The sequence below is a fragment of the Pseudomonas sp. B19(2017) genome (genome assembly GCF_002113165.1).
GTDB lineage: Bacteria > Pseudomonadota > Gammaproteobacteria > Pseudomonadales > Pseudomonadaceae > Aquipseudomonas.
Map to the genome: position 1 here is coordinate 335,643 of NZ_NEJR01000002.1, position 54,140 is coordinate 389,782.

At 59.0% G+C, this 54,140-nt stretch carries 62 protein-coding genes, 2 tRNA genes and 7 pseudogenes (2 of these 71 cut by a window edge); 37 read left to right on the forward strand and 34 right to left on the reverse strand.

The features are described from left to right. From CAF70_RS04605 to CAF70_RS04615, 3 genes are all read right to left on the reverse strand, one after another. Positions 1 to 910, reverse strand: the 5' portion of a protein-coding gene (locus tag CAF70_RS04605) for an ATPase domain-containing protein (RefSeq protein ID WP_085622080.1). It extends 536 nt beyond the left edge of the window; the window shows 910 of its 1,446 coding nt (coding positions 1-910); its start codon is at positions 908 to 910; its stop codon lies beyond the left edge, outside the window. Between the two features lie 5 nt (positions 911 to 915). After that, a complete protein-coding gene (locus CAF70_RS04610; protein ID WP_085622078.1) occupies positions 916 to 2,076 on the reverse strand; it encodes a nitrogen regulation protein NR(II) in 1,161 nt (386 codons plus the stop codon). 113 nt (positions 2,077 to 2,189) lie between these two features. Continuing rightward, positions 2,190 to 2,465 (reverse strand): hypothetical protein, encoded by a 276-nt coding sequence (locus tag CAF70_RS04615; RefSeq protein ID WP_085622076.1) that lies wholly within the window; start codon positions 2,463 to 2,465, stop codon positions 2,190 to 2,192. 204 nt (positions 2,466 to 2,669) lie between these two features. Here CAF70_RS04615 and CAF70_RS04620 point away from each other — a divergent pair. Next, positions 2,670 to 2,754: transfer RNA gene (locus tag CAF70_RS04620), tRNA-Leu, on the forward strand. 104 nt (positions 2,755 to 2,858) lie between these two features. Continuing rightward, positions 2,859 to 3,272, forward strand: coding sequence for a DoxX family protein (locus CAF70_RS04625; protein WP_085622074.1), 414 nt, complete (start codon positions 2,859 to 2,861; stop codon positions 3,270 to 3,272). Position 3,273: 1 nt separating this feature from the next. Here the strand turns inward: CAF70_RS04625 and CAF70_RS04630 are convergent, their stop codons facing one another. Beyond that, complete coding sequence (locus tag CAF70_RS04630; RefSeq protein WP_085622072.1) at positions 3,274 to 3,471, reverse strand: hypothetical protein; 198 nt, start codon at positions 3,469 to 3,471, stop codon at positions 3,274 to 3,276. 260 nt (positions 3,472 to 3,731) lie between these two features. Between CAF70_RS04630 and CAF70_RS04635 the strand changes: the two genes are divergently transcribed. From CAF70_RS04635 to CAF70_RS04650, 4 genes are all read left to right on the forward strand, one after another. Continuing rightward, on the forward strand, positions 3,732 to 4,406 hold the full coding sequence (locus CAF70_RS04635; RefSeq protein ID WP_085622070.1) for a polysaccharide lyase family 7 protein: 675 nt from the start codon (positions 3,732 to 3,734) through the stop codon (positions 4,404 to 4,406). Between the two features lie 323 nt (positions 4,407 to 4,729). Further along, a complete protein-coding gene (adhP, locus tag CAF70_RS04640; protein WP_085622068.1) occupies positions 4,730 to 5,755 on the forward strand; it encodes an alcohol dehydrogenase AdhP in 1,026 nt (341 codons plus the stop codon). A gap of 17 nt (positions 5,756 to 5,772) precedes the next feature. After that, positions 5,773 to 6,009 (forward strand): hypothetical protein, encoded by a 237-nt coding sequence (locus CAF70_RS04645; RefSeq protein WP_085622066.1) that lies wholly within the window; start codon positions 5,773 to 5,775, stop codon positions 6,007 to 6,009. 82 nt (positions 6,010 to 6,091) lie between these two features. After that, a complete protein-coding gene (locus CAF70_RS04650) occupies positions 6,092 to 6,541 on the forward strand; it encodes a GNAT family N-acetyltransferase (protein ID WP_085622064.1) in 450 nt (149 codons plus the stop codon). A 51-nt stretch (positions 6,542 to 6,592) separates the two neighbouring features. Here CAF70_RS04650 and CAF70_RS04655 read toward each other — a convergent pair whose 3' ends face one another. Next, positions 6,593 to 6,976 (reverse strand): cytochrome c, encoded by a 384-nt coding sequence (locus tag CAF70_RS04655; RefSeq protein ID WP_085622687.1) that lies wholly within the window; start codon positions 6,974 to 6,976, stop codon positions 6,593 to 6,595. 325 nt (positions 6,977 to 7,301) lie between these two features. On the opposite strand from CAF70_RS04655, the gene CAF70_RS04660 reads away from it, so the two are divergent. The 3 genes from CAF70_RS04660 (at position 7,302) to CAF70_RS04670 (ending at position 12,192) form a co-directional block, all read left to right on the forward strand. Beyond that, positions 7,302 to 7,919, forward strand: a complete 618-nt coding sequence (locus tag CAF70_RS04660) for a TetR/AcrR family transcriptional regulator (RefSeq protein WP_085622062.1) — start codon at positions 7,302 to 7,304, stop codon at positions 7,917 to 7,919. Positions 7,920 to 7,990: 71 nt separating this feature from the next. Further along, a complete protein-coding gene (locus CAF70_RS04665; RefSeq protein WP_085622060.1) occupies positions 7,991 to 9,106 on the forward strand; it encodes an efflux RND transporter periplasmic adaptor subunit in 1,116 nt (371 codons plus the stop codon). Beyond that, positions 9,103 to 12,192, forward strand: a complete 3,090-nt coding sequence (locus CAF70_RS04670; RefSeq protein WP_085622058.1) for an efflux RND transporter permease subunit — start codon at positions 9,103 to 9,105, stop codon at positions 12,190 to 12,192. Before CAF70_RS04665 ends, CAF70_RS04670 begins: the two co-directional genes overlap by 4 nt. A gap of 114 nt (positions 12,193 to 12,306) precedes the next feature. Here CAF70_RS04670 and CAF70_RS04675 read toward each other — a convergent pair whose 3' ends face one another. Further along, positions 12,307 to 13,521 (reverse strand): aldose 1-epimerase family protein, encoded by a 1,215-nt coding sequence (locus CAF70_RS04675; protein WP_085622056.1) that lies wholly within the window; start codon positions 13,519 to 13,521, stop codon positions 12,307 to 12,309. Positions 13,522 to 13,648: 127 nt separating this feature from the next. On the opposite strand from CAF70_RS04675, the gene CAF70_RS04680 reads away from it, so the two are divergent. From CAF70_RS04680 to CAF70_RS04705, 5 genes and pseudogenes are all read left to right on the forward strand, one after another. Continuing rightward, positions 13,649 to 14,314 (forward strand): SOS response-associated peptidase, encoded by a 666-nt coding sequence (locus CAF70_RS04680; protein WP_085622054.1) that lies wholly within the window; start codon positions 13,649 to 13,651, stop codon positions 14,312 to 14,314. A gap of 380 nt (positions 14,315 to 14,694) precedes the next feature. Next, positions 14,695 to 15,195: pseudogene (locus CAF70_RS04690) on the forward strand (sigma-70 family RNA polymerase sigma factor). A 12-nt stretch (positions 15,196 to 15,207) separates the two neighbouring features. Further along, a complete protein-coding gene (locus CAF70_RS04695) occupies positions 15,208 to 16,119 on the forward strand; it encodes a FecR domain-containing protein (RefSeq protein ID WP_085622050.1) in 912 nt (303 codons plus the stop codon). After that, a pseudogene (locus CAF70_RS04700) lies at positions 16,118 to 18,005 on the forward strand (TonB-dependent siderophore receptor); the annotation flags it as partial. The gene CAF70_RS04695 and the pseudogene CAF70_RS04700, both read left to right, overlap by 2 nt. A 249-nt stretch (positions 18,006 to 18,254) precedes the next feature. Further along, entirely contained in the window at positions 18,255 to 18,773 is a 519-nt protein-coding gene (locus tag CAF70_RS04705; RefSeq protein WP_085622048.1) for a cysteine hydrolase family protein, read from the forward strand. A gap of 764 nt (positions 18,774 to 19,537) precedes the next feature. Here the strand turns inward: CAF70_RS04705 and CAF70_RS04715 are convergent. After that, on the reverse strand, positions 19,538 to 20,542 hold the full coding sequence (locus CAF70_RS04715; RefSeq protein WP_085622044.1) for a phospholipase D family protein: 1,005 nt from the start codon (positions 20,540 to 20,542) through the stop codon (positions 19,538 to 19,540). 508 nt (positions 20,543 to 21,050) lie between these two features. Between CAF70_RS04715 and CAF70_RS04725 the strand changes: the two genes are divergently transcribed. The 3 genes from CAF70_RS04725 to CAF70_RS04735 all read left to right on the forward strand — a co-directional run bounded on the left by CAF70_RS04725 (position 21,051) and on the right by CAF70_RS04735 (position 22,266). Then, positions 21,051 to 21,533, forward strand: coding sequence for a hypothetical protein (locus CAF70_RS04725; protein ID WP_178076348.1), 483 nt, complete (start codon positions 21,051 to 21,053; stop codon positions 21,531 to 21,533). Between the two features lie 263 nt (positions 21,534 to 21,796). Beyond that, positions 21,797 to 21,973: a DUF3606 domain-containing protein gene (locus tag CAF70_RS04730; RefSeq protein ID WP_085622040.1), complete on the forward strand. Its 177-nt coding sequence runs from the start codon at positions 21,797 to 21,799 to the stop codon at positions 21,971 to 21,973. Between the two features lie 17 nt (positions 21,974 to 21,990). After that, entirely contained in the window at positions 21,991 to 22,266 is a 276-nt protein-coding gene (locus CAF70_RS04735; protein WP_085622038.1) for a hypothetical protein, read from the forward strand. On the opposite strand, the gene CAF70_RS04740 is transcribed toward CAF70_RS04735, so the two are convergent. The 6 genes and pseudogenes from CAF70_RS04740 to CAF70_RS28070 form a co-directional block, all read right to left on the reverse strand. Then, entirely contained in the window at positions 22,231 to 22,467 is a 237-nt protein-coding gene (locus CAF70_RS04740; RefSeq protein ID WP_085622036.1) for a hypothetical protein, read from the reverse strand. The two genes, CAF70_RS04735 and CAF70_RS04740, sit on opposite strands and share 36 nt — an antisense overlap. Beyond that, the gene (locus tag CAF70_RS04745; protein WP_085622034.1) at positions 22,457 to 22,765 is read right to left on the reverse strand and encodes a hypothetical protein; all 309 of its coding nucleotides are present in this window, start codon (positions 22,763 to 22,765) and stop codon (positions 22,457 to 22,459) included. Before CAF70_RS04745 ends, CAF70_RS04740 begins: the two co-directional genes overlap by 11 nt. A 79-nt stretch (positions 22,766 to 22,844) precedes the next feature. Continuing rightward, positions 22,845 to 23,216 (reverse strand): annotated as a pseudogene (locus CAF70_RS27830) (DUF2514 family protein); the annotation flags it as partial. Beyond that, complete coding sequence (locus CAF70_RS04755; protein WP_256573249.1) at positions 23,197 to 23,757, reverse strand: hypothetical protein; 561 nt, start codon at positions 23,755 to 23,757, stop codon at positions 23,197 to 23,199. The gene CAF70_RS04755 and the pseudogene CAF70_RS27830, both read right to left, overlap by 20 nt. Continuing rightward, the gene (locus CAF70_RS27835; protein ID WP_371915939.1) at positions 23,754 to 24,761 is read right to left on the reverse strand and encodes a phage antirepressor N-terminal domain-containing protein; all 1,008 of its coding nucleotides are present in this window, start codon (positions 24,759 to 24,761) and stop codon (positions 23,754 to 23,756) included. The genes CAF70_RS04755 and CAF70_RS27835 overlap by 4 nt, the downstream gene beginning before the upstream one ends. Beyond that, positions 24,713 to 24,865, reverse strand: coding sequence for an Arc family DNA-binding protein (locus CAF70_RS28070; protein WP_085622028.1), 153 nt, complete (start codon positions 24,863 to 24,865; stop codon positions 24,713 to 24,715). Before CAF70_RS28070 ends, CAF70_RS27835 begins: the two co-directional genes overlap by 49 nt. 92 nt (positions 24,866 to 24,957) lie before the next feature. On the opposite strand from CAF70_RS28070, the gene CAF70_RS04770 reads away from it, so the two are divergent. Continuing rightward, a complete protein-coding gene (locus CAF70_RS04770) occupies positions 24,958 to 25,383 on the forward strand; it encodes an Arc family DNA-binding protein (protein WP_085622026.1) in 426 nt (141 codons plus the stop codon). Between the two features lie 217 nt (positions 25,384 to 25,600). Next, positions 25,601 to 25,888, forward strand: a complete 288-nt coding sequence (locus CAF70_RS04775; RefSeq protein WP_085622024.1) for a hypothetical protein — start codon at positions 25,601 to 25,603, stop codon at positions 25,886 to 25,888. Positions 25,889 to 26,264: 376 nt separating this feature from the next. On the opposite strand, the gene CAF70_RS04785 is transcribed toward CAF70_RS04775, so the two are convergent. From CAF70_RS04785 to CAF70_RS27560, 3 genes are all read right to left on the reverse strand, one after another. Then, the gene (locus CAF70_RS04785; RefSeq protein ID WP_143491529.1) at positions 26,265 to 27,164 is read right to left on the reverse strand and encodes a hypothetical protein; all 900 of its coding nucleotides are present in this window, start codon (positions 27,162 to 27,164) and stop codon (positions 26,265 to 26,267) included. A 581-nt stretch (positions 27,165 to 27,745) separates the two neighbouring features. Then, positions 27,746 to 28,576, reverse strand: coding sequence for an Mbeg1-like protein (locus tag CAF70_RS04795; RefSeq protein WP_158090306.1), 831 nt, complete (start codon positions 28,574 to 28,576; stop codon positions 27,746 to 27,748). A gap of 103 nt (positions 28,577 to 28,679) precedes the next feature. Next, a complete protein-coding gene (locus CAF70_RS27560) occupies positions 28,680 to 29,162 on the reverse strand; it encodes a hypothetical protein (RefSeq protein WP_158090307.1) in 483 nt (160 codons plus the stop codon). 134 nt (positions 29,163 to 29,296) lie between these two features. Between CAF70_RS27560 and CAF70_RS26275 the strand changes: the two genes are divergently transcribed. Next, entirely contained in the window at positions 29,297 to 29,773 is a 477-nt protein-coding gene (locus CAF70_RS26275) for a hypothetical protein (protein WP_143491528.1), read from the forward strand. Between the two features lie 224 nt (positions 29,774 to 29,997). Here CAF70_RS26275 and CAF70_RS04800 read toward each other — a convergent pair whose 3' ends face one another. The 14 genes and pseudogenes from CAF70_RS04800 to CAF70_RS26305 all read right to left on the reverse strand — a co-directional run bounded on the left by CAF70_RS04800 (position 29,998) and on the right by CAF70_RS26305 (position 39,198). After that, a complete protein-coding gene (locus CAF70_RS04800) occupies positions 29,998 to 30,294 on the reverse strand; it encodes a DUF1799 domain-containing protein (RefSeq protein ID WP_085622014.1) in 297 nt (98 codons plus the stop codon). Between the two features lie 17 nt (positions 30,295 to 30,311). Beyond that, entirely contained in the window at positions 30,312 to 30,695 is a 384-nt protein-coding gene (locus tag CAF70_RS04805; protein WP_085622012.1) for a phage tail assembly chaperone, read from the reverse strand. A gap of 9 nt (positions 30,696 to 30,704) precedes the next feature. After that, positions 30,705 to 31,292 (reverse strand): phage tail protein, encoded by a 588-nt coding sequence (locus tag CAF70_RS04810; RefSeq protein WP_256573248.1) that lies wholly within the window; start codon positions 31,290 to 31,292, stop codon positions 30,705 to 30,707. Between the two features lie 277 nt (positions 31,293 to 31,569). After that, on the reverse strand, positions 31,570 to 31,782 hold the full coding sequence (locus CAF70_RS04815) for a primosomal replication protein PriB/PriC domain protein (RefSeq protein ID WP_085622010.1): 213 nt from the start codon (positions 31,780 to 31,782) through the stop codon (positions 31,570 to 31,572). Then, positions 31,773 to 32,783 (reverse strand): annotated as a pseudogene (locus CAF70_RS26285) (terminase gpA endonuclease subunit); the annotation flags it as partial. The pseudogene CAF70_RS26285 and the gene CAF70_RS04815, both read right to left, overlap by 10 nt. Further along, positions 32,778 to 32,935: pseudogene (locus CAF70_RS27840) on the reverse strand (DNA-packaging protein); the annotation flags it as partial. The pseudogenes CAF70_RS27840 and CAF70_RS26285, both read right to left, overlap by 6 nt. Before the next feature lie 150 nt (positions 32,936 to 33,085). After that, on the reverse strand, positions 33,086 to 33,517 hold the full coding sequence (locus tag CAF70_RS04830) for a hypothetical protein (RefSeq protein ID WP_178076349.1): 432 nt from the start codon (positions 33,515 to 33,517) through the stop codon (positions 33,086 to 33,088). A gap of 655 nt (positions 33,518 to 34,172) precedes the next feature. Next, positions 34,173 to 34,535 carry a hypothetical protein gene (locus CAF70_RS04840; RefSeq protein WP_085622006.1) on the reverse strand — a complete coding sequence of 121 codons (363 nt, stop codon included), beginning with the start codon at positions 34,533 to 34,535 and terminating at the stop codon, positions 34,173 to 34,175. Between the two features lie 42 nt (positions 34,536 to 34,577). After that, positions 34,578 to 35,765, reverse strand: coding sequence for a hypothetical protein (locus CAF70_RS26290; RefSeq protein WP_143491526.1), 1,188 nt, complete (start codon positions 35,763 to 35,765; stop codon positions 34,578 to 34,580). Positions 35,766 to 36,209: 444 nt separating this feature from the next. Beyond that, a pseudogene (locus CAF70_RS27845) lies at positions 36,210 to 36,548 on the reverse strand (antiterminator Q family protein). Further along, a pseudogene (locus CAF70_RS04855) lies at positions 36,502 to 37,182 on the reverse strand (ATP-binding protein); the annotation flags it as partial. The pseudogenes CAF70_RS27845 and CAF70_RS04855, both read right to left, overlap by 47 nt. A 115-nt stretch (positions 37,183 to 37,297) precedes the next feature. After that, positions 37,298 to 38,026, reverse strand: a complete 729-nt coding sequence (locus tag CAF70_RS26295) for a hypothetical protein (RefSeq protein ID WP_085622000.1) — start codon at positions 38,024 to 38,026, stop codon at positions 37,298 to 37,300. A 93-nt stretch (positions 38,027 to 38,119) separates the two neighbouring features. Next, the gene (locus CAF70_RS26300; protein ID WP_143491525.1) at positions 38,120 to 38,455 is read right to left on the reverse strand and encodes a hypothetical protein; all 336 of its coding nucleotides are present in this window, start codon (positions 38,453 to 38,455) and stop codon (positions 38,120 to 38,122) included. A 5-nt stretch (positions 38,456 to 38,460) separates the two neighbouring features. Continuing rightward, the gene (locus CAF70_RS26305; RefSeq protein WP_143491524.1) at positions 38,461 to 39,198 is read right to left on the reverse strand and encodes a hypothetical protein; all 738 of its coding nucleotides are present in this window, start codon (positions 39,196 to 39,198) and stop codon (positions 38,461 to 38,463) included. Positions 39,199 to 39,230: 32 nt separating this feature from the next. Between CAF70_RS26305 and CAF70_RS04865 the strand changes: the two genes are divergently transcribed. From CAF70_RS04865 to CAF70_RS04895, 8 genes are all read left to right on the forward strand, one after another. Beyond that, a complete protein-coding gene (locus CAF70_RS04865) occupies positions 39,231 to 40,046 on the forward strand; it encodes a DNA cytosine methyltransferase (protein WP_256573247.1) in 816 nt (271 codons plus the stop codon). After that, the gene (locus tag CAF70_RS27850; protein WP_256573263.1) at positions 39,968 to 40,180 is read left to right on the forward strand and encodes a DNA cytosine methyltransferase; all 213 of its coding nucleotides are present in this window, start codon (positions 39,968 to 39,970) and stop codon (positions 40,178 to 40,180) included. Before CAF70_RS04865 ends, CAF70_RS27850 begins: the two co-directional genes overlap by 79 nt. A 549-nt stretch (positions 40,181 to 40,729) precedes the next feature. After that, positions 40,730 to 41,059 (forward strand): hypothetical protein, encoded by a 330-nt coding sequence (locus CAF70_RS04870; protein WP_085621998.1) that lies wholly within the window; start codon positions 40,730 to 40,732, stop codon positions 41,057 to 41,059. Then, on the forward strand, positions 41,056 to 41,451 hold the full coding sequence (locus tag CAF70_RS04875; RefSeq protein WP_085621996.1) for a phage protein NinX family protein: 396 nt from the start codon (positions 41,056 to 41,058) through the stop codon (positions 41,449 to 41,451). Before CAF70_RS04870 ends, CAF70_RS04875 begins: the two co-directional genes overlap by 4 nt. After that, positions 41,448 to 41,642, forward strand: coding sequence for a hypothetical protein (locus CAF70_RS04880; RefSeq protein WP_085621994.1), 195 nt, complete (start codon positions 41,448 to 41,450; stop codon positions 41,640 to 41,642). The genes CAF70_RS04875 and CAF70_RS04880 overlap by 4 nt, the downstream gene beginning before the upstream one ends. A 29-nt stretch (positions 41,643 to 41,671) precedes the next feature. Then, positions 41,672 to 42,007: a hypothetical protein gene (locus CAF70_RS04885; RefSeq protein WP_085621992.1), complete on the forward strand. Its 336-nt coding sequence runs from the start codon at positions 41,672 to 41,674 to the stop codon at positions 42,005 to 42,007. Positions 42,008 to 42,046: 39 nt separating this feature from the next. Continuing rightward, positions 42,047 to 42,283 (forward strand): DUF4224 domain-containing protein, encoded by a 237-nt coding sequence (locus CAF70_RS04890; RefSeq protein WP_085621990.1) that lies wholly within the window; start codon positions 42,047 to 42,049, stop codon positions 42,281 to 42,283. Positions 42,284 to 42,286: 3 nt separating this feature from the next. Beyond that, positions 42,287 to 43,351: a tyrosine-type recombinase/integrase gene (locus tag CAF70_RS04895; protein WP_085621988.1), complete on the forward strand. Its 1,065-nt coding sequence runs from the start codon at positions 42,287 to 42,289 to the stop codon at positions 43,349 to 43,351. 102 nt (positions 43,352 to 43,453) lie between these two features. Here the strand turns inward: CAF70_RS04895 and CAF70_RS04900 are convergent. Beyond that, positions 43,454 to 43,527, reverse strand: a tRNA-Cys gene (locus tag CAF70_RS04900). A 154-nt stretch (positions 43,528 to 43,681) separates the two neighbouring features. Continuing rightward, on the reverse strand, positions 43,682 to 44,701 hold the full coding sequence (gene sohB / locus CAF70_RS04905) for a protease SohB (RefSeq protein ID WP_085621986.1): 1,020 nt from the start codon (positions 44,699 to 44,701) through the stop codon (positions 43,682 to 43,684). A 197-nt stretch (positions 44,702 to 44,898) separates the two neighbouring features. On the opposite strand from sohB, the gene CAF70_RS04910 reads away from it, so the two are divergent. The 4 genes from CAF70_RS04910 (at position 44,899) to CAF70_RS04930 (ending at position 48,206) form a co-directional block, all read left to right on the forward strand. Next, positions 44,899 to 45,609 carry a histidine phosphatase family protein gene (locus CAF70_RS04910; protein ID WP_085621984.1) on the forward strand — a complete coding sequence of 237 codons (711 nt, stop codon included), beginning with the start codon at positions 44,899 to 44,901 and terminating at the stop codon, positions 45,607 to 45,609. Positions 45,610 to 45,665: 56 nt separating this feature from the next. Further along, entirely contained in the window at positions 45,666 to 45,983 is a 318-nt protein-coding gene (locus CAF70_RS04915) for an SCP2 sterol-binding domain-containing protein (RefSeq protein ID WP_085621982.1), read from the forward strand. A gap of 352 nt (positions 45,984 to 46,335) precedes the next feature. Further along, complete coding sequence (locus CAF70_RS04925) at positions 46,336 to 47,403, forward strand: phosphotransferase family protein (RefSeq protein ID WP_085621978.1); 1,068 nt, start codon at positions 46,336 to 46,338, stop codon at positions 47,401 to 47,403. A gap of 35 nt (positions 47,404 to 47,438) precedes the next feature. After that, the gene (locus tag CAF70_RS04930) at positions 47,439 to 48,206 is read left to right on the forward strand and encodes an SDR family oxidoreductase (RefSeq protein ID WP_085621975.1); all 768 of its coding nucleotides are present in this window, start codon (positions 47,439 to 47,441) and stop codon (positions 48,204 to 48,206) included. Here CAF70_RS04930 and CAF70_RS04935 read toward each other — a convergent pair whose 3' ends face one another. Both CAF70_RS04935 and CAF70_RS04940 read right to left on the reverse strand, forming a co-directional pair. Continuing rightward, the gene (locus CAF70_RS04935; RefSeq protein ID WP_085621973.1) at positions 48,207 to 49,028 is read right to left on the reverse strand and encodes a bifunctional 2-polyprenyl-6-hydroxyphenol methylase/3-demethylubiquinol 3-O-methyltransferase UbiG; all 822 of its coding nucleotides are present in this window, start codon (positions 49,026 to 49,028) and stop codon (positions 48,207 to 48,209) included. Positions 49,029 to 49,266: 238 nt separating this feature from the next. Continuing rightward, positions 49,267 to 49,617 (reverse strand): hypothetical protein, encoded by a 351-nt coding sequence (locus CAF70_RS04940; RefSeq protein WP_085621971.1) that lies wholly within the window; start codon positions 49,615 to 49,617, stop codon positions 49,267 to 49,269. A 113-nt stretch (positions 49,618 to 49,730) separates the two neighbouring features. Between CAF70_RS04940 and CAF70_RS04945 the strand changes: the two genes are divergently transcribed. The 5 genes from CAF70_RS04945 to CAF70_RS04965 form a co-directional block, all read left to right on the forward strand. Beyond that, positions 49,731 to 50,021 carry an RcnB family protein gene (locus tag CAF70_RS04945; protein WP_085621969.1) on the forward strand — a complete coding sequence of 97 codons (291 nt, stop codon included), beginning with the start codon at positions 49,731 to 49,733 and terminating at the stop codon, positions 50,019 to 50,021. A 129-nt stretch (positions 50,022 to 50,150) separates the two neighbouring features. Further along, the gene (locus CAF70_RS04950) at positions 50,151 to 50,342 is read left to right on the forward strand and encodes a hypothetical protein (protein ID WP_003257401.1); all 192 of its coding nucleotides are present in this window, start codon (positions 50,151 to 50,153) and stop codon (positions 50,340 to 50,342) included. A 70-nt stretch (positions 50,343 to 50,412) separates the two neighbouring features. Continuing rightward, positions 50,413 to 50,796 (forward strand): glycine zipper domain-containing protein, encoded by a 384-nt coding sequence (locus tag CAF70_RS04955; protein ID WP_025339704.1) that lies wholly within the window; start codon positions 50,413 to 50,415, stop codon positions 50,794 to 50,796. Positions 50,797 to 50,934: 138 nt separating this feature from the next. Next, positions 50,935 to 52,764 carry an SLC13 family permease gene (locus tag CAF70_RS04960; protein ID WP_085621967.1) on the forward strand — a complete coding sequence of 610 codons (1,830 nt, stop codon included), beginning with the start codon at positions 50,935 to 50,937 and terminating at the stop codon, positions 52,762 to 52,764. A gap of 139 nt (positions 52,765 to 52,903) precedes the next feature. Continuing rightward, positions 52,904 to 54,140: the 5' portion of a GGDEF domain-containing protein gene (locus tag CAF70_RS04965; RefSeq protein WP_085622685.1), read on the forward strand. 188 nt of this gene lie beyond the right edge of the window; only the first 1,237 of its 1,425 coding nucleotides appear in the window; its start codon is at positions 52,904 to 52,906; its stop codon lies beyond the right edge, outside the window.

Consider the following 54,140-nt stretch of genomic DNA (forward strand, 5'->3'; position numbering starts at 1 on the left):
GCAGGCGCTCCGGCGTTTCGTAAAAGCCGAAATGCAGCCCCGGCGCCTGCGGGCTGCTGGCACCGAGAAAGGCCAGGCCCAAGGAAGTCTTGCCAATACCCGAAGGCCCGATCAGCAAGCTGACCGAACCTGTGGCCAAACCGCCACCGAGCATTTCATCCAGGCTTTCCACCCCGCTGCCGATACGCTCCAGGGTTGCACTACCCGCCTGGCTGGGGTGGCTGAACAGCGATTCCAGGCGTGGGTAGACGTGCATGCCGGCCTCATCGATCAGGCATTCATGGCGCCCCGACAACGCCGCACTGCCCCGCGTCTTGCGCAGCTGGACATGGCGCACGGCGCGGCTGCCGAACAATTGCTCGCCCAGTTCGATTACACCGTCGACCATGGTGTGCTCCGGGCTGCCCTCTTCCAGCCGGGCGCTGGTCAGCAGCAGCACGGTGCAACCGGCAAAGGCCGCATGGCCCTGCAGTTCGGAGACAAATTTCTTGGTGTCCAGCGCGGTTTCCGCGCGCACCCGGGCGTTGAGCACGCCATCGACGATCAACAGGCTGGCCTGTTGCCGGGCGATTTCCTGGCGCAGCAACCGTACCACCGCATCCAGGCCTTCCTGCTCCAGGGTGTCGAAGGCACTGACGAACTGGATCGAGTCGCCGACCAGCGCCGGGTCGAAGAACTCCAGGGTTGCCAGGTACTGGAACAGCCGCTCGTGCGACTCGCTCAGCAAGGTGGCTACCAGCACCCGGCCGCCGCCGCGCACATGCGCACAGGCCAGCTGGTTGGCGAGAATGGTCTTGCCGGCCCCTGGCGGGCCCTGGATGATGTAGGACGCGCCAGCCACCAGGCCACCCCGGAGCAACGCATCGAGCCCTTCGATTCCCGTCACCAGCCGCCTGAGTGCCTGTGCCATGGTATCTACCTGTCGAGTTGGCTGTCGGTCTGGAGCTGATAGATTGGCAAGTAAAGCTGCATGCAGGTTCCCCGGCCGGGCTCACTGTCGACGCAAATGGCGCCCCCCGTCTGCCTGGCAAACCCATACACCTGGCTAAGGCCCAGGCCGGTACCCTTGCCAAATGGCTTGGTGGTGAAAAACGGCTCGAAGATCCGCGGCAGTACCGCTGGCTCGATACCCTCGCCGCTGTCTTCCACCTCGAAACGCACAAACCCGCCGTGCAGCCCCTCTACCTCGCCGGCCAGTTCGACCACATCGACCGTCAGGACGATCCGGCCCTGCCCTGTGATGGCATCGCGGGCATTGAACAACAGATTGAGCAGCACCATCTGCAATTGCCCGGCATCCGCCTCGATCAGGGGCAGGTCCGGTTGCAACAGCACCTTCAGTTCAATTGAACCAGGCAGTGCAGGTTCCAGCAGACCACGGGTGGCGGCAATCAGGTTCGCCGGGGCGATGCAGGCCACATCAAGCTTGCGGTGACGGGCAAAGCTGAGCAACTGCTGGGTCAGTTCGGTGCCCCGCTGCCCGGCATCGAGAATATGCTGCAGCATGCGCTGGGCGCGTGCCGGGTCCTGGGTGGCCAGCGCCAGGCGCGCCGAACTGATGATGATGGTCAGCATGTTGTTGAAGTCATGCGCCAGGCCACCGGTCAACTGGCCGAGGGCCTCCAGTTTCTGTGCCTGGAACAGCTGGGCTCGCACCGCGTCCAGTTGCAGCGCCGACTCGCGACGGTCGGTGATGTCCCGGGTTACCTTGGCCAGACCGACGATCTGGCCATGGTCATCGCGGATGACATCCAGCGCGGCCAAGGCCCAGAACTGCGTGCCATCCTTGCGTACGCGCCAGCCTTCATCCTGCGCCACGCCATGCTCCAGCGCCTGACGCAGCAAGCGCTCCGGGCGGCCGTCAGTGCGATCCTGCGGGGTGAAGAACAACGAAAAATGCTGACCGATCACTTCATCGGCACGGTAACCCTTGATACGTTGCGCGCCCGCATTCCACGACACTACATGGCCAGACGGGTCGAGCATGTAGATAGCGTAATCCACCACCGACTGGACCAACTGCTCATAGCGGTGGGCGGGCATGACGGGGGGGTCGAGGCAGTCAGCTGAAACCATGCAAGCTCCACCGGCACAACAGCAGGAGAGGAAATAGGCCTGGTCGAACGCGCACGCGTGTGAGCGCCCACGTTGTTAGCCCTGCGTAATTGACCCCGCGCGGCTGGCGAGGTTCAGCGCTCAGGTTCAACCAGCACCGGGCTGATACGTCGCGGCATTGCCACCTTCAGCAGCCACAAGCCGACCAGCAGGATAAGCCCGCCACCGGCGAGGGCCATAAGCCGCTGTGGCTGAGGGTGTTCGGCATCGAACCCCAGCATCAGCAGGTAACCGCCCAGGCTGATCAGGCTGAGGTAGAGAAATGCGCCCAACACGACTACCTGCACGAACAGCAGTCGCCAGAACAGCCGTGGGCGCACGATACGCTCGGAAGCAGTGGATTGAGTCATCACCGCAATCGCCTTGGATCCAATAAAGGAGGGCAACAGTGGCGTAATGACAGCAAGGTGTCAATTGCCCTTTCGATCGACCCTTCACTCTGTTGATCATAGGTGCTGCGGTTGACTCAACTATAACAATGGGTTATAAAGCGCGCTTGATTGCAAAGCCCTTCTGCTTAGAAGCGAGCCGGTCGCTGCGACCCCTTCAAGCGTGCGAGTGTGGTGGAATTGGTATACACAGCAGACTTAAAATCTGTCGGCGTGAGCCTTGCGGGTTCGAGTCCCGCCACTCGCACCAAACTTCCTTGAAAAGGCGCCCCTGCGGCGCCTTTTTGCTGCCCGCCAGCAATCCTTGGCGCAACTGCTAGAGTGGAGCTTGTCCCCGTCCACTGGAACGCTGCCATGCGCTACTCCCTGTTCGATGGTCAACGCGACATCATTATCCTGATTGCCCGCGTGCTGCTGATGATCCTGTTCGTCTTGTCTGGCTGGGGCAAGCTGACCGGGTTCGAAGGCACGGTCGGCTACATGACCTCACTGGGCGCCCCTGCCCCGATGCTGGCAGCGGCAGTTGCCGTGCTCATGGAATTCGTCGTCGGCATCCTGCTGATCCTCGGTTTCTATACCCGGCCGCTGGCCTTCCTGTTTGCGCTGTTCGTGCTGGGCACGGCGCTGCTGGGCCACCCGTTCTGGAACATGGTCGACCCTGAGCGCAGCGCCAACATGACCCAGTTCCTGAAAAACCTCAGCATCATGGGCGGCCTGCTGTTGCTGGCAGTGAGCGGCCCCGGGCGTTTTTCGGTAGACGGGCGCTGAATCAGTCGTCTTCGCAGTCGTCGAACCAGGCTGGGTGATCGCGGTCCTCGTCATCGAGGTCATCCAGTGTTTCCTCGTCTTCCTCCACCTCGTCCTCGGCACCCTGGGCATCCGCTTCAGGCTCCACGTCGTCATAGAGGAATTCGTGGTCAAGCAGGTGATCGTGCTCGGGTTCGTGCAGGTCGTCTTCGTCGTGCATGCTGGCTCCTGGGCTGATGGCAGGCTTGTATAGGCTGATCGGCTGCGCAGGTCAATGCGTTACCACTTAATGCTCGGTTAACCGGCCAGGTCCAGTCTGCAGGCTCTCCCTTCAAACGTTGCTTGCCCGCCTTGCATGGCGGGCTTTTTTATCCCTTGGGTTTTCCCTTCGTCCAGCCTTGGCAAATCACAGTGAACTGCGCCCATGCTGGCCAGGCTCGCAAATGATGCAGGACCTGTCGTTTTTCAAGGAGAACGCCCATGACTGTTAATATCGACAACCTCATCATCACCACCCCCGTGCCGAAATCCGCGACCAACCCGGTAGCCCTGGAATTGACCGGCGCCCAGGCACTGGCGACCCTGCCTGAAGTCATCGCCCGCCTGAGCGACGGCTCCATCCGCATGACGGCCCCCACCAAAGGTGCCTCCAGCAAAAGTACCCACCGCACCCGCTGCGAGTGGAAGGAGCCCGCGTACTGGGCGCTGGACAGCGCCGCCCGGCACCGCAATTACCAGACCATGACACTGCAGAAAGTGAACCTTGCGCAAAAGGTGGTGATTGCCCAGCTGCACGTCAAGGACGACGACAGCCCGCCCATCAAGGTGTTCTGGAACAAGGGCAAGATCACCGTGGGCTTTCGAACCGACTTCAACCAGCTGACCACGAGCAGCAGCACGGTGCTGGCCGACGTACCGCTCGGTGCCCGTTTCGATGTCACTATCGACGTGACAAACAACGGTGCCTGCACTGTCAGTGCTAGCTGCAACGGCCGTATCGGCAGCACATCGTCGCTGCAACTGGGCGCGACCTGGGCGACGCGCACGCTCAATTTCCATGGCGGGGTATACAACCAGGTGGACTACACCGACGACACACCGGCCGAGGACGGCTCGGTATGCGTCATCAGCCAACTGGTACTGAGCCATGCATGACAAGCTCGTGACCTGACCTTCACGAAATACTGACATCCGGGTGGGCACACTGGCCCTGCTCCGTATGTTCTTGCAGCCCGCCGCATTATTGCCGCGGGCTTTTCTTTTTGTGGCGAGCCTTACACAGAACCCTGTGGGAGCGCGCCAGCTTTTGGAAATTGAGCAAGACAGTTGCCCCCACAAGTGGCTGCGCAAGGCAGGTAGATGTGTGCAAGCCGGTTGCCGCCCCAGACCATGACCTGAAGCAGTTTTGCCCCACCAGGCAAGGGCTATGCTAACCCCTGCGATAACTCAAGCTCACTCAGATAGACACGGAGGCTCATATGAAAGCTGCTGTTGTTGCGCCAGGCCGTCGCGTGGAGGTGGTGGAGAAAACCCTGCGCCCACTCGAGCACGGTGAAGCGCTGCTGAAGATGCAGTGCTGCGGTGTGTGCCACACCGACCTGCATGTGAAAAATGGCGATTTCGGCGACAAGACCGGTGTCGTGCTAGGCCATGAAGGCATCGGCGTGGTCCAGGAAGTCGGGCCAGGCGTCACCTCGCTCAAACCGGGCGACCGTGCCAGCGTGGCCTGGTTCTACCAAGGCTGTGGGCATTGCGAATATTGCAACAGCGGCAACGAAACCCTGTGCCGCGAAGTGAAGAACTCTGGCTACACCGTGGATGGCGGCATGGCCGAAGCCTGCATCGTCAAGGCCGACTACTCGGTCAAAGTGCCCGACGGGCTCGACTCCGCTGCCGCCAGCAGCATTACCTGCGCCGGCGTGACCACTTACAAGGCAGTGAAGATCTCCAACATCCGCCCCGGCCAATGGATCGCCATCTACGGCCTTGGCGGCCTGGGCAACCTGGCCCTGCAATATGCCAGGAACGTCTTCAACGCCAAAGTGATCGCCATCGATGTCAACGAAGAGCAACTGCGCTTCGCCAGCGAGATGGGCGCCGACCTGGTCATCAATTCGCGCACCGAGGATGCCGCCAAGGTTATCCAGGCCAAGACCGGTGGCGCCCATGCCGCCGTGGTTACCGCCGTTGCCAAGGCTGCGTTCAACTCGGCCGTCGACGCCCTGCGCGCGGGTGGCCGACTGGTTGCGGTCGGCCTGCCGTCGGAAGCCATGAACCTGAATATTCCTCGCCTGGTGCTGGACGGTATCGAAGTGATCGGCTCGCTGGTCGGCACTCGGCAGGATCTGCAGGAAGCTTTCCAGTTTGCAGCGGAAGGTAAAGTGGTGCCGAAGGTGACCCTGCGGCCGATCGAAGATATCAACCAGATCTTCGAGGAGATGCTGGAAGGCAAGATCAAAGGGCGGATGGTGATTCAGTTCGCTTCACAGCAGAACAATGACTAGCTCAGCGGGGTGAATGCATGAGCATCCGCAGCTTGGCGAAAAACCTGCCGCCCGATCCGGACAATGACGGTTGGGTACTCGGATGGGGCGTGCTGCGAGACCGGCACCCCTGGCATTTCGTCGATGTCTATGCCGACCAGAAGACCGCCAGGGTCGAGGCTCAGCGCCGCGGTGCTGGCTACGTGGTGGAGTTCGGTTCGCATCGCCTGGGATCGGATGAATTCATTTGCGGGATATCCCCGCCTGAAGGCTAGTGCTTGAATGGGCGCAGCGACGGGGACGCCAGGGCGCCCCCGCCTTTGATCCTATGCTTTCCGGCCCACTCACGGTGTAACAATGCCTCTACAGTTAAACGTCCGGCTCGCCACGAGCAGCGATATCGACAGGTTGGTTGATCTGGACGCCATCGCCAAGCGAAAACCAAGGCGCCGAGCGTTAATTGCGCAAGCCGTAACTGCCGGCCAATGCTGGATCGCCGTGGAAACTCGCGATGCATCGGGGGTGCTGGGGTATGGCGTACTTGACTTTTCGTTCTTTGAACACGCATTCATCCCGCTCATCATGGTGAGAGACTCACAGCGCCGTCACGGTGTCGGTTCCGCGATCCTCCGTACACTGGAATCCCAGTGCGGGGCCGTAAAGTTATTCACATCGACAAATGCTTCTAATGAGCCGATGCAAAAACTGCTCGGAAAGTTCGGTTTCATTGAGAGCGGTCATATCGAGAACCTGGATGAAGGTGATCCCGAGATTATTTTTGTGAAGTTCTACCCCTCAAGCCGTTGAAAGATCGTAGCGGAGCCCCTTCACAGACCCCGATCTTTCATTAGTCCTTGATCACTGCGCTTTCGAAATCAAGCTGCTCATGTATTGGTTGACATCTCGCAAATCCTGAACACTCCAAGCGTGAGGCGGGATCTTCACATTGTTTTCTTTCAATGTATCTGGAATCAGACTGCCATTTGGGCGAAGCACTATTGAAGATACAATCACGCCGGGATAATCGGCCAATCGTTTCCTGAAACTCAAGGTCGTGAGGTCTGGCGTTGGAGGGTTGCTTTTTCTTGCCAGCGGTCCTGTTCCTTTGATATCCGTGCCATGGCAAACCGAGCATCGCTGCAGGTAAAGTTTCTTGCCATTGATATTTTCTGCCAACGAATGCTGCGCGTGGGTTGCTGTGCACAATCCAAGCAAGGCGATGAATAATGTTCTGTTTTTCATGTTTTTTTGCGCCAAAACAATTTTAACCAAACGAACCTTACCCGATCACGGCCTCTCCAGTCAGGCGGCTCGGCTGCCGACATGAATACGCCGCTTTCCGAGGTGGCACAGCGTAGATGCGGCTCGGTCGTCTGTCGAACGGTAGCTTTGCCGACGGAGAAGGTGGCGGCCAGAAGCCAGCTGCCAGGGACCAGTTACACCACAAGGATGCGCTTCGAGGGCATGGAACATTCTTTCGAGGCTGGGGGAGATGATAGAAATCGTGACCAAAATACACATCGGTCACTTGTTGTCCATCATCCTGAGCCTCTGTAGGCTATACCCCATGAACAAGACCCCTTCCCCTAAAGTTGCAGCACGTGGCCCGGTGGATCACGAAGTGCGTGATCAGATCGTGACAGCGGCGATCGAGCATTTCCGCCTGTATGGCTACGAGAAGACCACGGTTTCCGACCTGGCCAAGGCCATCGGTTTTTCCAAGGCCTATATCTACAAGTTTTTCGAGTCCAAGCAGGCCATCGGCGAGATGATCTGTTCGAACTGCCTGCAGCAGATACAGACCGAGGTAACGGCCGCCATCGATGGGGTGGCCAGCCCGCCCGAGAAGCTGCGGCGCATGTTCAAGACGCTGGTGGACGCCTGTCTGGCATTATTCTTCCAGGACCGCAAGCTCTATGAAATCGCTGCCTCCGCCGCCTCCGGGCGCTGGCCGGCGACCCTCGCCTACGAGAACTTCATCGAGCAGACCCTTCGCGAGATCCTGCAACTGGGCCGGCAGAGCGGCGACTTCGAGCGCAAGACGCCGCTGGACGAAACCACCCGGGCGATCCACGTGATCATGCGCCCCTATTTCAACCCACTGCTGCTTCAGTACGGGCTCGACACCACCGATGAAGCGCCCGCCCTGCTGTCCAGCCTGATATTGCGCAGCCTGTCACCCTGAATAGTGACTATTGACTAAATTGGTCACAAGAATCAAAGTGAGGTTCCCTATGACTTCGCTATGGGCTCCTCATGCGCCGGCGCAACCTCCTCCTGTCCTCCCTGGTCGCCATCATGCCGTTCGCGTTGGCCGCCTGTACCGACCAGACGGCCTCCGATCCCCGCACCGATGCCCCCCTGGTTCGCATCACCACTATCCAGCCGGCAAGCGCTACTTCGCGGGCATTCACCGGTATCGTCGCGGCCAGAGTGCAGAGCGACCTGGGTTTCCGCGTATCCGGTAAAGTGTTGCAGCGCCTGGTCGATACCGGCCAGACCGTCAAGCGCGGCCAGGTACTGCTGCGTCTCGATCCGGTCGATCTGCAACTGGCCGCCCATGCTCAACGTGAGGCAGTGGCTGCGGCGCGGGCGAGGGCTCGGCAGGTGAGTGATGACGAGGCGCGCTACCGCGCCCTGCGTGGTACTGGCGCTGTCTCTGCGTCGGCCTACGACCAGTACAAGGCAGCAGCGGATGCAGCCCGAGCGCAACTCAGTGCAGCCGAGGCCCAGGCCAAGGTTGCCGGTAACGCCACCCGCTATGCCGAACTGCTCGCCGATGCCGATGGCATCGTCATGGAAACCCTGGCCGAGCCAGGACAGGTGGTCAGCGCCGGCCAGGCCGTAGTACGGCTTGCACATGCCGGCCCACGGGAAGCAGTGGTGCAGCTGCCGGAAACCCTGCGCCCGGCGGTCGGCTCCAGCGCCCAGGCCAAGCTTTTTGGCAGGCACGACGTCAGTGTCGTCACCCAGCTGCGCCAGCTGTCGGATGTCGCCGATCGTCTGACCCGCACCTTCGAGGCGCGCTATGTGCTCGACGGCGAGCTGGCCGACGCGCCGCTGGGCACCACCATTACCGTGCAAATCAGCGCCCCGCAAAACGCCCCGCAGAGCGAGGTGCAGGTACCCATTGCCGCGCTGTACGACACCGGCAAGGGGCCTGGCATCTGGATGATTCGCGGGGAGCCGGCGCAGGTGGCGTGGACGCCCGTCACCGTTCAGTCGCTGGATGACGAGACTGCCCGCATCAGCGGCGCAATCAAACCGGGCGACAAGATCGTCGCCCTGGGCGCCCACCTGCTGCGCGACGGCCAGCCCGTGCGCCTGGCCGGACCGGTCACAGTGGCGGCAGTCGAGGAAGGCAGACCATGAGCGAAGGTCGTTTCAACCTCTCCGCGCTCGCCGTACGCGAACGCTCCGTCACTCTGTTCCTGGTCTGCCTGATCTCCCTTGCAGGGCTGGTCGCCTTCCTCAAGCTCGGACGCGCCGAGGATCCGGCCTTCACCATCAAGGTGATGACCATCGTCACTGCCTGGCCGGGCGCCACCGCCCAGGAGATGCAGGATCAGGTCGCCGAGAAAATCGAGAAGCGCCTGCAGGAGCTGCGCTGGTACGACCGCAGCGAAACCTACACGCGCCCTGGCTTGGCCTTTACTACCCTGTCACTACTGGACACCACCCCACCCGCGCAGGTGCCTGAGGAGTTCTACCAGGCGCGCAAGAAAATCAGCGACGAAGCCAAGACGCTGCCTGCCGGGGTGGTCGGCCCACTGGTCAACGACGAGTACTCGGACGTTACCTTCGCCCTGTTCGCGCTCAAGGCCAGAGGCGAGCCGCAGCGCCGCCTGGTGCGTGACGCTGAGGCCCTGCGCCAGCGCCTGCTGCATGTACCCGGCGTGAAGAAGGTCAATATCATCGGCGAGCAGGCCGAGCGCATCTTCGTCGAGTTCTCCCACGAGCGCCTGGCCACCCTGGGTATCGGCCCGCAGGAAGTATTCGCCGCGCTCAACGCGCAGAACGTCCTGACCCCGGCCGGCGCCGTGGAAACCCGTGGCCCGGAGGTGTTTCTGCGTCTCGACGGGGCTTTCGATGAGCTGCAGAAGATCCGCGACACCCCGATCATCGCCCAGGGCCGCACCCTGAAGCTCTCCGATGTCGCCACGGTCAAGCGTGGCTACGAGGACCCCGCCACCTTCCTGATTCGCAACGGCGGCGAACCGGCCCTGCTGCTCGGCATCATCATGCGTGAAGGCTGGAACGGGCTCGACCTGGGCAAGGCCCTGAACGACGAGGTGCAGCGGATCAACGCCGAGCTGCCGCTGGGCATGAGCCTAAGCAAGGTCACCGACCAGGCCGTCAACATCAGCGCATCCGTCGACGAGTTCATGATCAAGTTCTTCGTCGCGCTGCTGGTGGTCATGCTGGTGTGCTTCGTCAGCATGGGCTGGCGCGTCGGCGTAGTGGTCGCAGTGGCGGTGCCGCTGACCCTGGCGATGGTCTTCGTGGTGATGGCCGCCACTGGCAAGAACTTCGACCGCATCACACTGGGCTCGCTGATCCTCGCCCTCGGCCTGCTGGTGGACGACGCCATCATTGCCATCGAGATGATGCTGGTGAAGATGGAGGAAGGTTACGACCGCGTGCGCGCCTGCGCCTATGCCTGGAGCCACACGGCGGCGCCGATGCTCTCCGGCACCCTGGTTACCGCCGTCGGGTTCATGCCCAATGGCTTCGCCCGCTCCACGGCCGGCGAATACACCAGCAACATGTTCTGGATCGTCGGCATCGCACTGATTGCCTCCTGGCTGGTCGCGGTGGTCTTCACGCCTTACTTTGGCGTCAAGCTGCTACCAGAGATCAAGAAGGTCGAAGGCGGCCATGATGCCATCTATGGCACCCCGCGCTACAACCGCTTTCGCCGGCTGCTGGGCTGGGTCATTGCCCACAAGTGGCTGGTCGCAGGTTCGGTGGTCGGGCTGTTCATGACCGCCGTGTTCGGCATGGCGCTGGTCAAGAAACAGTTCTTCCCCATCTCCGACCGCCCCGAAGTCTTGGTCGAGGTGCAGATGCCCTATGGTACCTCGATCGTCCAGACCAGCGCCGCTGCGGAAAAAGTCGAAGCCTGGCTGGCACAGCAGGCAGAGGCGAAGATCATCACGGCCTACATCGGCCAGGGCGCACCGCGCTTCTTCATGGCCATGAGCCCGGAATTGCCGGATCCGTCGTTTGCCAAGATTGTCGTACGTACCGACAACCCGGATGAGCGCGAGGCGTTGAAACAGCGCCTGCGCAAGGCAATTGCCGAGGGGCTGGCCAGCGAGGCGCAGGTGCGCGTCAGCCAATTGGTGTTCGGCCCGTACTCACCGTATCCGGTGGCCTACCGGGTCACAGGCCCGGATTCGCAACGCCTGCGCGAGATCGCCGCCCAGGTGCAGCGCGTGATGGATGCCAGCCCGCTGATGCGCACGGTCAATACCGACTGGGGCACCCGCGCGCCCACGCTGCACTTCAACCTGCTGCAGGATCGCCTGCAGGCGGTGGGGCTGACTTCCAGCGCCGTCGCGCAGCAACTGCAGTTTCTGCTCAGCGGCGCGCCTGTCACCGCGGTGCGCGAAGACATCCGCACGGTGCAGGTCATGGCCCGTGCTGCCGGAGATATCCGCCTCGACCCGGCGCGGGTGATGGACTTTACGCTGGCCGGCGCCAATGGCCAGCGTATTCCGCTGTCGCAGGTGGGCGAAGTGGAAGTACGCATGGAAGAGCCGATCATGCGTTGGCGCGACCGCCTGCCGACCCTCACCGTGCGCGGCGATATCGCCGACGGCCTGCAGCCGCCGGACGTATCGACTGCCATCAGCCAGCAGTTGCAACCCATCGTCGACTGGCTGCCGAGCGGCTATCGCATCGAGCAGGCGGGCTCCATCGAGGAGTCGGGCAAGGCCAGCAAAGCCATGCTGCCACTGTTCCCGATCATGCTGGCCGTCACGCTGATCATCATCATCGTGCAGGTACGTTCGATCGCGGCGATGGTCATGGTCTTTCTTACCAGCCCGCTGGGGCTGATCGGCGTGGTTCCGACGCTGATCCTGTTCCAGCAGCCATTCGGCATCAACGCGCTGGTGGGACTGATCGCACTGTCTGGCATCCTCATGCGCAACACGCTGATCCTGATCGGGCAGATCCGCCAGAACGAACAGGCCGGCCTCGACCCGTTCCACGCTGTGGTCGAGGCCACGGTGCAGCGCGCCAGGCCGGTGATTCTCACCGCGCTGGCGGCGATCCTGGCATTCATCCCGCTCACGCATTCGGTGTTCTGGGGCACGCTCGCCTACACCCTGATCGGCGGCACCTTAGCCGGCACGGTGCTAACCCTGGTGTTCCTGCCTGCGATGTACACCATCTGGTTCGGCATCCGCCCTGTTCACCATGATCGACTTGCGCAGGCACAGCCTGCATGAGCTGCCGCGCAGGCCATACTCGGCGCAGAGCTGGCCCACCTGGAAGCTCGCGACGAAGCTTCGATCGGCCAGGGTATCACCTGCCCGCCCGGATCAATCGCAAGCGCATGAACGTTACCCCTTGGCCAGATCAACCAATGGCGTTTGCCGCACTTCGGTTTCGCGCCCACCCTGAATCTCGCTCACCTGCTTCAGGGCCTTGTCCACCGCCGCCTTGTCCGGCAACAAGCTGTAGCTGATGCGGAACTGCCTGTGCTCCTTCGGCCCGATTGTCGGCACCAGGTTCAGTGGCCGCTGGTAACGGCGGTTGTAGGAAAAACTCGTCCCTGGCTCCAGCCCCGTGACATAGCCCTGGCCTTGGGTATCGGTGTTTTTCCACAGGGAGAATACGGGCAATGTCCCAGTATTGAACCCGACCGAAACGCCAAGGCTACCGGCCTTGTTATGCAATACGGCCAACGTATTGCCCTTGGCATCGGCATACGGCACCACGTTGTAAACCGTTTCGTCATAGTCCTTGGTGGGGCCGCGGTAGGTTTGCCAGTCAGGCAGATCTCCCTTGGCTTTGTCGTTGAACGGCGATACCTGTTTCACCGGCGCGGCAAAACGTGCGCCCTGCTCCAGGAACGGGGTGCTGAAGTTGCTGTGATACAGCGCCTGGTATTCCTTCGGATAGTCACCGTTGTTGGTCAGGATGTCGTTGAGGGCGAATGCCACGCTGCCGGATTCGGTGACCACTTCGGTCATGACGGAGAAGTCGACCTTCTTGAACGCCTGCTCTTTCAGTTCACCACGCAGGGTGATGGCGTACGGTGGCTTGTCATCGATGTGCAGGGTGACTTTGTTCGCAGGGGTGTTGGCAGCTCGACCATGCAGGGTCAGCAGTTCGCCGTTGTCGATGCCAGGGTGGCCGACCCATTCGTAACCGCAGCGGGTGACCAGTTCGTTGAAACCTTCCAGCCAGCCCAGACCATTGCGCCCGTTGAGCTCGATGAAGGACGGGTTGACAACTTCCTTGACTGGCGAATCCCAGCCCATGCGCACATTACCGACCGACGCCTGCAAGACGTTCATGCCGCGGGTCGGCACTACCGAAAGTTTCATCGTTCCGTTATCGATGTCGACAACGCTGACACCCTCTTGCCGACCTCCATGCAAGGTGCGCAAGGTAACGCTGAAGGGGTTGTCGGTTTGTACGCCTAGTTGCTGGCTGGTGATCTGCCAGTTCTGGGCGGCTTTGTCGGTGTCGAGTAGAACGTAATCCCAGGCCAGGGCGTGGGAAGTGGCGGACAGGGCGCCGAACGCAATGCAGAGCTTGAGGGAGGACATGGCAGTAGCCTTTCTTGGAGTTGTGCCTTTTTATAAACGCGAAGAATCGTTTCAGCAAGCGCGGTAAACGATGATTTCGGCCCGAGTGAGGGCAGCGGCTATCCTTAAGGTTTCGACAGGAGGGTGTATGTGCGGAAGGTTGAGCCAGTACCGAGGCATACACGACTTCGTTGAAACCTTGAGCCTGCCAGAGGCCTGGAGGAACAACGTCGGCGACCAGCCGCTTGGTCGGTACAATGTTGCGCCGACCACGCCGGTGGCCGTGCTGCGGGTGGATGACGCAGGCCCGAGGGCGGACCTGGTGCGGTGGGGCTGGCGGCCGCATTGGGCCACAGACCGGGCTGCGCCGATCAATGCCCGGGTTGAAAAGGTGGCGCATGGCCCGTTCTTCCGGGCGATCTGGCCGCACCGTGCCATCACGCCCATCGACGGCTGGTACGAATGGGTTGATGAGGGTGGGCTGAAGAAACAGCCGTATTACATTCGGCGCCGGGATGGGCGCCCTGCCCTGTGCGCCAGCATCGGCCAGTTCTCAGGCAATGAGCATGATGGGTTTGTCATCATCACCGCCGATGCCCAGGGCGGTATGGTCGACGTACACGATCGCCGGCCTGTCGTGTTGTCACCTGAACTGGCATACGAGTGGATCGCGACAGAAATACCAAGCGAGCATGCCGAGCAACTGGTACTCAAACTTGGCGAGCCGGCCGGTGCCTTTGAGTGGTACCGGGTAAGTACAGCAGTGGGGAATGTGCGCAACCAAGGCGCCGAGCTGATAAACCCGCTTCAGTGAAGAGTGGCAAATTCTTTCCGCCCTTTTGCCCGAAGCGCCCAAGTGATCGAGACGCTGCGCTCACGGTTCAACGCCACCGTGAGAGCGGGCCCCATTGAGCCCGCCGATAGCCTAAGAATGTCGACCGCCTCCGCCCCTTAGCCGACACTGAAAAATAATGGGTTTCGTGAGCGCGACGCGCACTCTGTGGGAGCGGGCGGGCCCGCGAACACCGGCGCAGCCGGTGCCAGGCTCCGCACTGGATTCTTCGCGGGCGCGCCCGCTCCCACAGGGTACGCGCAGCGCCCGGCACCCGTGCCCCACCAACATCGGATCTTGCAATCTTCCCACCCCATAGAGAGAATGCGAGCAATTACCATTTGCCTCTCGGATCCTGCTCAATGTCGACGCTCGACCATTCGGCGCTTCACCAGCTGTACAGCGAAAACAACGGCTGGTTGAAAAGCTGGTTGCGATCTCGCCTGGGCAATGCCTCTGATGCGTCCGATTTGGCACACGATACTTTCCTGCGGGTCATGACCGCCCGCAACCAGGCGCCCATACGCGAGCCGCGCAGTTATCTCAGCGCGATCGCCCGTGCACTATTGATTGACAAGGTTCGCCGCCGGGCAATCGAGCAAGCCTACCTGCAGGCTCTCGCCCTGCGCCCGGAGCCGGTCGATGTGTCGCCGGAGATTCGCCTGTCGATTCTCGAGATGCTGGTATCGATCGATGCGCTGCTCGACTAACTCGGGCCCAGGACTCGCGATATCTTCCTTGCGGTGCAACTGGAAGGGCTGACCTACGCGGCAGTCGCCGAACGCTTCGATGTATCGGTCACTACGGTCAAAAATCACCTGATCCGGGCCATGACCCACTGCCTGCTATTGGTCGAGAGCTGAGGGGCGCTTGCATTGGACCTGAAGATACTCGAAGAAGCCGCGACCTGGTACGTACAGTTCAATGAGGGTTATCCTGACGCGGCACAGACCCAGGCCTGGGAGGCATGGCTGGCCGCCAGCCCCGCGCATGCCGAAGCCTGGGCTCGGGTGGAAAGGCTCCAGCGGCAATGGTCGATGGTGCCGCGCCAGGCCGCGCTGTCGGGCCTGGGCGCAGCTCAGGCCCAGCGCCGCGAGGTGCTGAAGATACTAGGCATGCTGCTGGCCGTGGGCGGCGGCGCCTGGCTGGCCACCGGGCAGACATCCCACCGCGCCCTGCTTGCCCAGCAGCGCACCGGCACCAACGAACGACGCTCACTGCGCCTGGAGGACGGCTCGCATCTGGAGCTGAACATCGGCACTGCACTGGATGTGCGTTTCGATGCGCAAGTACGGGTGATCGAACTGTACCAAGGTGAGATCCTGATCAGCACCGCCAGCGACCCCGCCCGACGCCCATTCATCGTGCACACCCCCCACGGCAGCGTGCGTGCGCTGGGCACGCGATTCAGTGTACGGCAGTTGCCGGCGCAGACACGGGTCGGCGTCTTGCAGTCGGCCGTCGAGGTACGCCCCCGGCACCACCTTGACCGCTTACTGCGACTGGACGCCGGGCAACAGACGCACTTCGACAGCGATACGTTCGCCCGCGCCCAACCTTTGCCCGCCGACTCTACAGCTTGGGTCCAGGGCATGCTCAGCGTGAACGACTGGTGTCTGGGCGATTTCATTGATGAGTTGGGCCGCTACCGTCCGGGAGTGCTCCGCTGCGCGCCGGCTATTCGAGGCATGAGAATTTCCGGGGCGTTCCGAATCGACGACACCGACATCGCGCTAGCGAACCTGCCGAAAACCCTGCCGGTGAAAGTGCACTACCTGAGCCGCTAAGTATTTCTACTCCCGCGGTTTCAATCTGGATGGCCAGTACCAGTACGATGGTGTGCCGCTAGATGTGGGCGGCAACTACGTGCAGGCCAACAGTTTCTCAAGCGACATGGCCTTTTACGACCGAGTAGAGGTCCTCAAGGGCGCAGCCGGGATGATGAAGGGCTCCGGCTCATCAGCTGGCGGCGTCAACTTCGTGCGAAAGCGTGGCCAGAACAAGGGCCACACCAGCGTGACTCTTTCCGCTGGCAGCTGGGACAATTACCGCAGCCAGGTGGATGTGGGCGGGCCGCTGAATGACACGGGCACCGTGCGCGGCCGTGCCGTGGCGGCGCTACAGGACAAGCAGTATTTCTACGACAGTTCCGATCGCCAGGATCGTGTCGCCTACGGCGCCATCGATTGGGATGTGACGCCCGACACCACCTTGGGCTTCGGCATGGCCTACGAGGATGTCGACGCCTCACCTTGCTATCACGGCCTGCCGCGCTATGCCGATGGCAGCGACCTGAAGCTGTCCCGCTCAACATGCCTGGGCGCCAGCTGGAACGACCTGCAAAGCGAGCGCATCACCGGCTTCGCCGACCTCAAGCACCGCTTTAACGATGACTGGTCGCTGAACTTCGCGTCGGTCTTTACCCATAACAACCAGAACATCGAGTACGGATACTCCGAAGGTTCGGTACCGGTAGGGGCCACCAACGGAACGATGGGGCGTTATTCCGGGCGCTTCGATTACGACCAGACCGACTACGGCTTCGATAGTTACATCGATGGCAAGTTCGAGGCGTTCGGCCTTGAGCACGAACTGATCGTCGGAGCCAACGCCAGCCGCCAAAAGAACCATGACTACTTCGCGCTACTGGGCTTGAGCGGCACACAGAACCCCTTCGACCCTTCGGATAACTTCCCGCGCCCGACCAAGGCCGACTACCAGACCAGTACCATCCGCGGCGGCCCGTTTCCTACCGACTCCACCACTACCCAGTGGGGCACCTATGCCAACCTGCGCCTGAAACTGGCCGAGCCCCTCACCCTGGTGCTGGGTACCCGCGTCAGTTGGTACCGCAACGACCGCGACTCTTATACCCAGCGCTGGGATACCTGGGAGCATATCCGTAGTAAGGAAAACGGCGAAGTCACGCCGTTTGGCGCTGTGCTCTACGACCTGGACGACCAGTGGACCGCCTACGCCAGCTACGCGCAAATCTTCCAGCCGCAAGGCAACCTGACCACCGCCGATGGTACATCCCTGCAGCCCAAGACCGGCGGCAGTTATGAGCTGGGTATCAAGGGCGAACTGCTCGATGGCAACCTCAATACGTCGTTCAATCTGTTCCGTACCATTGAAGATCACCGTGCTGAAACCGACTATGAGAATGTCTGTGCCGGCTCCAGTGACGGCTATTGCTACACCGACAGCGGCAAGGTGCGTGCCCAGGGCTTTGAGGCCGAGATCAGCGGCTCGCCGATCGACCGTCTGCAAGTACTGGCCGGCTACACCTATACCCAGACCAAGTACCTCAAGACCATCAACGACACCGACCCGACCGAGCTGACGTTTACCTCCAGTTTCATCCCGCGGCACATGCTCAAGGTCTGGGGGTGACTACCAGCTCAATGGCGCGCTGGACCGCTGGACGCTTGGTGCCGGGGTGAGCAGCCAGAGCGACAACTTCCGCCGTCAGGGCGCCATCCGCATAGAGCAGCCGGGCTACACGCTGTTCAGCGGTCGTGTGCAATATCGTATCGACCAGCACTGGAGCGTTGCGGTCAATGGCAACAACCTGTTCGACAAGAAGTACTACAGCACCATCGGGGCTACCGGTTGGGGCAACTACTACGGCGAACCACGCAACTTTATGCTGACCCTCAACGGCAGTTTCTAACGGGTGAAGTCAGGCGCAGGTCTTGCGAGGTCTGCGCCTGACGCGCGCTTGTCAGCTCGCTGTGATATTGCTAGTGTCGATCCATGACTACCTATCTCTTCACCTCGACGACCACAACCACGACCGCTGAAAGCGGAGCGTGTGAGGTCTCGTGAGCCAGTAGCAGACGAACTTCATAGGCCCGCCAGCGATGGACAGGGCCTTTTTTTCGCCCTTGTGTCGCTTGTTGAAACGCAAGGAAATGCACGTATGTACGCTTTATTGATACTCGATGTCCAAGTCGGGCTTGTTCACGGCCCGGAAAAACCATGGCGCTGCGAAGCGTTGCTGGAAACGCTGAATACCTTGATGGACAAGGCACGCACAGCAGGCGCTCCGATTTTTCTCGCGCGCCACATCGGGCCTGCTGGATCGCCAATCGAACCAGGCAGCCCCCTCACGATGATTGCACAGGAACTGAAGCTGCTAGGTGGAGAAGTAGTGTTCGAAAAACGGCGGCCCAATGCCTTTGCAATGACTGACCTAGCCGACAGCTTGCGCGCTTGTGGCGCTACCGGTGTGGTAGTCACCGGGATGAAAACTCAATATTGCGTCGACAGCACCTGCCGTGCTGCGCGCGATCTTGGCTTCGATGCGGTACTCATCGCCGAAGGCCATACCTGCTCAGACACACCAGTGATGAAAGCCAAGGACATCGTCGCTCATCACAATGCAACGCTTGACGGGCCATTCTGCCAGCTAGTACGGGCTGAGGATTGGGGCTTCTAGCGGAGTCCGAAAGTGCGGGAATGCGCATGAATTATCCTAGGAACGCCACCCGTTCACCGGTCATCTCGCGCTGGGACAACTGTTGACTATTCGAGATGGACTCCGATGGCTTTCTGCCCCGCAAAGAAAAACCCCGCAGACGTTAATCTGCGGGGTTTTCGAATGGTGGAGGCCGAGGTCGGAATCGAACCGGCGTAGACGGATTTGCAATCCGACCCAAGAAACGCCGCCTCATGCGGACTGGACGAGAAAATCAGTTCCAAAACGAATCAAGATTTGCCGGGCTGTAACCCGCATTCTACAAGGGTCGCCGTTTCAGTTTTGGAACTGATTTTCAGGTTATTTCCCTACTCAGAGCCACCCCGACATCTACGACCACCAGCTGGTCCGAATCGTGCCCCATCTCTAAAACGGCTATCTTTCAACTCGTAGGCAGAACGCGCGCCAGATCAAGACCACACGCGAAAGGCTAACGCACAATTCCTGAGGCTAGGCAATCAACACACCGAGGAAAGCTGTACACATAGTGGAGTGTGCGCAATGGGTGGTTTTATGTGGTTCTTGCTGACCTTCATTCCTGGGCTCGCATTCGCAGTCCACTCCTATGAGGATTATAAAAAGGCCATAGGAAAACCCGTAGGCCAAGCTCTCGTATTTTTACGTAGGGGGCTGACCGCGCTGGTTTTACTTGAACTTGCTTTCTTTGCCTGGCTGTATGGCCACTCGTAAGAGACGATAACGATGCACCCCAGTTACCTTCGCGCCTAATTTACCAGTGACCAAGCAAAAAAATCATCAAGAGGAACGCAGCGGGCTACTTTCGAATCGTTTTGATAAAGGTTTTTAACCCACGGCCTGATAATTTTTGTCAGTCGTGCAGCGTCAGACTTCGTGAAATTATAACCAGCCACTTCTGAGATTTTTCCGACCATAACAAGCGTTGAATCAAAGCCTTCCGAATTTTTGAACTTGTCGTCCAGCTGCGGTATTCGGACGTACGCTCCACCAACCGAGACGCCTTTATTCGGCGACAGGTAGACAGAAATGATCGGTTTACCAATTGGTAATGGCTCATCATAGTCATCAGGCCAGTCCTCGTAGTAGTCGATTTGCTCATTCTTCGCCTCCACTACCCCATTACTCAGTGCTTTGCTGATAGCTTCGGCGGCAGCTCGCTCCGCCTCAGGACTGGCGTCTAAGCGGTGGACCTCTACGTAAATTTCTCGACCACTCAGCTCGCCAGCCTCCAAGGCTTGGTAGAAACCTGTGGATTGTTTGGGACGATTTGAACGATTGCGATCCCATTGAAGTTGAGCTGCCTCCAGCCGCGTGTCAGTAACTTCTGCTCCACGAGCCCATAGTTCATCGAACCATGCTTGAATCGCTGAGATCTCAGAGTTATTGCGGATCAGTACACCTGCCTCCTTCCAGCTAGCGCACTCAGCACCCTCTAAGCCAAGTCCGTTAACAGATACGTTGGCGGAGCCAATAATCGCGGCTGATTCACTGACGGCAACCTTAGCGTGTAAGTCGTCAGCTATAAGAAGCTCAACACCCGAAAGCTCCAGATCACGCAGATTTCGGATGACCTGGGGATTGGTGCCACCGTTGCCTAGGTTAAACAGGATCCGTAGGGATTGACCGGACCATGCGTTTTCAATCATCTCGGCCGCGCCGCGCCCCCAGAAGGCGACGGCTAGGGATACCCGTTCGCCGTTCTCAATCAAGCCCCGAAACTGCGGTAGGTAATTTTCGGTCGTAAGAAACATAGAAACTCCACAGCTGAATGGACCGTCAGCTTAACCTAACTTCGCGTACTGCAGCAGAAGCGGCAAAAATCGACCTCAGGCAGCGACCTATGTGGACTGAGAATCTAGCCTGTCCAATATGGTTCGGCCAGCTTCGGCGACTTTCGCCAGTAAAACCGAGGTGCTTTTGAGCGGTTTTAGACACCCAAAACCACACTCCTCCGGCGTTCTTCCGACTTACCCTCTCTCGGATTCATCAAGCGCCCACTAGTCGACTCGACGATCCCCAGCATGCCGACTAGGTCGCCGTCATCGACCTTTAGCCGCCGGCGCGCGGCATAGGCCTTCTCATTTAGCACTGCGCCGGTATAGGGCCGGCCATGATCGGTTGCCCGCATCACCAGTGACTGGTTTCATAATTGGTGCACCGCTGGAGGCCCGGCTACACCGAACATTCGCTTTGCAGAGGCCGCATTACGAAAATCCTGTATAACTGAACGGCCAAAACTGACCTTGACGTCCACATACGATGATCACCCAAGACCGTATCCAGCAGCTGTTCGACAAATACTTTGAACTGATTCGATTGGAGACGGTTGAATTCGGCGTGAGCGCTACGGAGGTACGCCATCTTTTAGGGCGGCTGGGCGAGTTCTACTGTGCGCTAGAGCTAGAAGGCACCCTCGCTCACCTAACCAACCAGCATGGCTTCGATGTGATCTGCAGGAGTGGTAGAAAGGTAAGCGTTAAGACGACGGCTCAGAAGAACGGATTTGTTCCTATCGGTAGGTCGACCATCGACAGAGTCGACGACCTAATGGTCATCCAATACCAAGACGGTGCGCTCTCCACTGTGTATTACGGACCTGTCGCGCAGGCAATCGCAGCAGCCCGCTACTACGCGCCAAGTGGAAACTATGAGCTCGATCTATCTAAGGCGCGCCGGCTGACGACCACTGCGAGCCCTTCTCTAAAAGATGCCCTAGCTGCTCCGCCAACTGGAGACCTATAAAAAGACAGCGGCTTTCAAGACCGTGGTACAAGCGCGCTATCCATGCCGCCCGCAACGCAAAATCGATTCCAAAACAACGATGAAACGGCACGACTACAGGCCGCATACTGCAAGGGTCGCCATTTCAGTTTTGGAATCGTTTTTCGCTCCCCTCAGGCTTTCTGCCGACCAATTACCGCCAGAAAAAATAAACCTGCCCCGCTCCCATAGGTCCAGATGTTCAGCGGCCTGGATTGACCAGGTCTCCTCAAAGGAGCCTAGAAATGGCTGATGATCTTTTGAACCGCAGTACACAGGATCGGGCTCGCATCAATGTCAGCGAAGACTGGGAGGTCCATTACTGGACACAAAAATTCGGCGTAACCGAGCAACAGCTCCGAGAAGCTGTGAAGGCCGTAGGCAATAGCACAGAAAACGTTCGGAAAAAGCTTGGTAAATAACATGTCCGGGAGGCGCCGTGTATGAGGTTGCGGTGGACGGTGAAGCCAGCGTGCTGCAATGCGAGGTAACTGATCTGGTGGATGAGCAGCCTCGGCCCGGCACCTGGTCGAGCGATTGGGACGCCCAAGGCTACCGGGAGCTGGAGTTTCGCGTCATATCCGGCCTGTGGCTCGATCCAGACGGAGGCCCACATGACCTTGGCAGGAACGGCTGCGCAGAGATGGCCGATCGCTACGCCGAGTTCATCGAAGAGGAACTATGGCACCAGATCGACGCCGAGCGGGCCGCCTGAATGGTCATGTTCGAGCGCCCATAACCTGGCTGCCTCCGCAAGTTCCAGCATGTCTACCAGTTCACCTTCATCGATTTCCCGCCGTCGGCGCGCGGCATACGCCATCTCGCTAAGTACGGCTGCGCGCCCATCAGGATCCGCTACCAGGGCAACCTGATCATCCAGCTCGGCCAGCCAGCCCTGCGGCAGCTTAGTTGCCATAATTACCCACCGCTCGGCACCACCATGACTGGGCGTAAAGAGCGCCGTCGATTTCCTCAACCCCGGTGATATTTAGGCCGAGCTGGGCCATGCCATTGAGCTTGGCGTCGTGCAGCCGAGGGATTATGTCGGGACCGGGCGACGGGTTAAACACCCAGGCCTGGGTCGAAACCCGGCCCAAAGGCTCACTGTGGTGGTCACCGATGTGGATGTCGGCCCGCATTGGCTGGACCTTCCTAAGCTGATCGGAGGGGATGGCCACGCCCTTCACGCGGCGGCGAAGTAGGAGGAAGTACACGCTGCACCCAATACTGTATATCGATACAGTATCGTATCCACCAAGGCAGCATCTGGGCAACTGCCGGGCAGCGGGTCGGCTTCATCCCATCGATCACCGCCTCACAGGCCAGCCCGGCTATTCGGCTTCGCTCAAGCGCTGCCGCGCAGCTTCCCGCCATTCGGTCAGCCTCTTCAAGCAATCCCCCGAGCACCACGACGGCAGAGGTTCCTGCCTGGCGCTGCTGGGCAGCAATGGCACTGCAGGTGGCTCTGTGGCCATCCAGCAGTCTGGCGATTTCCCCGCGCAGCCCACCAGCAGCAGACTCAGCAGCAGCGGCCCGGCCTTGAGCCAGTTCCAGTTGTTGTCGTGCACTCTCACCCTCCTTGTCCGCCACGGCCTGGCGGCGCTGTTCTTCAGTTCTGGCCTGGGCCGCGGCGCGCCGGTCACGCTCAGCCACCTGCAGGCGGTGGGCATCCTGGCCTCGCAGCGTGAACGTGCCCGCAGCGAAGTTGATTTCCAGCAGCGGCAGACCTTGGGCGTTCAGCGCAGCAGATCGAATCGTCAAGCTGGCAAGCCCAGTCGAGGAATATCGGCCGGTAACGCATGATCTTGGCCTGGCCAACCTTCACCCCACGGCAGTCGACGAAACGCGGATCCTCCCAGAGTGCCTCTGGAGTGCTAGGCCCATCGAATTCCAACGTGGCCCTGTCGGTCATCACCAGTGCGCCGCGCTTCCAGTGGGTGCCCAGCTTTTGCAACTTGGCGCCAGCAAGAAAGGTGGCGTCGAAATTAGCGCCTGGAACATGAATTCCCGACCGCTCGTCCAAGTAGACGCCCGCGACGAACTCGGACTTGGCGATAGCGACATGATCGTCATCGACTTTCTTGCGCTTGCTGGTGAGCTCGCGGTGCGCCTTCGTCGCCGGGTGCAGTGGGTTGGCCAGCTTGTCGCTGTGCATCATCAAAGGCGAGGTGCCTTTGATGCTCAGGGTTAGCAGCTCCATGCTCATTTCACCGCCCTCCGCGCCATGTACTCGAATCGACCACGAAGGTTCACCACTGCCGCCATCAAGAAATCGAACATGTCCGGTGTCGATACGGGAATATCGCCTGGTGACATGACCATCCCCTTGATGAGATCGCGCGTCGAAAGCACACAGGCATCGTCAGGCACCTCCTGGACTTGCTGCCCGCCCTTGTGATCGAACGAGACCAGATAGCGCTTCTGTGGTCCGCCAACGATCTGGACCTGATCGCGTCTCGGCAAAAACTCACCCTCAACCACCGCATAGGCGGCAATGAAGTTTCGAGCGCCATCCAGGTGCTCGGCCGGGATATCTGCGGCAGACCGGACCCCGAACGCCGCATGTACCTGAGACCAAATCTTGGCCGTCGCGCGCCTCTGAATGGGAACAGGCAGCGCCGTTACCTTGCCCTTAACAATTGCGCCGAGCATGTGAAATCCATCAGTGCCAATGGTCTGACCGAGGAGGGTCATTGATTGGTTTGTCTCCCGATGATTCACTGCGCGACCTTGATTCCAGTAGGACCACAGTGCGTCGTCGCATTCATTCTGGTAGTCGATCACGCCATCACGCAGTTCGGGTCGCACCTTGCTTGCATGAATCGACATCAACCAGCCCGCGAGCTTACGAAGAGGGAGACATGCCATTTCGTATTGCTTACCGTCGGCACCAGTTGTGGTGATCATCACCATAATTGCATTGAACCGGCTGCCTTGAAGCTTTGCATGCTGGCTCTTCCAATCCAGCCCCATGCCTTCGACCACTGGTTTCATTGGGATGAATGGTTGGCCGTCACGCTCAACGAGCAGAAGCTTTGCTGAGCGGAATGGGATGACACTGGATACAGCTTTGCTATTATCGCCCATGACGATTTCTTCTCCGAAGTTGATCTCGTTTCCCGAAGCCCTGACGACTCTCACCTCGTCGGGGCTTCTTCGTTTCAGGCTGCAGCCTGCTCTCGCCGCTTTTTCTCTTCCAACAATGCGAATACCACTTCCGCCGTCTGCGAGCGGCAGTTCCTCTGTGCCTCGGCTTCCACCCATTGCTTGAGCTCCTCTGGAAGTCTCACTTTCATTTGTGGGTCTGTACGCATACCTGCATTCTCGCGGGATCACCGTGATCCCATTCAATAGCACCACGGTGGTCCCATTGCTGTCAACACCACCGTGGTCCATTATCCGCTCCATGAGTAGAGAAGATTCCCAATTCAAGTTGCGCCTGCCCGCCGATCTACGGGAGCAAATTGAGCAAGCAGCTCAAGAATCTAAGCGTTCTCTGAATGCTGAAATCGTTGCTCGCCTGGAAGAAAGCCACTTCCGTACCGGCCAGGTTGATGCCATCCCCAGCGCTAAAAAAGCTCGGGAGATGGCGGCGCAGTCTCGAAAGCGCACGGCGATCGAGATCCGTAAAGAGGTTCTTTCAGAACTTCAAATTGCCATCAACAAGGGCGCCACAATGGCCCAAGTCGACCTCCGAGATATGGGGCTCGATGAAATGAGCGATGCGGAGCACGAGGAGACCACCGGCGACGTATGCAGGGAGCTGGAAGCTGCCGGATATACCCTTGATTGGGATGGCCCAGATCACTTGTCCGTTATTTTTGAACGGTAGTAGCACCCCAAGCCCGGCCAAGAGCGGACCGGACGATCGGTTGCAACCACTACAAGGAGTTCCACATGCTTGACGTACTAGTCAAAATTTTCAGTTCGCTATGGCAAATCTGGTCATCTCTATCCGACCAACAAAAAGACAGCATCTGCAAAACCTTCACCGATCTCTTTGAGGACCTATTTCGGGCGTACTACAAAGCGAATTCAGGAGGTGCACAATGAAATCGTTAGTCGAGATCCTGCGTCAAAACTCTGAGTCCGGATCGATAGCCAGCACTACAAAGACAGAGATGGGACTCGCAACGGTCGCTGTCCTCGGATCGGTGCTAGGTAAGTCCAAAGCGACTCAATTTGCCGACGATGCGTCCGACCTAATCACAAGCGATGATTTCCTGAACGAACTCGAATCTGAGCTTGGTCTGCCCCAGAAAGGCGAATCAGAAGACGAGTTTGTAGCTCGAGCGAAAGCGAGCATGTTCGAGATGCTGAAAGCCAAGCTCAAGTAACCAGACCACAACCCCGACCAAGCGGTACTCGGCCCCAACCTAGGAGCAATGTCGTTATGAGAGATGTGGCCGATTTAGAGCCTAACCCTGAAAAGCCTGGCTGGTACCGTGGCCTTGTCGTTGTCAACATAGCCACTGGCGACGTCCACGGCATCTACCGAGAGCCACTTGAAGCATACCAAGTGGCGAAGCGCCTCGGCCCGGAGTTCCAGGCACTCGGAGGTGGCTATTGCCCTGCAGCTGATCTGTTCGAGTACTTTGAATCACCGATTAAAAGATAATTTCACTCATGACGCGATCTGAAGCCAGTACAGGTGGTATGCAGCCATTTTGAGCGTCAGACACAAAAAGCCCAGCGCGGGGCTGGGCTTGTAGATTACTCGACCAAGCCGGTAACCATTATTTTGACTGGAGTAAGCTTTTTCGCTTTGCCTTTCGGCTCATAGATGACGATCACGTCGGCCCTAAGCTTAAATTTTCCAGCCACATCCTTAGGGTCAATGTCTTCGGCAAGCTCGATAGGGATTCGACGGTCAACAACGCCTGGAATAAGGCCGCCCCACCCAGTAGTTTTGCTATCTAAGTTTGTAGCTCGGATATGAAGGTCCACGTCCGGAAGTCGGTCCTCAATCTGGTCCCTGACGACATCGACGCTTGAAGGCGCTACCTGAACCGTCTCCTTGGGGATGACGATCTGCTCGTTCCCATCGAAAACAACCTGAGACTCTTTGTCTGTACGAGCAGGCGCCATGAATCTCACGCTGTCCTTGGCAAGCGCCTTCTTATCCCGGATGGCTGCGTGAACCACTGCAGTGAATTGCTCCGGTGTCATGTTGACCTCGCCGGCACCGATGTTGATGACCACGTTGTTGTTAGCCTGAATCGTGGCGGCGGCTTCCGGGCTGTTTACGATCTTCGCTGCTGCGAATAGGCCGTACCCTACCATTCCCGCGATTACGGCTGTCAGAAGCGTGTTTCGCACCACGGGATGCTCCTTGAGTTTTTCCCTAATCGAGCCGAGAAACTTCTCCAGCTCCTCCTCATCCTTGAAAAACAGCTTGAGCAGATACTTCGCATCCAAGCTGCCAGAGTGCAACTCTTCGACGAAAACTTCAATGTGGTCAATTTCTGCGCCGGTGAGAGCGGAAAGGACCTGCGGGCTTTGCTTGATGATCCTCTCGAAGGCAAGCAACGAGGTAACCACATCAGCGATAGGAATCTCGTTCTTTGTTGAGAAGTAAATCTCGTGGCTTGCTTCAAGCACCAACCCAGTCATCAACCCGGCTCCATGGTAAAAGGCGGCAGCATGGTAAAGGGTTGCCAACACCAATGCCACCATTCCGATGGCACCTGCTGGGTTGATGCGGATGAATGGTCACCCTGTCTACCCCTCCACCCTGGACGGAAAACCAGTAACCCGCCCAACCACCGCTGTAGTAGCGTTTGGCCTTCAAGACGATTAGAGATATTTGGAGGCAGAAGTGAAGATGCTCAAGAGAGCAGTCCAGTTGATCCGAAACGAAAGCAAGCGGCCTTGGTCGGAGGTCAGTAGCTGGGCCCTGGCTCCAATTGGCGGCGCAAGCAAATTTATCGCATGGGCTCTAACACTGGCTGTGTTGGGTGTAATGCCGGGCCTGATCCAAGCTACAAACGAGGTTGGCATCACCACTCTAGGTGTCGGAGCATACAGCGTAGTTGGTTTGATGGTATTGACCGCCGGCCACTTCAGGACTGTGGCCAAACGCTGCTTCGAGCTGCTCTACCAACGCCATTACAGATAATCCACTGACCGAATAACCAGCTTGGAAATGTAGCAGACACGCAAGAGCAAAAGCCCGGCGCAGGGCTGGGCTTAAGTTACTTGGCTATGATTAGGTCGATGTATCGTTCTCGGCCATCCCGCTTGGCTACAGGTGGAAGATCCATTCCGATCTGGTCCCGATGCGCACCTAGACTCGAAGTTCTCTCCGCATCGGATGCGATTTTAGTCAGACAACTTGCAAGCAATTTCATAGCGTGCTGAGGGAATGGGTTCTTCTCGTTCGTGCACCCAATTGACGTATAGAGCTGAGTAGCCTCGCGACCAAAGAAACGGCCTATCTTAAGCACTTCTCCATATTCGACGATGCTGTAGCGCTCATTTTCAAACGGGACTCCATCGGAGTGAAATACCGGACTGCCATTGAATGTGTAAGCCTTAACGTTTGCCCGATTGAGCGAAACGTGGATCGCGATCGCACCTCCAAGAGAATGGCCTACCACAGTTATTTCTTTTGGGGAGTACGAAGCTAGAACCTGATCGTAAACGGTCAGGGCATACTCGTTCTGCCCTTGGAAGAATGGGTTATTTCCCGCTTCAAAATCTGCCAATGAATCTGTACCGCGGAACGCGAGAATATAGTTTTCCTTGTCATTCTCCTTATAGAGAGATGCAAAGAAATCGATCTTCCGCTCCTCAAAATCTCTGATCAAATGATAACGGGCTGAGACGTCAAACTCTGGTTGCTCCTTGTAGACGTTGAAGGCTAGCTGTGCTGGTAGCCACGAGTGGCCAGCCAATTCCCGAATCTGATCAGACCAACCAGATGGGTGCTTACGACCAGTCAACGATACTTGCTGGGTGTCTACGCACCCGAATAGGGTAGCCATGGTGATCAATAGCCCGCTACCGACCAAAAATTTGAACATTGTCCTGCCCCTCCCTGAACAAAGTGCCATCTTTACTGACAATGAGCCTTGTATGCTAGCTGTCCGCCCATCCACCTTGGACGGAAAGCCAGTGAAGCACTGCCTAGGCTCTAGGCTCGGGACTCGAGGCTTCCTGCATTCGGCCCAGAATCTCCTCGTATCTTTTTGTCGAAACACCCTGGTTGCGCGCCAGCTTTTCGAGACTCGGCTCAATATACCGAAGATAAAGCCGGCATTTCTTCTCATTGAATGTATCCACGGTAGCATGGACATCCTCTGCTAGGGCAGCCGAATCTCGAAGACAACGCGCAAAGTGCTCACGTTGACCTATCAGGAAATCCAACAGAGCAGCCACCTCAGGCAACTCGGCAGAGAAACGATGCCTCACATCTCTGATCAGGGTCTCGTTTTCCCTATTGAGCTTGTGCCATTCCGATCGGGCTTGCTCCGCCTTTGTCACGATGCTTTGCCGCAGGGCAAAGAGCTCGGCCATTTTTGTTCTCCTGAGCGCCCACCAAGCTAGGAGGCTCAATAGAGCGATCAGCAATGTGATCACGTCGACCAGTGACACCTTCCCTGTTTCCATGCGCCTGATCCTAGAGAGAAAGATCTAGGATATCCGAACTACCATCCACAGTCTGGGCTGGATGGAAAGCCAGTACGTGGCCTGGGCGCTGGCGTAGTAGCGTTATGCCTCCAAAGGAATGAAGGAATCATTAAGTGAGCCATTACGCAGTGCCTGAAGGACGAAGGTATGTACAAATCCGATTCATGCATTCAGATGGGGAGGTAACCGATTTCCCTCCCGGCCGACCTGTTGTGGTTGCCGCTCTGCGACACGATCCCGATCATGGCAAAGGCCCGAGGGAGATCACTGGATTCCGATCTGTCTATGCTTTAGTTGACACGGGTGCGGACAACAATTACGCCACCCCCCAGCTACTTGCCGAAGCCGGGTGCCCTCAACTAGGTTTTACGAAGATACGCAGTGCGAATGGCTGGACAGATGCGACACACCATCTAGCTCATGTTTTTTTCCCTGAAATCGGATATCAGTATGAGACGGATATATTTTCCGCACCGCTGGTGGATGACCCCAGCAGTGGTCAAAGCCTGATTATCGGGGTTCTGGTCTTAAAAACAGGTAGGCTGGTTATGGACTTTCAGAGCAGCATTTTCAGGCTCTATGTCAACTGAGCCTACTCTCGCCCAAGCCTCATGGGTAACACGTGCATGCGAAATCCTGGGTGGTTCTGTGCTAGTCAGCTGTTGCTTTGGCAACCCAGCCATGCCTAACTCTGTTGTGATAGAGGTAGCTTGAGACAGTCTTTTCATTTTTAGTCGGCATCCTAATGACGCTACCTAAAGCGCGCCCGGTCGAACCATGGGCCGTCCGACACGATGATTTCTGATGGCCTGCCCTACTTTGCCGCCTCGGCCATTACTGCCAGCGCCTCGTTCTCCATGAGGCGGAGATCATGAAAGGCTTCCGACAACTCGCGTCGCTTCAGGCCAAGCATCTTGGCGGTCCCGGGGATAGCGGCGTAATCGAGCCCTGACGGCCCGCCCGGCCCCAAGCGCCATTGGGTGCCCAGCGCTTCAAATAGACAGAAGGCCGGCCATATATCTGGCCAGACCTCTACATCCTCGGTTTCAATGTCGTCCAGGGTGAGCCCCAGAAACGCTAGCTGCTCGGCGGAGGGACATTGCTCATACAAGGCCCGCGCCGCCGCCTTCAGTTTCCCAGGCGGGCCGGATTGTATGCTTCCTGGTAGGCGTCCAGAACGGCTTGCGGCGCACCGACGCAAGTGGTCACCAGGTCACGGATGGCTTCGTCGGTGAACTTGTCGTCGAAGCCCCAGCCGACAGTGACAGCCTTGATCTGCTCGGCCTGCAACTGGATTTGACCGGCGGTGAACTGCTCTAGGCTTGCGCTTTCAGCCTTGGTCTTCTCGGCGTTGGCTTCGGACGCTTGGTTCCAGCCGTCGTAGAGCTTGGCCAGCGCGGTGCGGTCGAGGTAGCGGAAGGTGAACTCCACCGGCACCGGCTCTTCCCCAACGCGCGGAATCTTCACCTCAGCGGTGAACGTGGGATTCTGCGCAATCTTGATCTTCGCCATGAGGACTCCTTACGCGCCGGCCAGGTAACGAAGCGAGCGTGCCGAAAGGCCGACGCTGATGGTGCGGGTCATCACGTTGTTCCGCTCCATGGTCGGGTCGGGAGTGATGCTGACGTAGCCCGGGTACAGGATCTGGTCACCGTTGCGGAGCTTCATGCGGATCACGGCCAGTTCCTTGGAGGCGTCGTAGCCTTCCACGGCCTCGACGTACGCGGCGGCGGGCTGGTCCTCGACCACAATCGACAAGCTGGTTGGGTTCCGGTTGGTAGGGAACTGCTTGTCGTCGTCATCCTCCAGGTAACCAACGGTCGCATACTGCTGCTCGCCGCCCGAGGAAGTGAACGAGGTGACCTTGGAGATCTGCACCCAGTCAGATACGGGGAGCACCGAACCGACGCCGGCACCAGCGGTGAAGCGCTCCACATTGCTGGTATCCAGGCCTCCTAGGGAGAACGCGTCTGCGGCAACATTGGATGCCTTCGGCCGGTTGCTCTCGACCGTGCCCACTTCCTCGCCAGGCAGCAGGTTGTCAAACACCATACCGGGCGCGAAGTTGAACGACCGTTGCGCCTGCTGCTGGCCAACGCCGGGCAGCACGAAATCGTCAGGCGTGGGCCGCCCACAACGCGCTCGTCCATCCGATCAAAAAGACCGGTGACAAGGTCGTGGTTCTCTTCCAAGGCGCGGATTTGCTCGCGGATGGATTGCAACGCCGGTTGCAGGGCCGCATCGGCGCTGCGCGTCTCGCGTATCGCTTTATGGGTCCGTGAGGGTTTGGCGGCCTCGTAGGCCATGATCACGCTACGCGCGTGCATGCGCTCCAAGGCCTTCTTGGGCGCCCAGGGCGCAATGGCCCGGTCCAGCAGCTCCCCGATCATCCGAACACCGCTAGGGAATGCCCCGAACGGCCCCTGCGGGCCTCGGCCGATACCCGGCGCTCCCACTCCAGTCGGCCTGCGCGAATCTGCGGAAGCTCCGCCATCGTCATTCGTCGGCCGTTGATCTGTACGTCTTTACCACCCTCCAGCAGATCGCGCTCGGCCTGCAGGTAGATATCGACCATGTCCTGCGCAGTTGTTACAGCCATCCGCTGCCTCCTGTATTGATCCAATCGCCGCCGGCGGGTTGGGGTTGGGGTTCCGGCTCAGACGTAGGCGCCGGTGCCGGCAACTCAGCCGGTGACGGCGGCGCCTCCGGCTGGGGCGCGTCGTCTTCGTCGTCTTCCACTTCCCATACCCCGGTGTCGGGGTTCTGGCTGGCCAACAGATCGAGGTCCAAGCCGAACCGCTGCTGACTGATACGCAGCGCGGCCAGGGCATACACGGCGCAATCGAGCGCTTCGTTACGGCGGCCGCCGGCATCCCAGCGCATGACGCGCCGGCCCTTGATCACCGCCCATTTCTTGCGCTCGCTGGTCAGCTGTTGCAGCTCGTTTTCGTCACAAATCAGCTCGTCGGCTGGCAGGTGGATGCAACCAGGCACCGGGCGCGGCCCGTCCGGCTGCAGCTTCAAGCGGCTGTAAATCAGCTCCTTGGCGTTGTCCGTGCCGACCTCGGTCACGTAGACCTTGCTGCGCTTGTCTTTCTTGCGCGGGAAGTTGGCAATGGGCTTGCCGTAGGTGCTGGCCCCGAAAATCGGGATCACCCACTGCACGCCATGCTTGCGGCTCTCCGCGCGCACCTCGTCGGAGTAGTGGCCGCCCGAGTCCCAACACTAGCGCTCCACGCGCATGACCGTGCCGTCAGCACGCTTGAAATGACGGTGAATCTCACGCCCCACTTTGCGCCGCAGCTCGATGCTGGCCGGGTCGCCAGTGAGAATAAACCGGTGCACCAACCAGGCTTCCTCGCCCGGGCCGTAAGCCCAAACCCGGCCCTCGTAGCGGTCGTCTTGGGTGTCGATCCCACCGAACAAAGCCACCGCCCTGGCGGGCACTTCGCCAAACACCTCGCGGCGGTCGCGCAGCTGCTCCCAGTCGAGTTTTTCGCCCTGGTCTTCCTCCCACACCTCCCCGAGGGTGGTGTTGACGAAGGTTTTCAGCTTGCCTTGGTCCTTGCCGACCTTCACAAAATCGGTGGCGATATCCACCACCGAACGAACGTCGTAGAACGACTCTCGGCCGATCTTCTGGACCGGCTCGCCCCCCATTTGTCAAAGGCTTGAACCGAAATCCCGAGGCTTTCGGCCATGCGTTTTTTGTTCAGCCAATACGGCTGTCGGGTAATCGTTGGATTTGTCATGGACTAAACAACAACCAACCTCCGAATTTGGGTCATACATAGCGAAAAGGCGGGGCCCGAATTACCCCCTATGCCGGGCGGGTCCGGGAGGACCCGTTGCCGGGGGGCGCCTCCGAGGCTCCGGGGGCCTCTGCCGCGCCTCGAGTGCCCTCACTTCGCGGAAAGGATCGCCTCGCGTAGGGCATTGGCCAGCTCGTCCTGCCCGTGCGCCTTGGCTATGTTCTCGCCGATCTTGAAGAACGGAAAAATAACGCGGTACTGCGGCGCACCATTGGTGTAGAGGAACACCGGGACAACGTGCTTATGCGGCTTGCGCTCCCAAACGCCGGCGTCCACGCCGATCGTGCCGACGAAATAGCGCTCAGCGTTACCCTTGCGCCGACTGCGCTTACTGCCCGTGGCATTGGCCTGATAGCCGCGCCAACCCTCGGCAGCACCAAGGCCTGACAGGATGCGAGTCATCACGCCACGCGAGACGTTGCCGTACTGGTTCAACAACCCAGGATTGGGCAGCGCGTACTGCCCGGCCTTCATCAGGCCTTGGGCAATCAGCGATTTCTCAAACCTCTTTTGCGGCCGCATCCCGCCCTGCACCGCCTACTGTAGGTAAGTGTCAGCAGGTATGCCCGTGGTCCATTGGTCCTTGAACCAGACTTTCGCAGCGCGACTCTTGGTCGCTGACTGGGCAAACAGGCTACGCATGGTGGTAGGGGTGGGCCGATCCAGGCGCTTACCCATGACCGCGGCAATACCAGGCTTGATGCGATTGGTGGCCAGACGCGTATGCGCGAGCACCAGGGCAGACCAGCCATACTAAGCAGCACCAACAGCCACAAGGGCACATCAGCGAGCGCCTGATGCTCGTTGTTCATCTGCAATCCTCAATTTGGGTCGGCTCATCACTGCCATCCGCTGGAAGCGAGGAGCAGACGTAGGGCCGAAAACGAAAAAACCCCGCACGATGGCAGGGTTTGTAAATAGTCATAAAAAACCCAGCACAGTGGCCGGGTTCTTAAAAGCGTCGCGCTGTGTTCACAGCAACACATACTGCTATAAAATCAGATCTATTCCGTGCGGAAAAGCCCTATTTTTCTTTCTATGCAAAATCGCGCCAATTGCTCAGTTTAGCCCCTCGGGCTGCACAGCGGCACGGCCGATCAGCTTCGGCATCACAACTATATAAATTTAATTATCTACTAGAACCACCGCAAAAGGATAGCAGCGATTTAACTAAGTCTTAAGCCAACAGACCCAGAGCCACTAAGACTTTAATAAATTCATCAACATACTTTAATATTTGTGTTGTTTTTTCTATCGTAGAGGTAGCATCCGCCATCTCGCGCCGAGCTTTTGCCATTTGTTGCGTTAGGGCGGTTAAGTCTTGGACCGCCTGAACAATTGTGTCTTGATTGTCGATTTCCTTTAAATTTAAGATCATCAGCCTTTGAAGTTTTTTTATGAGTTTTTTGTATTCCTCAAGTAATTGCTCCCGAGCCTCGCCAGTTGCAGCCAGGGCTTGAGACCTTACGACTGCTAGAGCGCTACCTACTTCATCAGTTGCACTTACCAAAATATCGGACGGCGTTAATGTGTTAGTCATGGTCTGCTCCGGACACAGCGTTTAATTTCGCGACATTCAAATTTAGCCTGCCTCTGCCTCTGCTTCTGCAGCCTCTTCTTCCACTTCTGCCTTTGCCTTTTCCTCTTCCTGAATCTGAGTCCTGGCGTTTTTATAAGCATCGTATGCAGCTTTGGCCTTTTCCGAGAAATCCTCAACAGCAGTTTTTACAGCTTCGTACTGAAGCTTGGGGTCCGACAGTGCTTCTGCTAATTGATGGTGCGCTTCGGCCATGGATTTAAAAACAGGCGTCGGACTTGTAGTGTATAGAGTTAGGTAGCGTTCTCTCGCTGCACGCGACGTTTCATAGGCGGCGGCTAAAGCCGTACCTTGCAGGGCCCCACCCGCATTGAAGGACTCCAAGTATTCTGTACCCGCATCCTGCAACTCCATAGCTGTCATCGGCATGGCTACATTTGACAAAATCATCGCTGTACGAGTGACGACGGGGTCTGCAGCTCTGGCAATGGAGGCCAGTGCTCTGGCCCGCCGATATTCAAGAGTGGTAGTTAAAGCTGAACCTATCAGATCACTGATGGGAGATATTGTTGCCGTATATGGCGACTTCTTGCCATCTAAATTATCAATGCTTTCCCCAAGCTTTTGAATCTGAGACTTAGCTTTTACTAGGGAGCTCTGCAAGGCTTCCTGGTCTTCGGCCCCAGCAATTGCCGTTAGCTCAACTGCGTAAGCTCTCAGAGCTGGAACCAGCTTTAATGATTGAGTCAATACGACTTCACTATTGCGAATCGCTTCTGTGTTCAACACTCCACGCTCCACAATCCCTATGCGGCAGTTGATTTCTTCTTCTTTCGCAAGCTCAGTTAAATCATAAAAAGCGAGCTCACCATTTTTTACGGCGTTAGTCGCCCCAGGACATGGTGGCGGATTTCCGCGCGTTGACTCTGACATCGAGCGATATTTGGCCCAATCTGCCAGACATTGGGTGTCTCTAGGCAGTTGCGAGGTCACAATATCGTTACATTTATCCGAAACACCCAATGACACTCCTTGTTCGGAGAACCTTTCCTGCTCTAACAACTTATGTCTTACAAGTGTTCTCTCGTGGAGACCTGTGAAGGCGGCCGCGGATTCGTCAACAGCTTTACTGAATGCGGATATCTCATCTTTGTAGATAGTGGGCGTGCAGGCTGCGATAGGAGCAACTAGTATCGTCACAGTAAAGAGCGTGCGCAAACGCGTGCTGGGCATTTATTATATCTCCAAACAAGTTAATTAAACTTCCAATTTTTTGCGCGGCGCTTTGGCATCTGTGTCGTTACCCTCATATCAATAAAGTAGCAGCCCAAAAGGGGCAGACAAGTTTACGACAATTCTTATTTATAATTATCTCCCGACGACTAATAGCCAATCGCTATTAGACCACTTCAGTCGCAAGCTGCTCAGCAGAAATTAAAAAGCAAGGTCCTGAGCTATTGCTGAGGGAAGCCAACTGAGCCAGCCTGTGAGTTACGCAAACTTTCCTAGACCTGCACTGGCCAACCGTTTCCCTACGACTTAACCAGCACATGCTCGTGGTATCCTGCAGCGCCCCATCAACGACGAATGTCTATGCGCATAGCCTCTAACGTTTTTACTTCAACTGACCAGCCAGCAGGAGTGAAAGAGTATGTTCACATCCATGCAATTCGCACTTCATGCCACTTCGCGCATGGCACTTACAGCGCAATCGATCCAGGCTGCCCCTGCCCTGGCTAACTCCCTGGCTTTTCCCTCGCTGATCCCGAAGTGCTAACCAACCCGAAGCATGGGCCATTTAGCACCGTAGTACAGCCAGACAATGTCGCCTATTTGCAGATCCCGATGCGCGAGCCTGGCCACTGCGTTATCGATCGCAAGCGCCCAGTCGTCAGTGATGCTGTAGTTTCGACTGGCAGATACCTGCGGTGCCGCCTGATGCATCAGAGCCAGCGTGGGCGACACGCAATTAGGAACCCCCGCTCCATCCATCCGCCACCACCCCCAGGCGGTCATAGCACCGCTCGCCCATGGCGTGGCGCAGCTGGCTGGCCTCCAGGTTGGAAATCACCACCGTGGGGCGCATCTGCTCGTAGCGCCCGTTGATGATCGAGAACAGAGTGGTCAGCTCGAATTCGCTCGGCTGCTCCTTGCTCACCCCGACCTCGTCCAGCACCAGCAGCGAAGGTTCGATCAGGCTGGACAGGATGTCGGCCTCGGACTGTTCGCTGTGGCGGTCGTAGGTCGCCCGGATGGACTGCAGAATCGCGCCCACCGTGCGGTAGACGGCGGTGGCCGAGGTATTGCGCATCAGCTCGGTGGCCATGCCGGCACCCAGATGAGTCTTGCCAGTGCCGACCTTGCCCAGCAGCATCAGGCAGCGGCCAGTGCGCTCGATCTCCGAGAACGCCGCCACGTAGCGAGTACAGTAGGCAAGGGCCTTGCGCTGCCCTTCGTGCTCGACGCGGTAGTTGGCCAGGGTGCGGTCGGCGAAGCGCTTCGGGATCATCGCCGAACCCAGCTTACGGGTCATGGCCTCGCGCTTCAGTCGGGTTTCCTCGGCCTGCTGCTTGGCCTGGCGCTCGGCAACGGCCGCTTTCTCGCACACAGGGCAGCGCCCGACGATTTCGCGCCCCATCAGCATGGTTACAGCTACCGGACGGCGATGCGGTTTGTAGATGCGATGGAGGCAGGCGCAGCGAACACTGGTATAGAGTCATGAGAGCTGAGTCCCTGCACTAAGGAACCGCTATAGAGCGTCCCGACTATTTCCCCTGACTTGCCGTAGTGTTAGAGCTATGCTTGGAATCGGTTTCAATGTAGGAAATACCGGCATGTACCCCGATAGTTACGAGCAAGAAGAACATGACAACACAAAACCAAACTGACCATTTTTTGGTCGACTTGTAGGCAGGCTCGCCCAATTTTACGGTCTCCCACTCGGCCTTCAAAATGCCTCTGGACATATTTGTTATTTCACTAGTCGCGCCGTGAATCTGCTCCTTGATAACACCAAGTTTCTGTATATCTGCTTCTTCTTTTAGCTCGCCAAGCTTCGCCCTGCAATAATCAAATTTGTTTTCTATCCTGCTGAAACTTAAATCATCAGGCTTAAAATGAAGACATACCTTAGAATATGCATGATAGACCTCTTGAGTAAGTGCGTTAGCTCGCTCAAGTCCATCTTTGAAAGCTTCACGGTGAAAATCCGCTAAGGATTTTTTCACCTCCTTCTCAGCCCCATCTAAAGCGGCGTACTCCCTGGTCAATCTTTCATGACTAGAACTTAACTTTCTTGCACCAACAACCGTAGTCGCCTGTGCATTTATCTTCGCAATAAGCTCTGCTAGAGCGCCACGTACCGACTCAGTCCAAGCCTGACGATAATCAGTAGTTTTACTTTCCTTTTCATTCACTAGCTTAACAATACTAAGCGCAGCGGTGATAAACCCTGCCAACGCTGTTAGAAAAGCGGTTAGTAGTATTTTATCCATGACATACCTTATCTAAATTGGTCCAAATTTCATTTCACTGGCCCAGCCGGGCGAGTCGACGCCGCAAAGTCCGCTGTAACATAGAAATTACCATCACTCAATATTTCGCTTCCCTAATATTTTTGGAAGCAGCTTAAGCACTTCAGCGGAGCTGCGGCTTTCTATCTTTTGCTTTTCTAGCTCCACTGTACTCTGACCTGCTGACAATATATGATTACGCTCTACTGCCAGCAACGCCCTGCTAGCATCTCGAACTGCCTGTTCATCCTTAGCCAATATCGAAGAGACCACTCCCAAATACTTGGCCTCCAAATTCGTTAGCTCATTTTGAAAATACTTAATTTCTGCAAATCCAGCCTTATAAAGACGCAAGAAAAACAGAGCGAATACTTGAACGAACAAAGCCAGAGAAAGCTTTGGAACAAACATCAAAATCAGGATCGCAATATCAACTTCGCCGCTAGGAAAACCAGTCTATAGTTCTCTGGGCGAACAGTATTCATCGCCATTGATAGCAAAATCCCCAGAGCCGCTACAGTTGTAACTACTCCAAACACAAGATTAGCAGTTCCTCGACGACCTAGAGCCGCAACCTCTGAAAGCAGTCGTGCCCTAGCCTTAAAATATGCGTCATCGATAGGTGCTAATGCTCTTTTGGTCCTAGGTATTTCATCTGCTTGATCAGTTAGCTCATCCCATATTTCATCGGACGCCTTCTTTTTTATTTCCTCAACGGTTTCACTAACCAGCTTTTCTCGTTTTTTATAATCAAAACCTTTCACTTTCTCAGCAAGCGACATAAGGTCATTCTCGACCGACATCACACGCTCAATCACATCATTTTCAACACCAGGCTTAACGAGGTCATCCGATTGTTTTTTTGGAAACAACCAGAACGGCTCGCCCTGCACATAAAAATAAAGTACAAAGCCGATTGAAAACAAAAATGAAAAACTTGAGCCGATTACAGAAAATTCGTCTGGAAAAGGAATGACTCCTAGAATCCTGTCATTTCTAGCTGATGCTGAGGAATACAAGAGAACGGATATCAACAAGCTGATTATTAGCACTACTTGATTGCGCCGCTTTCGCTTCGCTAAACTTAGCACCTTATATTCAATTTCTGCCTCGAATAGAGGTAAATCTTTAGGTATCGAGGATTGGGAACTCATAAAACCTCCGCATATAATCTGGGAGATGATACATGATGGCCATAAGCTATGGCAGTGTCTGCAGTGGCATTGAAGCTGCGACCGTAGGTTGGCACCCACTGGGCTGGCGTGCCGAGTGGTACGCCGAGATCGAGCCATTTCCCTGCGCGGTGCTGGCCTACCACTACCCCAAGACACCAAACCACGGCGACATGACCTGCCTGGCGGCCATGGTACTGTCCGGCAAGATCCGGGCACCCGATGTCTTGGTCGGCGGAACACCCTGCCAAGCGTTCAGCGTGGCAGGCATGCGCGAAGGCCTCGCCGATCCCCGCGGCGCCCTCACCATCAAATACATGGAGCTGTTCGATGCAATTAACCATGTTCGAACCATGCGCGGCGAACCCGAGGCCGTCTGCCTCTGGGAAAATGTCCCCGGTGTCCTCTCCGACAAAGGTAACGCGTTTGGCTGCTTCCTCGGCGCCCTGGTGGGCGAATCCGAAGAACTCCAACCGCCAGGGGGCAAATGGAAGGACGCTGGTTGTGTGTATGGACCCACGCGAACAGCCGCATGGCGGGTTCTGGATGCCCAATATTTCGGCCTGGCCCAACGACGCCGCCGTGTGTTCGTTGTCGCAAGTGCTAGAGCAAGGTTCGATCCCCTCGAAGTACTTTTTGAGCGCGAAGGCACTCGCAGGGATAGCCCACCGGGACGGCCGGAGAAGTTCGCACTTCATCCTACTCTCACGGCTCAAGGGGGGGCGCTCTCGATGACCGAGAGGCATATGTACTGGAGCCCAGCGGGGTTCACAGAACAAGCCCTCTCGAATGGGAGAGATGCCAAGGATTCCCTGACAACCACACCCTGATCCCCTATCGCGGCAAGCCCGCAGAGGAATGCCCCGATGGTCCGCGCTACAAGGCGATCGGCAACAGCAAGGCCGTGTTTGTAGTGAGATGGATTGGAAACCGACTACAGCGCCAGATTGAACAGCCGAAGTGACTCATGAAATGGCAGCCTTCAGCGTTCTCGGCCTATTTTTCGGGAGGGGAAAGACAATACGCGAGGAAGCCCGATACCAAGATTATAGGCACCAAGAAGTAGGTGACATAAACGCCGATGTAAGAAACGGTGCACCAGATCAGAATGTAGATAGCCACAGACCAGCAGCACAACACAAAAGACTTTTCGTAGAGCCACTGCCTCATTGCGGCACATCCTCCTTTGTAATGCCACAACAATATCACCTGCTACTTATTCGATCACTCTAAAAACTGGAGCACATTTGTACTCCAATCAGCTGTACCCCCCTCTCCCCTCTATTCACTGCCGCGATATGGCGGCCAAGGGTCAGCTTCGGACGCGCTTCACTGCTCCAGCAGCCATGAGAGCGGCGCCTGGTATCCAGAGGCCTGGCATTGAGGTGCCCAAGCCGACAGCAAGCAGGGCGATACCACAAGCAAACATAGCGTTCTCCTTAACTGAAAGATCCATATCGAAACCCCGCCATTTAAGCACAAGCCGGTCGCAGGAGCGGCCAAGGAAGAAGTCATGCCCGCAGAAAAGCAACTCATCCAGCAGCTGCAGGTCGCTCGCGACGAATACGGCTTCTGGACCCATCCGGCCTGGCCGGACGACGGCGACGAATGCGCACTGCCATTCAGCTGGTTCGGCGACCACGGTCTGGAGTACTGCGTGCTCGAGATGGAGAACGACGGCCCGGAAGAGCTGAATGCGGAATGGCTCGACGCCGGCGGCGACTATGACTGCACGGCTTGGCAGCCGAGCAAGCCGACCGGTGAAGGCTGGTTCATCTTTTCGATCCACGACACCGAAGACGGTCCTGTCTGCGTATGGGTCCGCCACAAGGTGCAGTCATGACCGGCCTGATCGAAGTGAGGGTATCCAACCTGGCCGGCGCGCACCTGGACTGGGCTGTGGCCATGGCTGAGGGGTTCGGTATAGATCCCGAGTGCCGTACAACCGTGTGGCACCCTGGCGGCTTGCCTTGCAGCATCAGTATCCGCGGCGGAGCAGCGGGCTTCGGCTGGAGACCATCCACCAACTGGGCACAGGGCGGCCAACTGATCGACAAGCACAGCGGCACCGCTCAGCACATTCCCGGGCTGCCTGCCGATCTGTGTTACGCCGGTGGCCCGGCCGGCGCAGGAGTCTGGTGCTACGGCCCAACCGCGCTGATCGCATTCTGCCGGGGCCTCGTCAACCACAAGCTCGGCGATACCGTCCAGGTGCCGAAGGAGCTGATGCCGTGATCCCGCATACAGGCTGGCTAAGGCGGCAACTGGAATCCGCGCTCATTCTGCTGGCCGCCTGGATCATCGGCGGTCGCAATGTCACCAGGTCCGGTGTCGTATCGCGCCGAGACAACAACGACATGTACGCCATGGCCGAGAAGCTCGAAGACATCGCTGAGCGCATCGCCGACGGCTACCCGAAGCCATAACCCTTTCCCTACAATTTAAGCCCGCCGACATGCGCGGGCATGGAGAGACTCATGCTCAATTTCTGGCACTCCTGTTCAAGCGCAAGAAGAAGCCGGCACAACGCGCCGCGCTCGGCCCGACCGGGTATGCCCGTGGCCACAGCCCGGCATCTGGCCGGCAAGACCCGATGCTCAACCCGCTCAACCCCATGAGCCCGGTCAGCCCCATGCATCCCATACATCTGGCGGACAGCTACGAGCCGACTCGCTCGAGCAGTTCGTGCGCCAGTCGTGACTACAGCAGCTACGACAGCGGCAGCAGCTACTCGTCGAGCGACAGCAGCAGTTCCAGCGACAGCGGATCCAGCTCCAGCAGCTGCGACTGACCACCAACCTGCCGCCACCGGCGGCGTGGAGACCATCCCATGGAACATGCAAGCGAGTTTCTCGACGAGGAAGAGGTGATCCGCATCACCGGCTACCAGATCCCGAGCAAACAAATCGCCTGGCTGGCCAATAACGGCTGGCAGTACACGCTTACCCGGGCCCGGCGGCCCGTTGTGGGGCGGGTATACGCCCGCCTGCAAATGGCTGGTGTGAAGCCAAACACGACGAATGCAACAACTGAAACCTGGACATTGGACTTATCGCGCGTGGGGTAACGGATGCGCAACCGGAAGGCATCGAACAAGGACCTGCCGCCCAGAATGCTGCGGCGGGTCCGCAAGCTCAAAAGCGGCAAGCTGTGGGTTGGCTACTACTACGACGGGAGGGATGCAGACGGGAAGCGGCAGGAAGTGCCACTGGGGACTGACCTCGCTGAGGCCAAGTTGGAATGGGCCCGCCTGGAGCACAAGGCGAAGCCGAAAGTGATGGCAACGATGGGTGAGCTGTTTGACCGGTACGAGCGGGACATCATCCCGGGCAAGTCGCCACGCACGCAAAAGGACAACAAGTACGAGCTGGAGCGCCTGCGCAAGGCTTTCGCTGACGCGCCGATCGAGGCAGTCAGTCCGCCGGTCATTGCCCAGTACCGGGACGCCCGCAGTGCCAAAACTCGGGCAAACCGGGAGATCGCCCTGCTCTCGCACGTTTTCACCATGGCCATGGAATGGGGTTTTGCCGAGCGCAACCCATGCCTGGCAGTTCGCCGCAACAAGGAGAAGGTACGCGACTTCTACGCGGCCGACGAAATCTGGGATGCGTTATATGCCGAGGGCGACCAGGGCCTCAAGGACGCTATGGATCTCGCCTACCTCGCCGGCCAACGCCCTGCCGACACACTGAAGTTCAGCACCGTCGACCTCGACGAGGACTACCTGTGGGTTGACCAGAACAAGACCGACAAGAAACTGCGCATCCGCAGGCACGTAAATGGTGAACTGACTGGACTTGGCCTGTTCATTGAGGCCTTACTTGAACGTCGCAAGCTGCAGGGCGTGCGTAACTCTCGCCTCATCACCAACGACTCGGGCTTGCGAATGAGCTGGGAAATGCTCAGGAACCGCTTCAGCGAAGCACGCGACAAGGCCGCTCGGAAGCTGACGGCCGATGGCAACGCTGATCTGGCCGCTAAAGTTCGGCAGTTCCAGTTCCGCGATATTCGGCCGAAGGCAGCGTCGGAGATTGAGGACATCAGCCACGCCAGTCGGCTGCTTGGGCACTCCAAAGAGGAAATCACCAAGCGCGTTTATCGCCGCGTCGGCGAGGTGGTCAGCCCGACCAAGTAAAGGGCTGATGCGGAAACGATGCCTAAAGATGCGGAAACGATCCGGGTTTTCTGCGCACAAAGAAAAACCCCGCAGACGTTAATCTGCGGGGCTTTCGAATGGTGGAGGCCGAGGTCGGAATCGAACCGGCGTAGACGGATTTGCAATCCGGAGCATAACCACTTTGCTACTCGGCCTCAAAGGTCGGATCTAGCAGCTTTCGCTTCGCTATCTCCTTGAAACGCTGAACCTTTTTCAAAGTTTGCTGCGTTTCGATGGGCGCCATTATGTCTTCATTCCTTTAACCTTGCAACCCCCTGATCAAAAAAAAATTTCAACAGGTTCAAGGTGTTAGCGCAGGCGGCCGAGTTTACTCCACAAGCCCACCACGGTGTTCTCCACCGTGCCACTGGCAGCCATGCCGATTCGCTCCTGCAGGCTCTTGCGTTCGGCGTAGTGCAGGTGGAACAGGTTGGCATTGCGCGCGCGCGCGCTGAGGTACTCGTCGCTGGTCTGCAACTCGTCCACCAGCTTGCGGTTGAGTGCCGCGACACCCAGCCAGACTTCGCCGGTGGCCACTTCGTCGATGTGCAACTGTGGACGATAGCGGGCAACGAAGTCCTTGAACAGCTGGTGGGTGATGTCCAGGTCTTCCTGGAACTTCTCCCGGCCCTTCTCGGTGTTCTCGCCGAACACGGTCAGGGTGCGCTTGTATTCACCGGCGGTCAGCACTTCGAAATCGATGTCGTGCTTCTTCAGCAGGCGGTTGACGTTGGGCAGCTGCGCCACCACACCGATGGAACCCAATACGGCGAACGGTGCACTGACGATCTTCTCGCCGATGCAGGCCATCATGTAACCACCGCTGGCGGCCACCTTGTCAATACACACGGTCAACGGGATGCCGGCCTGGCGAATGCGCGCCAGTTGCGATGCGGCCAGGCCGTAGCTGTGGACCAGGCCGCCACCGCTTTCCAGGCGCAGCACCACTTCGTCACGCGGGGTGGCGAGGGTGAGCAGCGCGGTGATTTCGTTGCGCAGGCTTTCAGTGGCAGAGGCTTTTATGTCGCCATCGAAGTCCAGCACGAAGACCCGACCTTTTTCCTCGGCCTTGCCTTTTTTCTGCCGCTTTTCCGCCTTGGCCTGCTGCTTGCGCAAAGCCTTGAGCTGGGCCTTGTCGAGCAGGCCGGACTCCAGGCGCTCGCGCAGGTCCTTGTAGAACTCGTTCAGACGGGTGACCTGCAATTGCCCACCCGATTTGCGCCGCCCCTTGCCGCGCAGCCCGGCGATGGCCGACAGCACTATCAGAATGGCGATGACCAGGGTGGCGGTTTTGGCGAGAAAGCTTGCGTATTCAGCAAGAAACTCCACGTTTACTCCTTAAAGACCTGCGCCACTACGGCGCGTAACTGTAGCAAGCATACCGTTGCGCCTGAGGCGCTGCCAGCCGCTGTAAACGCCGGCAACACCTTTCAAACAACCTTTTCAAACGCTTGTATGTTTTTTCGTTGACAGCCCGTGTGCCGCATCCTAACCTCGCAGCAACCTCCAACAGGCCGGAACCTTTCGTGGGCAACCTCTACCTGATCCGACATGGCCAAGCCTCCTTCGGCGCCGATGACTATGACGTCCTGTCGCCTGTGGGCGAACGCCAGAGCCAGGCCCTGGGTGAGCACCTGGCCCAGCTGGGCGTGCGCCTGGATCGCTGCGTAGCGGGCGACCTGCGCCGCCAGCAGGATACCGCGCGCCTGGCGCTGCACGCACTGCAGGCCAATGGCTGCGCGGTGCCCGCAATTGAGACCGACGTAGCGTTCAACGAGTTCGATGCCGACGGTGTGATCCGCGCCCTGTTGCCCGGCCTGCTGCCGCAAGAGCCCGACGCCCTGCACATCCTGCGCAATGGCGCGCAGCACCGCAGCGAGTTCCAGCGCCTGTTCGCCCTGATGGTGCAGCGCTGGCACGATGGCGAACATGCCGACGATGGCCTGGAGACCTGGCAGGCGTTCACCAGCCGCGTGCATGGCGGCCTGCAGCGCGTGCTCGATGCCGCCGGTAGCGGTGACAATATCGCCATCTTCACCTCGGGTGGCACCATTGCCGCCCTGCTCCACCTGGTTACCCGTATAACCCCCGGTCAGGCGTTCGCGCTGAACTGGCAAATCATCAACACGTCGCTCAGCCAGCTGAAGTTCCGCGGCCGCGACGTGGCACTGGCTTCCTTCAACAGCCAGGCCCATGTGCAGCTGTTGAGGGCGCCGGAGCTTGTCACCTATCGATGAGCCCGGCTTGTTGTGTCCCTGCGGGGACGTGTAAATCACTCTATAAGGAATGCGCCATGACCTCCGTAGCTGATGCCGTCAAAAAGATGCAAGAGAAGTTCAACCCATCCGCTGCCGCCGGCCTGGACCTGGTGTTCGGCTTCAACATCACCGACGAAGGCAAGCACTACGCGCTGATCGTCAAGGACGGCACCTGCGACCTGCAGGAAGGCGATAACCCGGATGCCAACTGCACCCTGGTGATGGACAGTGAAACCCTGAAGGGTATCGTCAGCGGCGAAACCGACGGCATGCAGGCGTTCATGGGCGGCAAGCTGCGCGTCGAAGGCGACATGATGCTGTCGATGAAGCTCAGCGAGCTGTTCCCGTCCTGAGGGCAGGAAATAGCACTGATCGAAAAACCGAAGCCTGACCGGCTTCGGTTTTTTTTTGCCTGGCTGCTTCAGATCGAACGCTGATCACTGTGGGAGCGGGCAAGCCCGCGAAGCAGGCACCGCGATGGATGGCACGGGCGTCGCCCGTGTTCGCGGGCGCGCCCGCTCCCACAAGGACAGCGCAAGGTTTCAAGATTTGGGCACTCATGAAATGCCGGGCGCGTTTGGGGTTATCAAGGCAATTGATCAGGCAGCAACACCCTCGCCTATATGGCACCTGGCACGCTTGTTCCAACATCGCCAGCGCATTAGATTAGCCAATAGTCCTTGCGATCGAGAATAAGGAAAACGCATGACGCTCACCGACCAGCCCACCCAGGTACGCCACGGCGAAGAACTCGACGCGGCAGTCATCGACCCTTACCTCAAGGCCCACATCCCCGGCCTGGATGGCCTGCCGAGCATCAGCCAGTTCCCAGGCGGCGCCTCCAACCTTACCTACCTGGTCAGCTACCCGGGCCGCGACTTCGTGCTGCGCCGCCCGCCGTTCGGGCAAAAGGCCAAATCGGCCCACGACATGGGCCGCGAGTTTCGCATCCTCAACCAGCTGAACAGTGGCTTTCCCTACTGCCCCAAGGCCTACGTGCACTGCACCGACAGCAGCCTGATCGGCGGCGAGTTCTACGTGATGGACCGGGTCAAGGGCATCATCCTGCGCTCTGACATCCCGGCCGAACTGGACCTCGACGCCAACCGCACCGAGGCCCTGTGCAAGAGCTTCATCGACCGCCTGGTGGAGCTGCACCAGGTGGACTACAACGCCTGCGGCCTGGCCGACCTGGGCAAACCGCAAGGCTATGTGCAGCGCCAGATCGAGGGCTGGACCAGCCGCTATGAAAAGGCCCTGACCCCCGACGCCCCGCGCTGGGAACAGGTGACCGCGTGGCTGCACGAGAAAATGCCCGCCGACCACCCACGGCCCGCCATCGTGCATAACGACTACCGTTTCGACAACGTTATCCTCGATGCCGACAACCCTATGCGCATCATCGGTGTGCTGGACTGGGAAATGACCACCCTCGGCGACCCACTGATGGACCTGGGCAACAGCCTCGCCTACTGGATCGAGGCTGACGACCCCGCGCCGGTGCAGCTGATGCGTCGCCAGCCGAGCAACGCCCCGGGCATGCTCAGCCGCCGCCAGTTCGTCGATTACTATGCCGAGCGCGCCGGCATCCGCCTGGACAACTTCGATTACTACTATTGCTATGGCCTGTTCCGTCTGGCCGGTATCGTCCAGCAGATCTACTACCGCTATTACCACGGCCAGACCCAGGACAAGCGCTTCGCCCAGTTCATCCACATGAACCGCTTGCTGGAGCAGATGACCTTGCAGGTCATCGCCAAGTCCAGCCTCTGAGTACGACCTCGACGACGGATAACAAGGAAACCAGCATGTCCAAGACCCACCTGTTCGACCTCGACGGCAAGATTGCCTTCGTCTCCGGCGCCAGCCGTGGCATCGGCGAGGCCATCGCCCACCTGTTGGCCCAGCAAGGCGCTCATGTGATCGTGTCCAGCCGCAAGCTCGACGGTTGCCAGCAGGTGGCCGATGCGATCATCGCCGCCGGTGGCAAGGCTACGGCGGTAGCCTGCCACATCGGTGAACTGGCGCAGATCCAGCAGGTGTTCGCCGGCATTCGCGAGCAGTTCGGGCGGCTGGACATCCTGGTCAACAACGCCGCCACCAACCCGCAGTTCTGCAACGTACTGGATACCGACCCGGGTGCTTTCCAGAAAACCGTGGACGTGAACATCCGTGGCTACTTCTTCATGTCGGTAGAGGCCGGCAAGCTGATGCGTGAGCAGGGTGGCGGCAGCATCATCAACGTGGCGTCGATCAACGGGGTTTCGCCCGGTCTGTTCCAGGGCATCTATTCGGTGACCAAGGCGGCGGTCATCAACATGACCAAGGTCTTCGCCAAGGAATGCGCGCCGTTCGGTATCCGCTGCAACGCCCTGCTGCCAGGCCTGACCGATACCAAGTTCGCCTCGGCACTGGTGAAGAACGACGCCATCCTCAACGCCGCGTTGCAGCAGATCCCGCTCAAGCGCGTGGCCGACCCCAAGGAAATGGCCGGCGCCGTGTTGTACCTGGCCAGCGATGCCTCCAGCTACACCACCGGGACCGCGCTCAATGTCGACGGCGGCTACCTGTCCTGATCAGGCTTTTACTGCCACCAGCGTGTAACTCAGGGGCAGGCGCGCTGGCTGTTCGCGCAGGCGATATTCACCGTCGTCGCCCTTGACCATCTGCCCCGGTAGCGCCTCCCAGGGAATGCTCTGGTGCTCCACCAGGGCGGTCAACTGCAGGCCGTGGGCGAGCAAGGCACTGATCACCTCGCCCAGGCCGTGGTTCCACTCGTGGGTTTCAGTGTTGGAAAGGCGCTGCTCGGTTTCGACGTAGGTCTGGTCGTTGTGCCAAACCGTCGGCGCTTCGTGCTCGAAATACGGGTATTCAAGTTGCAGCCGGTCCTGGTGGTCTTCATTGACCGCCATCAGCATCGGGTGGCCGTCGCGCAGGAACAGCCGCCCGCCCGGTTTCAGCAGGGCCGCGACAATACGCGCCCACGGCTCGATACGGGGCAGCCAGCAGAGCGCGCCGATGCCGGTGTAGACCAGGTCGAACGTGCCGGCCGGCAGCACCTTGTCGGCGGCGTATACGTCGGACTCGACATACGCGATGGGTGCCGCACAGCGCTGGGCCAACGTACGTGCCTCGGCCAGCGAAGCCGCGGAATAGTCCAGGCCACAGACCTTGGCGCCAAGGCGCGCCAGCGAGAGGGTATCAGTGCCGATGTGGCACTGCAGGTGGACGGCGTTGAGCCCGTCGATATTGCCAAGCAAGGGCAGGTCGAAGCGTACGGTTTCGGAAAGGTGTTCGGGATTCTGGACGAGCCGTTCGACTTCGTAGTCCTTGGAAGCAGCATGCAGCGGGGCACGTTCATCCCAGCTGGCGCGGTTGAGTTGCAGTGAGCGGTCCATGGCGTCTTCCTTGATTCGGTAGGGGCTCATGCTAGCCCCCACCATCTCCCTGCGACACAACAGCCTTGCTAAAAATTGTAATGCTGGTGCGGTCACTGTGGGAGCGGGCGTGCCCGCGAAGAAACAACGCGGTGGCTGGCACCGGCTACGCCGGTGTTCGCGGGCGCGCCCGCTCCCACCCGCCCTATAGAGCCCCTGCCAAGTCAGAAGTCAGCCAGCCATGTGCAGTCGCCAACCGTTACAGGCAGGTCGCCGCTGCCGCCCGGCGCTGCAGCGCCACGCCGTCGCTCTTCTGCGCGTAATAATCCACCCGCGTCCCACCGGCCTGCGGGTACACGTCCACGAACGCCTCCGCCTCACGGGTATACACCGTGAACCCACCCTGTTTGCGTGGTTCCAGATAACCACTGGCGTCATCGCCGAACACCTTCTCTTCCTGCCAGCTGAACTGGATGCACTGGGCCACGAGTTCAGGCGCCTTGTGCGAGTCGAGCTGCGCAGTCGGCTTGCCGCCGCGGGCCGTTTCCATGGTCGCAGAAGCACAACCGACCAGCATCAGCGCTGCGGCCATCGGCAGAATCGCACGCATGTTCCATCCTCAGGGTAAAAAGAACGCGACTCTAGCACTGGCAAGCATCGCGAGTGAATTGTCGCGCGCAGGCGGCTGTCGCAGATAAGGCATTCCGTCACAAGGAGATCGTCATGAAACTGCACTACCTGCTGTTCGCTGCCCTTCCCTGCCTGCCCCTGGCTGCCACCGCAGCGCCCTCCAGCGAAGAAAGCATCACCGCGCCAGAAACCCACAACCGCGAGCTCAAGGTCGGCGACAAGGCACCTGACCAGTACAAGCGCGAGGACCAGGCAATCAAGGACTGGAAAGCCAAGGGCCTGCCCGCGCCGGAAAAGGAAAGCCACTGGGTAAACATGGGAGGGCGGTACGTGCTGGTGCAGATCACTAACGGTGTGGTGCTGGCGATTCAGCCAACCCACTGATTCTGCGTTTCTCCCCCCGCCGCCCATCGCTGGCACGACAAATTTTTGCCTGCCAGCGAAACCAAATGGATCCTTTCCAGTCTCAGAAGGTGTGCCGTAAACCTTTGCGGATCAAGGACCTATATCGTGATGACCCGTCTTGCAAGCCTTTCGCTGATTGCCGTAGTCCTGCTGACCGCAGGGTGCCATAGCCATCGCTACCATGACGACGACGATGGCTGGCGTGACCGTGATCGTGACCATCGCCACCACCATCGGCATGACCGCGACGACGATGATGATGACTATCGTCGTTACCGCGGTGACCGCTACTACCGCTGAAGCGTCTTTCCAACCCTGAGCCGCCCGTTGCGCGGCAACTTAACCTGATGATTCCTTTGAGGTTCGTATCATGCGTCTGACTCTGCCTTCCCTTGCCCTCGGCCTGCTGCTGTGCCAGGGCGCTTTCGCCGGTGACGGTACCGCCGCCATTGGCGGTGGCCTGGGTGGTGTTCTGGGTAACGTTGTCGGTCAACAGATCGGCGGCAAAACGGGGGCGGCCATCGGCGCCGGCCTCGGCGGCGCAGCCGGTAGTGCGGTAGGTGCACGCAAAGGCAACCGTACCGAAGCTGCCATCGGCGGTGGCCTGGGCTCGGCCGGTGGTTCGCTGCTGGGCGGTGCGGTGGGCGGCAAGACCGGCTCCACTGTAGGTGCCGGCCTGGGTGGCGCGGCCGGTGGCGCCATCGGCAACCACCTGGGTGACAACAACGGCAAGCACCGTCGTCACCGTCACTGATCCCGATGACCAAGGGGCCGCCATGCGGCCCCTTTTGTTTTGCAAACCCTGCAGTACGTCAACACCCCCTTCACCACGCTCCGGCACACTGGCTGCTACTGTCTATCGTGCCCCCGTGTGAAGGAACACCCCCTCCCCATGAACCAAGAGCTGCTCTGGGTCCTCGGCCTGCTGGCCATCGTCGTCGCCCTGTTCGTCATCAACCGCCCACGCATGGACGTGGTTGCGCTGCTGGTGATCCTCGCCCTGCCGCTGTCGGGTATCCTCACCGTGGAACAGGCGCTAGCCGGCTTCAGTGACCCCAACGTAGTGCTGATCGCCGCCCTGTTCGTGATCGGTGAAGGCCTGGTGCGCACCGGCATTGCCTACCGCATCGGCGAATGGATGAGCGAACGGGCCGGCAACAGCGAGGCGCGCCTGCTGGTGCTGCTGATGGTGGCCGTGGCAGGGCTGGGTTCGATGATGAGCTCCACCGGTGTGGTGGCCATTTTCATTCCGGTGGTGCTGAGCATCGCCGCGCGCCTGCAGCTTTCGCCCAGCCGCCTGATGATGCCGCTGGCTTTCGCCGGCCTGATCAGCGGCATGCTCAGCCTGGTGGCCACACCACCCAACGTGGTGGTACACAGCGAACTGGTGCGCCACGGCGAAGCGGGCTTCAGCTTCTTCAGCTTCACCCCGTTTGGCCTGGTGGTGCTGGTGCTGGGCATCGGCTACATGCTGCTGACCCGGCACTGGCTGAATGGCGAAGTGCGCAAGGACGGCCGCGTGGAAAGCCGCCGCACCCTGCTGGACCTGGTGCTTGACTACAAGCTCAACGGCCGTGAACGGCGCCTGCGCATCCGCCCCCATTCACCGCTGATCGGCCACACCCTCGGCGAGCTGGAGCTGCGCACCCGGCATGGCGCCAACGTGATCGGCATCGAGCGCCAGCACAAGTTCACCACGCGGGTGATCGCCGCCGACTCCAGCACCGTGCTGCACCAGGGCGACGTGCTGCTGCTCGACCTGTTCGCCAACCACGACGACCTGCGCAGCCTGTGCCAGACCATGCTACTGGAGCCACTGCACTTCAAAGCTGCCTACTTCATCGACCAGTCCCAGGAACTGGGCATGGCCGAGGTTATGCTGCCACCAGGCTCGAAACTGCTTGGCAAGAGCATCCTCGAACTGGCCTTCCGCACGCGCTTCGACCTCAACGTGGTCGGCTTGCGCCGCGAGCAGGCGGCGATCGAAGCACAACTGGTGGAAGAAAAGCTGCGCCTGGGCGACACCCTGCTGGTAGTCGGGCCATGGAAAGCCGTGCGCCAGTTGCAAAGCAAACCCAAGGACTTCCTGGTACTGAGCCTGCCCGCGGAAATCGACCTGGTCGCGCCCGCCCGCACCCGCGCACCACAGGCATTGCTGAGCCTGGCAGTGATGGTCGGGCTGATGGTCAGCGGCGTAGTGCCCAACGTCATTGCCGCACTGATCGGCTGCCTGCTGATGGGCGCAGGCCGCTGCATCGACATGAACAGCGCCTACCGGGCCATCCACTGGCAAAGCCTGGTACTGATCGTCGGCATGCTCCCCTTTGCCCAGGCACTGCAGAAAACCGGCGGTATCGACCTGGCGGTGGGCGGCCTGGTCAGCGTACTGGGCGGTGCCGGCCCCAGCGCTATTCTGGCCTGCCTGTTCGCGGTCACGGCGGTGATCGGCCTATTCATCTCCAACACCGCCACCGCGGTACTGATGGCGCCCGTAGCCGTCAGCACCGCCGCGCAGCTGGGCATGTCGCCCTACCCGTTCGCCATGACCGTGGCGCTGGCCGCCTCGGCGGCGTTCATGACGCCAGTGTCATCGCCGGTCAATACGCTGGTACTGGGCCCGGGGCAATACCGCTTCGCCGACTTCGTCAAAGTTGGCGTGCCGTTTACCGTGCTGGTGATGCTGGTGACCGTGGTGATGGTGCCGTGGTTCTTCGGCTTGTGAGGTAACTGGCAACGAATGAAGGCAATTTGGCATTATCTCGACCAATCGCGGCAGATTGACATCAAGTCCTCTGACGAACCAAACTTGTGTGCAAATGCCCCAGGTGCTTCAAGCCGTTGTCCTGGATTTCGTTTCCGCTTTGCCGGTCGAGCCCATGGTTTTTCCAGCCCAATCGCGCGTGCTGCACTACGTCGTTCTGCTCGGCCTGACCTTTGCCCTCACCCTGGGCGGCATCCTGGCCCGCCCGATCGAATCCCTGTCGTTGTTCTGGCCGGTCAATGCGGTACTGGCCGGCGTGCTGCTGCGTTGCCCTCGGCAGGCCACGCTGACGGGCTTTACCCTGTTGTGGCTGGCCATGGTCGGTGCCGACCTGCTGTGTGGCAGCGCCTGGGTACCCGCCCTGTGGTTCAACCTGTGCAACCTGGGCGTCGTGATCACACTCTGGCTGCTGCTCTCGCGCTTGCCGCGCCTGCACCGGCGCATGCGTACCCCCCACGGCGTGCTCAGCGTGTTTGGCGCCTCTGCCGCCGCAGCGATAGTGGCGGCCAGCATGGCGGCGGTAGTGGCCGCGCCGTGGTTCGAACAGTCGTTGCGCGCCACTTGGCTAGCCTGGTTCAGCGAACAATTCTCCACCAGCGTGCTAGTGCTGCCAGTGCTGCTGACGGCGCCTTCGGCACGGGCACTGGTACGCGGTGGCGCCCAGGCCATCCGCTTGGCGCCGTTACTGGTGCTGCTGGCTTCGCTGGCGTTCAGCATAGCCTTTGGCGGCCCCGGGGCCATTGCCTTCCCGATTGCCGCGCTGCTGTGGTGCGCCTGGAACTACTCCCCGTTCCTGGTCTCGCTGCTGACACTCACCGCTGGCAGCACGCTGATCGTGGCGGTAGCGCAAAACCTCATGCATTTCAGCGTGCCGCAAAGCGAGCCCGGGGTGACCACGCTGATGTCGGCGCGCCTGGGCATCGCCATGCTGGTGCTCGGGCCGCTGGTGGTGGCCTGCGTCAGCCAGGCCAACCGCAGCCTGATGGCCCGCCTGGCGCATCAGGCCACCATCGACCACCTCACCGGCGCGCTCACCCGTAGTGCCTTCACCCGCCGCGCCAATGCGTTGCTGGAAAGCCGCCAGCAACACGCCCAGGCGTTGCCGCTGACCCTGATGATGCTGGACATCGACCACTTCAAGTCGATCAATGATGCCCATGGCCATGCGATCGGTGACCAGGTGCTGCGCCAGTTCGCTGGCACCCTGCAGGACCAGTTGCACGATGGCGAACTGTTCGCCCGCCTGGGCGGCGAGGAGTTCGTCGTGGTCCTCCCGGGCCTGGCGCCAGATCGGGCCAAGTTCATTGCCGAACGCCTGCGCCGAGCCGTGCAGGAAC

Bases quoted from the DNA above. Each gene is read 5' to 3' on its own strand.
- CAF70_RS04610 (WP_085622078.1), bottom strand. From the start codon at position 2,076: ATGGTTTCAGCTGACTGCCTCGACCCCCCCGTCATGCCCGCCCACCGC.
- CAF70_RS04680 (WP_085622054.1), top strand. From the start codon at position 13,649: ATGTGCGGAAGGTTGAGCCAGTACCGAGGCATACACGACTTCGTTGAA.
- CAF70_RS04865 (WP_256573247.1), top strand. From the start codon at position 39,231: ATGATGGCCATAAGCTATGGCAGTGTCTGCAGTGGCATTGAAGCTGCG.
- CAF70_RS04615 (WP_085622076.1), bottom strand. From the start codon at position 2,465: ATGACTCAATCCACTGCTTCCGAGCGTATCGTGCGCCCACGGCTGTTC.
- CAF70_RS04665 (WP_085622060.1), top strand. From the start codon at position 7,991: ATGCGCCGGCGCAACCTCCTCCTGTCCTCCCTGGTCGCCATCATGCCG.
- CAF70_RS04785 (WP_143491529.1), bottom strand. From the start codon at position 27,164: ATGACTGGGTTGGTGCTTGAAGCAAGCCACGAGATTTACTTCTCAACA.
- CAF70_RS04770 (WP_085622026.1), top strand. From the start codon at position 24,958: ATGAGTAGAGAAGATTCCCAATTCAAGTTGCGCCTGCCCGCCGATCTA.
- CAF70_RS04725 (WP_178076348.1), top strand. From the start codon at position 21,051: ATGATCACCCAAGACCGTATCCAGCAGCTGTTCGACAAATACTTTGAA.
- CAF70_RS04925 (WP_085621978.1), top strand. From the start codon at position 46,336: ATGACGCTCACCGACCAGCCCACCCAGGTACGCCACGGCGAAGAACTC.
- CAF70_RS04740 (WP_085622036.1), bottom strand. From the start codon at position 22,467: ATGGCAACTAAGCTGCCGCAGGGCTGGCTGGCCGAGCTGGATGATCAG.
- CAF70_RS04755 (WP_256573249.1), bottom strand. From the start codon at position 23,757: ATGAGCATGGAGCTGCTAACCCTGAGCATCAAAGGCACCTCGCCTTTG.
- CAF70_RS04635 (WP_085622070.1), top strand. From the start codon at position 3,732: ATGACTGTTAATATCGACAACCTCATCATCACCACCCCCGTGCCGAAA.
- CAF70_RS04935 (WP_085621973.1), bottom strand. From the start codon at position 49,028: ATGGACCGCTCACTGCAACTCAACCGCGCCAGCTGGGATGAACGTGCC.
- CAF70_RS26290 (WP_143491526.1), bottom strand. From the start codon at position 35,765: ATGCCCAGCACGCGTTTGCGCACGCTCTTTACTGTGACGATACTAGTT.
- CAF70_RS04775 (WP_085622024.1), top strand. From the start codon at position 25,601: ATGAAATCGTTAGTCGAGATCCTGCGTCAAAACTCTGAGTCCGGATCG.
- CAF70_RS04840 (WP_085622006.1), bottom strand. From the start codon at position 34,535: ATGACTAACACATTAACGCCGTCCGATATTTTGGTAAGTGCAACTGAT.
- CAF70_RS04650 (WP_085622064.1), top strand. From the start codon at position 6,092: ATGCCTCTACAGTTAAACGTCCGGCTCGCCACGAGCAGCGATATCGAC.
- CAF70_RS04660 (WP_085622062.1), top strand. From the start codon at position 7,302: ATGAACAAGACCCCTTCCCCTAAAGTTGCAGCACGTGGCCCGGTGGAT.
- CAF70_RS04950 (WP_003257401.1), top strand. From the start codon at position 50,151: ATGACCCGTCTTGCAAGCCTTTCGCTGATTGCCGTAGTCCTGCTGACC.
- CAF70_RS04955 (WP_025339704.1), top strand. From the start codon at position 50,413: ATGCGTCTGACTCTGCCTTCCCTTGCCCTCGGCCTGCTGCTGTGCCAG.
- CAF70_RS04875 (WP_085621996.1), top strand. From the start codon at position 41,056: ATGACCGGCCTGATCGAAGTGAGGGTATCCAACCTGGCCGGCGCGCAC.
- CAF70_RS04930 (WP_085621975.1), top strand. From the start codon at position 47,439: ATGTCCAAGACCCACCTGTTCGACCTCGACGGCAAGATTGCCTTCGTC.
- CAF70_RS04805 (WP_085622012.1), bottom strand. From the start codon at position 30,695: ATGGCGAAGATCAAGATTGCGCAGAATCCCACGTTCACCGCTGAGGTG.
- CAF70_RS04890 (WP_085621990.1), top strand. From the start codon at position 42,047: ATGGAACATGCAAGCGAGTTTCTCGACGAGGAAGAGGTGATCCGCATC.
- CAF70_RS04885 (WP_085621992.1), top strand. From the start codon at position 41,672: ATGCGCGGGCATGGAGAGACTCATGCTCAATTTCTGGCACTCCTGTTC.
- CAF70_RS04795 (WP_158090306.1), bottom strand. From the start codon at position 28,576: ATGTTCAAATTTTTGGTCGGTAGCGGGCTATTGATCACCATGGCTACC.
- CAF70_RS04655 (WP_085622687.1), bottom strand. From the start codon at position 6,976: ATGAAAAACAGAACATTATTCATCGCCTTGCTTGGATTGTGCACAGCA.
- CAF70_RS04645 (WP_085622066.1), top strand. From the start codon at position 5,773: ATGAGCATCCGCAGCTTGGCGAAAAACCTGCCGCCCGATCCGGACAAT.
- CAF70_RS04895 (WP_085621988.1), top strand. From the start codon at position 42,287: ATGCGCAACCGGAAGGCATCGAACAAGGACCTGCCGCCCAGAATGCTG.
- CAF70_RS04940 (WP_085621971.1), bottom strand. From the start codon at position 49,617: ATGCGTGCGATTCTGCCGATGGCCGCAGCGCTGATGCTGGTCGGTTGT.
- CAF70_RS26295 (WP_085622000.1), bottom strand. From the start codon at position 38,026: ATGGATAAAATACTACTAACCGCTTTTCTAACAGCGTTGGCAGGGTTT.
- CAF70_RS28070 (WP_085622028.1), bottom strand. From the start codon at position 24,865: ATGCGTACAGACCCACAAATGAAAGTGAGACTTCCAGAGGAGCTCAAG.
- CAF70_RS04705 (WP_085622048.1), top strand. From the start codon at position 18,255: ATGTACGCTTTATTGATACTCGATGTCCAAGTCGGGCTTGTTCACGGC.
- CAF70_RS26305 (WP_143491524.1), bottom strand. From the start codon at position 39,198: ATGAGTTCCCAATCCTCGATACCTAAAGATTTACCTCTATTCGAGGCA.
- CAF70_RS04670 (WP_085622058.1), top strand. From the start codon at position 9,103: ATGAGCGAAGGTCGTTTCAACCTCTCCGCGCTCGCCGTACGCGAACGC.
- CAF70_RS26300 (WP_143491525.1), bottom strand. From the start codon at position 38,455: ATGTTTGTTCCAAAGCTTTCTCTGGCTTTGTTCGTTCAAGTATTCGCT.
- CAF70_RS04870 (WP_085621998.1), top strand. From the start codon at position 40,730: ATGCCCGCAGAAAAGCAACTCATCCAGCAGCTGCAGGTCGCTCGCGAC.
- CAF70_RS04945 (WP_085621969.1), top strand. From the start codon at position 49,731: ATGAAACTGCACTACCTGCTGTTCGCTGCCCTTCCCTGCCTGCCCCTG.
- CAF70_RS04625 (WP_085622074.1), top strand. From the start codon at position 2,859: ATGCGCTACTCCCTGTTCGATGGTCAACGCGACATCATTATCCTGATT.
- adhP (WP_085622068.1), top strand. From the start codon at position 4,730: ATGAAAGCTGCTGTTGTTGCGCCAGGCCGTCGCGTGGAGGTGGTGGAG.
- CAF70_RS27560 (WP_158090307.1), bottom strand. From the start codon at position 29,162: ATGGAAACAGGGAAGGTGTCACTGGTCGACGTGATCACATTGCTGATC.
- CAF70_RS04675 (WP_085622056.1), bottom strand. From the start codon at position 13,521: ATGTCCTCCCTCAAGCTCTGCATTGCGTTCGGCGCCCTGTCCGCCACT.
- CAF70_RS04630 (WP_085622072.1), bottom strand. From the start codon at position 3,471: ATGCACGACGAAGACGACCTGCACGAACCCGAGCACGATCACCTGCTT.
- CAF70_RS04730 (WP_085622040.1), top strand. From the start codon at position 21,797: ATGGCTGATGATCTTTTGAACCGCAGTACACAGGATCGGGCTCGCATC.
- CAF70_RS04815 (WP_085622010.1), bottom strand. From the start codon at position 31,782: ATGGCTGTAACAACTGCGCAGGACATGGTCGATATCTACCTGCAGGCC.
- CAF70_RS04960 (WP_085621967.1), top strand. From the start codon at position 50,935: ATGAACCAAGAGCTGCTCTGGGTCCTCGGCCTGCTGGCCATCGTCGTC.
- CAF70_RS04830 (WP_178076349.1), bottom strand. From the start codon at position 33,517: ATGCGGCCGCAAAAGAGGTTTGAGAAATCGCTGATTGCCCAAGGCCTG.
- CAF70_RS04915 (WP_085621982.1), top strand. From the start codon at position 45,666: ATGACCTCCGTAGCTGATGCCGTCAAAAAGATGCAAGAGAAGTTCAAC.
- CAF70_RS04715 (WP_085622044.1), bottom strand. From the start codon at position 20,542: ATGTTTCTTACGACCGAAAATTACCTACCGCAGTTTCGGGGCTTGATT.